At 45.5% G+C, this 53,372-nt stretch carries 44 protein-coding genes and 1 other RNA gene; 14 read left to right on the top strand and 31 right to left on the bottom strand.

Annotated features, from left to right (window positions below):
- Positions 1 to 112: 112 nt before the first annotated feature.
- The gene (tolC, locus tag AACT18_RS05900) at positions 113 to 1,420 is read left to right on the top strand and encodes an outer membrane channel protein TolC (RefSeq protein ID WP_094124757.1); all 1,308 of its coding nucleotides are present in this window, start codon (positions 113 to 115) and stop codon (positions 1,418 to 1,420) included.
- A gap of 85 nt (positions 1,421 to 1,505) precedes the next feature.
- Here tolC and hldE read toward each other — a convergent pair whose 3' ends face one another.
- The 4 genes from hldE to AACT18_RS05880 form a co-directional block, all read right to left on the bottom strand.
- On the bottom strand, positions 1,506 to 2,936 hold the full coding sequence (gene hldE, locus AACT18_RS05895) for a bifunctional D-glycero-beta-D-manno-heptose-7-phosphate kinase/D-glycero-beta-D-manno-heptose 1-phosphate adenylyltransferase HldE (RefSeq protein WP_017042672.1): 1,431 nt from the start codon (positions 2,934 to 2,936) through the stop codon (positions 1,506 to 1,508).
- 63 nt (positions 2,937 to 2,999) lie between these two features.
- On the bottom strand, positions 3,000 to 5,846 hold the full coding sequence (glnE, locus tag AACT18_RS05890) for a bifunctional [glutamate--ammonia ligase]-adenylyl-L-tyrosine phosphorylase/[glutamate--ammonia-ligase] adenylyltransferase (RefSeq protein ID WP_094124756.1): 2,847 nt from the start codon (positions 5,844 to 5,846) through the stop codon (positions 3,000 to 3,002).
- Between the two features lie 126 nt (positions 5,847 to 5,972).
- A complete protein-coding gene (locus AACT18_RS05885; RefSeq protein WP_013856051.1) occupies positions 5,973 to 7,229 on the bottom strand; it encodes a methyl-accepting chemotaxis protein in 1,257 nt (418 codons plus the stop codon).
- Between the two features lie 381 nt (positions 7,230 to 7,610).
- Positions 7,611 to 9,134 (bottom strand): CYTH and CHAD domain-containing protein, encoded by a 1,524-nt coding sequence (locus tag AACT18_RS05880; RefSeq protein WP_094124755.1) that lies wholly within the window; start codon positions 9,132 to 9,134, stop codon positions 7,611 to 7,613.
- A 204-nt stretch (positions 9,135 to 9,338) separates the two neighbouring features.
- On the opposite strand from AACT18_RS05880, the gene AACT18_RS05875 reads away from it, so the two are divergent.
- The 3 genes from AACT18_RS05875 to AACT18_RS05865 all read left to right on the top strand — a co-directional run bounded on the left by AACT18_RS05875 (position 9,339) and on the right by AACT18_RS05865 (position 12,190).
- Positions 9,339 to 10,019: a TIGR00153 family protein gene (locus AACT18_RS05875; protein WP_013856047.1), complete on the top strand. Its 681-nt coding sequence runs from the start codon at positions 9,339 to 9,341 to the stop codon at positions 10,017 to 10,019.
- Positions 10,020 to 10,163: 144 nt separating this feature from the next.
- Positions 10,164 to 11,423, top strand: coding sequence for an inorganic phosphate transporter (locus AACT18_RS05870; protein ID WP_026027278.1), 1,260 nt, complete (start codon positions 10,164 to 10,166; stop codon positions 11,421 to 11,423).
- 158 nt (positions 11,424 to 11,581) lie between these two features.
- Entirely contained in the window at positions 11,582 to 12,190 is a 609-nt protein-coding gene (locus AACT18_RS05865; RefSeq protein WP_026029138.1) for a TIGR04211 family SH3 domain-containing protein, read from the top strand.
- 62 nt (positions 12,191 to 12,252) lie between these two features.
- On the opposite strand, the gene AACT18_RS05860 is transcribed toward AACT18_RS05865, so the two are convergent.
- Complete coding sequence (locus AACT18_RS05860; RefSeq protein WP_088721291.1) at positions 12,253 to 13,020, bottom strand: general secretion pathway protein GspB; 768 nt, start codon at positions 13,018 to 13,020, stop codon at positions 12,253 to 12,255.
- On the bottom strand, positions 13,020 to 14,618 hold the full coding sequence (locus AACT18_RS05855) for an ExeA family protein (protein WP_094124754.1): 1,599 nt from the start codon (positions 14,616 to 14,618) through the stop codon (positions 13,020 to 13,022). The genes AACT18_RS05860 and AACT18_RS05855 overlap by 1 nt, the downstream gene beginning before the upstream one ends.
- An 88-nt stretch (positions 14,619 to 14,706) precedes the next feature.
- Here AACT18_RS05855 and AACT18_RS05850 point away from each other — a divergent pair, with 88 nt between their 5' ends.
- Positions 14,707 to 15,918: a multifunctional CCA addition/repair protein gene (locus AACT18_RS05850; protein WP_094124753.1), complete on the top strand. Its 1,212-nt coding sequence runs from the start codon at positions 14,707 to 14,709 to the stop codon at positions 15,916 to 15,918.
- 116 nt (positions 15,919 to 16,034) lie between these two features.
- Here AACT18_RS05850 and eno read toward each other — a convergent pair whose 3' ends face one another.
- The 5 genes from eno to rlmD all read right to left on the bottom strand — a co-directional run bounded on the left by eno (position 16,035) and on the right by rlmD (position 23,820).
- On the bottom strand, positions 16,035 to 17,336 hold the full coding sequence (gene eno, locus AACT18_RS05845; RefSeq protein ID WP_013856041.1) for a phosphopyruvate hydratase: 1,302 nt from the start codon (positions 17,334 to 17,336) through the stop codon (positions 16,035 to 16,037).
- A gap of 79 nt (positions 17,337 to 17,415) precedes the next feature.
- Complete coding sequence (locus AACT18_RS05840) at positions 17,416 to 19,056, bottom strand: CTP synthase (protein WP_013856040.1); 1,641 nt, start codon at positions 19,054 to 19,056, stop codon at positions 17,416 to 17,418.
- Between the two features lie 223 nt (positions 19,057 to 19,279).
- A complete protein-coding gene (mazG, locus tag AACT18_RS05835) occupies positions 19,280 to 20,077 on the bottom strand; it encodes a nucleoside triphosphate pyrophosphohydrolase (RefSeq protein ID WP_094143545.1) in 798 nt (265 codons plus the stop codon).
- A 134-nt stretch (positions 20,078 to 20,211) separates the two neighbouring features.
- Positions 20,212 to 22,434 carry a GTP diphosphokinase gene (gene relA / locus AACT18_RS05830; protein WP_094124702.1) on the bottom strand — a complete coding sequence of 741 codons (2,223 nt, stop codon included), beginning with the start codon at positions 22,432 to 22,434 and terminating at the stop codon, positions 20,212 to 20,214.
- 63 nt (positions 22,435 to 22,497) lie between these two features.
- The gene (gene rlmD / locus AACT18_RS05825; RefSeq protein WP_094124701.1) at positions 22,498 to 23,820 is read right to left on the bottom strand and encodes a 23S rRNA (uracil(1939)-C(5))-methyltransferase RlmD; all 1,323 of its coding nucleotides are present in this window, start codon (positions 23,818 to 23,820) and stop codon (positions 22,498 to 22,500) included.
- Between the two features lie 183 nt (positions 23,821 to 24,003).
- Here rlmD and barA point away from each other — a divergent pair, with 183 nt between their 5' ends.
- Positions 24,004 to 26,784, top strand: a complete 2,781-nt coding sequence (gene barA / locus AACT18_RS05820; RefSeq protein ID WP_094124700.1) for a two-component sensor histidine kinase BarA — start codon at positions 24,004 to 24,006, stop codon at positions 26,782 to 26,784.
- A gap of 96 nt (positions 26,785 to 26,880) precedes the next feature.
- On the opposite strand, the gene acpS is transcribed toward barA, so the two are convergent.
- The 11 genes from acpS to rpoE form a co-directional block, all read right to left on the bottom strand.
- Complete coding sequence (gene acpS / locus AACT18_RS05815; protein ID WP_017042685.1) at positions 26,881 to 27,261, bottom strand: holo-ACP synthase; 381 nt, start codon at positions 27,259 to 27,261, stop codon at positions 26,881 to 26,883.
- 9 nt (positions 27,262 to 27,270) lie between these two features.
- A complete protein-coding gene (gene pdxJ / locus AACT18_RS05810; RefSeq protein ID WP_013856034.1) occupies positions 27,271 to 28,002 on the bottom strand; it encodes a pyridoxine 5'-phosphate synthase in 732 nt (243 codons plus the stop codon).
- Entirely contained in the window at positions 27,999 to 28,727 is a 729-nt protein-coding gene (recO, locus tag AACT18_RS05805; protein ID WP_161439649.1) for a DNA repair protein RecO, read from the bottom strand. Before recO ends, pdxJ begins: the two co-directional genes overlap by 4 nt.
- A 47-nt stretch (positions 28,728 to 28,774) precedes the next feature.
- Complete coding sequence (era, locus tag AACT18_RS05800; RefSeq protein WP_010319802.1) at positions 28,775 to 29,749, bottom strand: GTPase Era; 975 nt, start codon at positions 29,747 to 29,749, stop codon at positions 28,775 to 28,777.
- The gene (gene rnc / locus AACT18_RS05795) at positions 29,742 to 30,419 is read right to left on the bottom strand and encodes a ribonuclease III (protein WP_010319803.1); all 678 of its coding nucleotides are present in this window, start codon (positions 30,417 to 30,419) and stop codon (positions 29,742 to 29,744) included. Before rnc ends, era begins: the two co-directional genes overlap by 8 nt.
- Positions 30,420 to 30,455: 36 nt before the next feature.
- On the bottom strand, positions 30,456 to 31,352 hold the full coding sequence (lepB, locus tag AACT18_RS05790) for a signal peptidase I (RefSeq protein WP_094124698.1): 897 nt from the start codon (positions 31,350 to 31,352) through the stop codon (positions 30,456 to 30,458).
- Positions 31,353 to 31,443: 91 nt separating this feature from the next.
- On the bottom strand, positions 31,444 to 33,237 hold the full coding sequence (gene lepA / locus AACT18_RS05785; protein WP_026027281.1) for a translation elongation factor 4: 1,794 nt from the start codon (positions 33,235 to 33,237) through the stop codon (positions 31,444 to 31,446).
- 112 nt (positions 33,238 to 33,349) lie between these two features.
- Positions 33,350 to 33,820, bottom strand: coding sequence for a SoxR reducing system RseC family protein (locus tag AACT18_RS05780; protein ID WP_017046485.1), 471 nt, complete (start codon positions 33,818 to 33,820; stop codon positions 33,350 to 33,352).
- A complete protein-coding gene (gene rseB, locus AACT18_RS05775) occupies positions 33,817 to 34,797 on the bottom strand; it encodes a sigma-E factor regulatory protein RseB (RefSeq protein ID WP_017042688.1) in 981 nt (326 codons plus the stop codon). Before rseB ends, AACT18_RS05780 begins: the two co-directional genes overlap by 4 nt.
- Positions 34,794 to 35,417 (bottom strand): sigma-E factor negative regulatory protein, encoded by a 624-nt coding sequence (locus AACT18_RS05770; RefSeq protein ID WP_094124697.1) that lies wholly within the window; start codon positions 35,415 to 35,417, stop codon positions 34,794 to 34,796. The genes rseB and AACT18_RS05770 overlap by 4 nt, the downstream gene beginning before the upstream one ends.
- Before the next feature lie 34 nt (positions 35,418 to 35,451).
- Complete coding sequence (gene rpoE, locus AACT18_RS05765; RefSeq protein ID WP_026027282.1) at positions 35,452 to 36,024, bottom strand: RNA polymerase sigma factor RpoE; 573 nt, start codon at positions 36,022 to 36,024, stop codon at positions 35,452 to 35,454.
- A gap of 405 nt (positions 36,025 to 36,429) precedes the next feature.
- On the opposite strand from rpoE, the gene nadB reads away from it, so the two are divergent.
- Positions 36,430 to 38,037 carry an L-aspartate oxidase gene (nadB, locus tag AACT18_RS05760; RefSeq protein WP_017046483.1) on the top strand — a complete coding sequence of 536 codons (1,608 nt, stop codon included), beginning with the start codon at positions 36,430 to 36,432 and terminating at the stop codon, positions 38,035 to 38,037.
- A gap of 54 nt (positions 38,038 to 38,091) precedes the next feature.
- On the opposite strand, the gene AACT18_RS05755 is transcribed toward nadB, so the two are convergent.
- Both AACT18_RS05755 and AACT18_RS05750 read right to left on the bottom strand, forming a co-directional pair.
- Positions 38,092 to 38,541 carry a protein YgfX gene (locus tag AACT18_RS05755; RefSeq protein WP_331415636.1) on the bottom strand — a complete coding sequence of 150 codons (450 nt, stop codon included), beginning with the start codon at positions 38,539 to 38,541 and terminating at the stop codon, positions 38,092 to 38,094.
- Positions 38,489 to 38,749, bottom strand: a complete 261-nt coding sequence (locus tag AACT18_RS05750) for an FAD assembly factor SdhE (RefSeq protein WP_010319812.1) — start codon at positions 38,747 to 38,749, stop codon at positions 38,489 to 38,491. The genes AACT18_RS05755 and AACT18_RS05750 overlap by 53 nt, the downstream gene beginning before the upstream one ends.
- A gap of 147 nt (positions 38,750 to 38,896) precedes the next feature.
- Here AACT18_RS05750 and ygfZ point away from each other — a divergent pair, with 147 nt between their 5' ends.
- Complete coding sequence (ygfZ, locus tag AACT18_RS05745; RefSeq protein WP_094124696.1) at positions 38,897 to 39,868, top strand: tRNA-modifying protein YgfZ; 972 nt, start codon at positions 38,897 to 38,899, stop codon at positions 39,866 to 39,868.
- Positions 39,869 to 40,507: 639 nt separating this feature from the next.
- Entirely contained in the window at positions 40,508 to 40,714 is a 207-nt protein-coding gene (locus AACT18_RS05740) for a DUF1107 domain-containing protein (RefSeq protein ID WP_010319814.1), read from the top strand.
- Positions 40,715 to 40,788: 74 nt separating this feature from the next.
- Here AACT18_RS05740 and AACT18_RS05735 read toward each other — a convergent pair whose 3' ends face one another.
- Genes AACT18_RS05735 through AACT18_RS05725 form a run of 3 tightly spaced genes read right to left on the bottom strand, consistent with a single transcriptional unit; the run spans position 40,789 to position 43,800 of the window.
- Positions 40,789 to 42,018 carry an FAD-dependent 2-octaprenylphenol hydroxylase gene (locus AACT18_RS05735; protein WP_081245346.1) on the bottom strand — a complete coding sequence of 410 codons (1,230 nt, stop codon included), beginning with the start codon at positions 42,016 to 42,018 and terminating at the stop codon, positions 40,789 to 40,791.
- Between the two features lie 12 nt (positions 42,019 to 42,030).
- Positions 42,031 to 43,212, bottom strand: a complete 1,182-nt coding sequence (gene ubiH / locus AACT18_RS05730; protein WP_176428368.1) for a 2-octaprenyl-6-methoxyphenyl hydroxylase — start codon at positions 43,210 to 43,212, stop codon at positions 42,031 to 42,033.
- Between the two features lie 12 nt (positions 43,213 to 43,224).
- Positions 43,225 to 43,800: a YecA/YgfB family protein gene (locus AACT18_RS05725; protein ID WP_017046479.1), complete on the bottom strand. Its 576-nt coding sequence runs from the start codon at positions 43,798 to 43,800 to the stop codon at positions 43,225 to 43,227.
- 243 nt (positions 43,801 to 44,043) lie between these two features.
- Between AACT18_RS05725 and AACT18_RS05720 the strand changes: the two genes are divergently transcribed.
- The 5 genes from AACT18_RS05720 to serA all read left to right on the top strand — a co-directional run bounded on the left by AACT18_RS05720 (position 44,044) and on the right by serA (position 47,364).
- On the top strand, positions 44,044 to 44,352 hold the full coding sequence (locus AACT18_RS05720; RefSeq protein WP_010319818.1) for a cell division protein ZapA: 309 nt from the start codon (positions 44,044 to 44,046) through the stop codon (positions 44,350 to 44,352).
- Positions 44,353 to 44,372: 20 nt separating this feature from the next.
- A non-coding RNA gene (gene ssrS, locus AACT18_RS05715) (6S RNA) lies at positions 44,373 to 44,557 on the top strand.
- Between the two features lie 2 nt (positions 44,558 to 44,559).
- The gene (locus AACT18_RS05710) at positions 44,560 to 45,150 is read left to right on the top strand and encodes a 5-formyltetrahydrofolate cyclo-ligase (RefSeq protein WP_026028314.1); all 591 of its coding nucleotides are present in this window, start codon (positions 44,560 to 44,562) and stop codon (positions 45,148 to 45,150) included.
- A gap of 64 nt (positions 45,151 to 45,214) precedes the next feature.
- Positions 45,215 to 45,871 carry a ribose-5-phosphate isomerase RpiA gene (rpiA, locus tag AACT18_RS05705; RefSeq protein ID WP_010319820.1) on the top strand — a complete coding sequence of 219 codons (657 nt, stop codon included), beginning with the start codon at positions 45,215 to 45,217 and terminating at the stop codon, positions 45,869 to 45,871.
- 263 nt (positions 45,872 to 46,134) lie between these two features.
- Positions 46,135 to 47,364 carry a phosphoglycerate dehydrogenase gene (gene serA, locus AACT18_RS05700; protein ID WP_026028313.1) on the top strand — a complete coding sequence of 410 codons (1,230 nt, stop codon included), beginning with the start codon at positions 46,135 to 46,137 and terminating at the stop codon, positions 47,362 to 47,364.
- Between the two features lie 82 nt (positions 47,365 to 47,446).
- Here serA and ilvN read toward each other — a convergent pair whose 3' ends face one another.
- From ilvN to leuO, 4 genes are all read right to left on the bottom strand, one after another.
- Positions 47,447 to 47,941: an acetolactate synthase small subunit gene (gene ilvN / locus AACT18_RS05695; protein ID WP_010319822.1), complete on the bottom strand. Its 495-nt coding sequence runs from the start codon at positions 47,939 to 47,941 to the stop codon at positions 47,447 to 47,449.
- A 1-nt stretch (position 47,942) separates the two neighbouring features.
- Positions 47,943 to 49,682 carry an acetolactate synthase 3 large subunit gene (locus tag AACT18_RS05690; protein WP_088732859.1) on the bottom strand — a complete coding sequence of 580 codons (1,740 nt, stop codon included), beginning with the start codon at positions 49,680 to 49,682 and terminating at the stop codon, positions 47,943 to 47,945.
- 431 nt (positions 49,683 to 50,113) lie between these two features.
- Complete coding sequence (locus tag AACT18_RS05685) at positions 50,114 to 51,922, bottom strand: AMP-dependent synthetase/ligase (RefSeq protein WP_026028312.1); 1,809 nt, start codon at positions 51,920 to 51,922, stop codon at positions 50,114 to 50,116.
- Positions 51,923 to 52,119: 197 nt separating this feature from the next.
- Positions 52,120 to 53,079, bottom strand: coding sequence for a transcriptional regulator LeuO (leuO, locus tag AACT18_RS05680; RefSeq protein ID WP_026027287.1), 960 nt, complete (start codon positions 53,077 to 53,079; stop codon positions 52,120 to 52,122).
- Positions 53,080 to 53,372: the final 293 nt, after the last annotated feature.

The raw sequence follows: 53,372 nt of genomic DNA, 5'->3' as shown, positions 1-53,372 counted from the left end.
CAGATGGACAGTTATGTGTAAAAAAGTGCAAAGTTTCGAGTGAATTACCACCAATTTAAGTTAAACTCCTTAAAAGTAACCTTCTTACATATTAAGGCAGGGAATAGGACCAATGAAAAAACTGCTTCCACTATTCATCAGCGCAGCATTAGGCAGCCTGAGTTCTTCAGTATGGGCGGATACTCTTACTGAAATCTATAATCAAGCCAAAGAAAATGATCCTCAGTTACTGAGCTCTGCAGCTCAACGTGATGCTGCATTTGAAGCGGTAACATCTAGCCGTGGCGATCTGTTACCACAAATCAACCTGACCGCTGGTTACAATATCAACCGCAGTGATATTGATGCACGCGAAAGTGATAAGCTCACAGCAGGCATCAGTTTCTCTCAGCAGCTTTATCAACGTTCAAGTTGGGTTTCTTTAGACACGGCAGAAAAGAATGCACGCAAAGCGGATTCTGCCTATGCGGCCACCCAGCAAGGTCTAATTTTACGCGTTGCACAAGCCTATTTTGAAGTGCTTCGCGCCAAAGATAACTTAGCATTTGTCCGTGCAGAAAAAGCGGCAGTGGCTCGTCAATTAGAGCAAACGAAACAACGTTTTGAAGTCGGTCTTTCTGCGATTACTGACGTACATGACGCACAAGCGCAATACGATGGCGTGCTTGCTGATGAAGTTTTGGCAAAAAATAGCCTCACCAATAGTTATGAAACCTTGCGTGAAATTACCGGGCAAGAACATTCTGATTTAAGTGTGTTGGATACTAATCGCTTTTCAGCCAGCAAAACAACACAGCCGATTGATGCTCTGCTTGAAGAAGCCCAACAGAAAAACCTCTCTTTGCTGACCGCTCGTATTGCTCAAGATGTCGCGAAAGATAATATTTCATTGGCAAGTTCAGGGCACTTACCCTCACTGACTCTTGATGGCGGCTACAAGTACGGCGATGAAAGTAATAATAACAGCGGCTCTAAAGGGGATTATAACGATTTTAATGTCGGTATTAACCTTGCGGTGCCATTGTACACTGGCGGAAAAACCACTTCGCAAACCAAACAAGCTGAATTTGCGTACGTTGCTGCAAGCCAAGATTTAGAACAGACGTATCGCAGCGTTGTGAAAGATGTACGCGCATTTAACAACAACATCAATGCCTCTATTGGCGCTTTACGTGCTTATGAACAGTCAGTTATTTCAGCGAAATCAGCACTGGAAGCGACCGAAGCAGGGTTTGATGTAGGTACACGGACTATTGTTGATGTGCTTGATTCAACGCGCCGTCTCTACGATGCGAATAAAAATCTCTCTAACGCACGTTATGACTATGTACTGAGCGTCCTGCAATTGCGTCAAGCAGTAGGCACCTTGAGCGAGCAAGATATTTTAGATATCAACGCTGGCTTAAAAGCAGACAGCTAAAAAAGTAAAAGCCGCTGACAATTCAGCGGCTTTTTTGTAGTGATTGGCTCATTTTATACAAAATGCCAAAGGATACAGCGCGATGTTAGCCTCTGCCGCCTTTAATTGCTTCAATAATTTCTGTGGTTGAGCAACCATCTTCAAAGTTCAACACTTTGACTTCTCCACCCGCCGCAATCACTTCTTCACCACCGGCGATATCTTCAGGTTTATAGTCACCACCTTTCACCAGTAAGTTAGGTAGTACAGCCGCAATCAAACGCTGTGGCGTATCTTCAGAAAAAGGAACCACCCAATCGACAGCGCCCAATGCAGCCAGTACCGCCATGCGGCGATCCGTTGTATTGACTGGGCGACCTGGGCCTTTCAAACGCTTAACCGACTCATCCGTGTTAACGGCAACAATCAGGCGATCGCCCAATTTGGCTGCGTGGTTAAGATAAGAAACATGTCCTGCATGCAAAATATCAAAGCAACCATTGGTCATCACCACCTTTTCGCCCTGAGCTTGAGCTACTTTTACCGCATCAATTAAGGCTTGTTCACTGATGACACCATAATCAGTATCTTTGCTACCGTGAACCGCTTCCGCTAGTTCAATGGTTGAAACGGTTGAAGTGCCCAATTTCCCAACCACAACACCCGCCGCCGCATTGGCTAATGCACACGCTTCATCAAGTGGTTTACCTGCCGCAACTGATGCCGCCAGCACTGAAATCACCGTATCTCCCGCGCCCGTTACGTCATACACTTCTTTGGCTAATGTTGGTAAATGGAATGGCTTCTGATTGCGTTGTAATAGTGTCATGCCATGTTCGCTGCGAGTCACCAACAGCGCGCCAAGATCAAACTGTTCAATCAAGGCAAAGCCTTTTTCTACTAGCTCTTGCTCTGTTTTTACTTTGCCTACGACCTGTTCAAATTCAGACATGTTAGGTGTGAGCAATGTTGCGCCACGATAACGTTCGAAATCGGCTCCTTTAGGATCGATAAAAACGGGAACGTTGGCTGCACGTGCTTTTTGGATCAATTGCTGCACATGCTCTAATGCGCCTTTAGCGTAATCGGACAAGATCACCGCTTTTACTTTCGGTAACGCCAGCTCCATGCGAGATAAAATCAGTTCTGGATCGGTGTTCTCAAACTTATCTTCGAAATCCAAACGGATCAGTTGCTGGCCTCGGCTTAGCACGCGTAATTTTGTAATGGTTGGATAATTTGGCAGAGCAACAAAATCACAACTCACTTTCAACGCTGTTAACGTTTCAGTCAGAACGTTAGCAGGCTCATCCACGCCAGTTAAACCAACAATGTGCGCATGACCGCCCAGCGAAGCAATGTTCATTGCAACGTTTGCCGCGCCGCCTGGACGTTCTTCGCTATTCTCTACTTTTACTACAGGAACGGGGGCTTCTGGTGAGATGCGACCAGTTGGGCCATACCAGTAGCGATCAAGCATCACATCGCCAATAATCAATACACCTGCATCATTGTAGTCAGGTAGGATTGGTTTCATTGTGGATCTCCAATTTTTGTTATTGCGCTGAGTGTAACACAGCTCATTGAGTCTCTAAAACACTCAACCTAGCCACTGCTGCCAAGCGTTTGTGACTCGTTTTCGCAGGTCAACAAACTTACTTTCGTCAATATCCGCATCCAAGTTAAGCAAGTTTCGATGATGGATCTGATTGCGCATTGAGGTATAGGCATCGGTGAGAGCCTGCGCTTGTTCTTTGTCCATCACACCTTGGTTCAGTAGTGACTCAAAAATGCGTACGTTGTCTGACCAAAACGTCAATTTTGGCTTTTCATGGCTAAAACGCAGCACTAGATATTGAGCTAAAAACTCAATATCAGTGATGCCACCAGCATCTTGTTTAAGCATAAAACGGCCACTTTTCTTTCCCCCCAAATGATCGCGCATTTTTATCCGCATCGCGACTACATCCTGCTTGAGCTTGGTTTCATCTCTTGCCAATGACAAAATCTCATGGCGGGTGCGATGGAAAGCCTGTTGCAGTGGCTCATCACCATAAATCATTCGAGCTCGAACTAAGGCTTGGTGTTCCCACGTCCACGCTTCATTGCGCTGGTATTCATCAAATGCTTCAACGGGGCTAACTAACAAACCGGACGCACCAGACGGGCGCAAACGAGTATCAACTTCATACAAAATACCAGAAGCGGTACGAGTAGCAAAAATGTGGATCACGCGCTGGGCTAAGCGCAAATAAAACTGACGGCCATCAATCTCTTTTGCGCCATCGGTGTAACAATCCACCGGGCAGTCATGGAGAAACACGATATCAAGATCGGAATTGTAACCCAACTCCCAGCCCCCTACTTTGCCATAGCCAACGACTGCAAACCCTTTACCATCCCTCTCTTTTAAATGAGTGGGTTGGCCGTATTTTGCACTGACTTGCTGCCAAGCTTGGTTGATCACGGCTTCAACGATGGCTTCAGCAAGGTAGGTTAAGTGATCGCTCACTTTCATCACAGGCAAAGCACCGGCAATATCAGCAGCAGCAATACGCAAAATGCAGATCTGCTTAAATTGGCGTAATCCTTCCATTTGCTGCTCCATATCCTCTTCGGGAATACGAGCAAGAAAATCACGCAGTTCAGTTTTATAAGCAGACAACTCCATTGGATTATAGAGATGCTGCGGGTCGATAAGTTCATCGAGTAAAATGGGGTAACGACTAAGCTGTTCCGAAATCATCGGGCTTGCGGTACATAAACGCACCAGCTGCGTCAATGCCGCAGGGTGTTCATCTAGCAGCTCAAGGTAAGTGGTTCGAGTCACAATTTTGTACATCAAATGCAGCACACGAGGTAAGCCAAACTGCGCATCTGGATGAATGAAAATCGCTTGGAACAGTTTTGGCATCAACCGGTTTAATACATCTCGTCCGCGTGGGCCCAGCGTTTTTTTCGCCAAATCCTCTTTAAATTGGATCAATACATGCACCATGCCGGCAGGATCATCACAGGTAAGCTCTTGTTGAAAAATCGTTTCAAGCACATCAGGCTTGTGCGCCATATCCCACAGCTCGTGAAAATGTTTAGCAACGCAGTGGTCATCTTCTTCTTCATCATCGCCAATCAGAGTTGCAAATACTTGATGTACTTTGGTCATGTGTTGATGCGTTTCGTGAAGCAGCGTTACCCAGTCAGTGCATTGCATAGCAACAGCTAAGCGAAGTTGATCCAGTTCATTGTCTGGCAAGGTTTGCGTCTGCTTGTCGGCCATCGCTTGCAATAGGTTCTCAAGGCGACGTAAAAACAGATAAGCTTGTCGTAAATCGGCCACTTCTTGCGGTTTGAGCAGGGCAAGTTCTTCTATTGCAACCAGTGTTTCTAATAGTCCACGCTGACGTAAACTGGGTTCTCGTCCACCACGAATTAACTGAAATACTTGTGCGATGAATTCAATTTCGCGGATCCCGCCTGCGCCTAATTTGATGTTGTTATGCAGCCCTCGACGTCTCACTTCGCTGCTGATCATCGATTTCATACGGCGCAGAGATTGAATGGCGCTAAAATCGATGTAGCGGCGGAACACAAATGGTCGCAGCATTTGACGCAGCTCTTGGTACTGCGGATACATTTCCCGCCCCATTACTCGAGCTTTGATCATCGCATAACGCTCCCAATCACGCCCTTGCTCTTGGTAATAATCTTCGAGCGCCGCATAGCTCATCACCAGTGGGCCACTTTCACCAAAAGGACGCAAACGCATATCAACTCGGTAGCAAAAACCGTCAAAGGTATGTTGATCCAACGCTTTAATGATTCGCTGGCCTAAACGGGTAAAAAATTGCGCATTCGCGATGCTGCGGCGAGCGCCTTGTGTTTCACCGTTTTCAGGATAAGTAAAAATGAGGTCGATATCCGATGAGAAGTTCAACTCACCGCCACCTAACTTGCCCATGCCGATGATCAGCATAGGTTGTGCTTCACCTTGGTCGTTAGTTGGCGTTCCCCACTCGAAGCAGCAAACAGCGTACTGCCACTGGTAAGTCTCAAAAATGAGTGCTTCCGCCAGTGCTGAAAGATGTGCAAGGCTCTCTTCTAATGTCCAACTGGCGGTGAAATCTCGCCAAGCGATGAACACCATTTCACGGTTACGAAACTGACGCAAAATACGATGCCCTGACATTTCATCTTTGCACTCTTCTAGCTGTATAGCGAGATCGTCTCGGTAATGCTCTAGCCTTGACTCTCCCGCCAACATTTCCGGTAATTGCATACACAACCGTTCATCTCGCAATAATGCTTCATTGATAAACTGGCTCATCCCGACCACATACAACAGCTGTTTTTTCAATGGCTCGGACCACTGTGCAATGCTCGGTTGTTGCTCTAGCAAATGTTGATAGGTGGTGTGCGCAAAAGCGTGAAGTGATGAAGGCAGTAACATGAGACATCCTTGTGAATTGAGACCAATGCAGTCGCTAGAAGGCTATTTATAGCAAACTTATATCAATAAAAAACGCCCAACAACAAGAATTGTGGGCGTTGATTGAAGGATCGAATTTCTACAGAGTTAGACTTTGAACATCGTGATTTTCCGATCTAACTCTTCAGCGTTGCTTTGCATGATCTCTGATGTTTCAAGCAACTCACCAACTACTGTTACTGAGGCTTCAACGAGCTCCCTCACATTGGTTAGATTTTGGTCCATTTCCTGAGCCACGCTAGTTTGCTGCCCAGCGGCCGTTGCGATTTGGATATTCATGTCATTGATCCGTTGCACTTGATTCACAATACCATCTAATTCAGTGCCCGCATTCGTAACCAGCTCAACTCCTTCAGCCGCTTCAACTACACTTTTTTCCATTAAATCAACGGCTGAATTGGCACTATTTTGTAATTGAGAAATCATCTCTTGGATCTCAATCGTCGCTTTTTGGGTGCGCTGCGCTAAGTTACGCACTTCATCGGCCACCACCGCAAAACCACGCCCAGCTTCACCAGCCCGAGCCGCTTCAATGGCAGCATTGAGCGCGAGTAGGTTGGTTTGCTCGGAAATACTTTGGATGGTTCCAACAACACTGCCAATCGCAACCACTCGTTCTTCAACTTGGTTGACGGCTTGCGCTGATGCCGCGATATCCTTCGATAGCTCACTCATCTTAGTGATGGTGCCTTTGACAAAACGCTGACCAGTTTCTGCTTGACCTGACGCTTGCTCGGTTAGTGCTGATGCATTTTGTGCATGCTCTGCGACCGTTTGCACCGTGGATGTCATTTCACTCATGGCGGTGGCCAATTGGTCAATTTCGTTAAACTCTTCTTGAGCCGAATCTTTGGTTTCTGACATGCTGATGGTCATGACTTCAGTAAGTGACGAAAGCTCTTGTGAGGCATCCACTTGCATCTTAATGACGTCTTGCAACTGGCGGCGGGTTTTCTCAAGCTCTCGCGCAACGTCGCCGTACTCATCTTTACATTCCATATTAATCGGTGTGGAAAGATCACGACTTGCCATCAACTTAATTGAATCACTTAAATATTGTGTTTGGCGCAGCATGACTTTGGCTGCGGCGAGTAAAAGCACAACAAAAACGATGATCATGAATGCCGTTTGCCATACTACTTGAGTCAAATAAGCATCATAGTGTTGCTGAGCGATTTCGGTATTCTGAGTTGCTGCAAGCAGTGATTCGTAAAAAGTACGAGCATCCCAAAGCTGCTTTGCGATGATCAATACTGTACTAAACACCATCAGCATAACCATTTTAGGAACGAGACGAATATCAGTAATCAAACGTTCCCATGGCTTAAATGCCATTGTTGCCATTGTCAGTTCTCCACTATGTCTTATATGTTGAAATTTCGGTAAGTAAGCAAACTCAAAAACTAAAAAGCTATTTATTTTGAGCTTCGTATGAAAAAAGATGATATCAAAGATGAGACAAATCCAATGTGTTTATTGTTGCTGATCCACTCACTCATGGCATTATTTGTGATCTCAGGCTTGTTGTTCATCCCTGTCAATCATGATACCTGTTAGGTTTCTATCGACCCTGATTTTTTTAACTGTAGTCGTTTCGTTGTGCAACCTGTTGGAGATTTGATCTCATCCACAAATCAATTGCAATTAATGAAACTACATGAGCAGAGATATAAAAAAAGAGACACCGCAGTATCTCTTTTTCATTTTGGCTGTGAGCCATGTTGATTAGCGACTTTTACGCCAATAAGGCTCGGCTTCAATACCAATTTGTCGCGTCTGCTCCATCGCATGAACAATGGAGTTTTGTTGGCGAATCAGCCATCGCTTGAGTTGTTCTTGTTCGTCTTCTTGCAACTTGTCGATCAAATTCTCTAGCGGCTTGAGCATTAATAAATCATCTATTCCTTGCAGTAAATCAGCCCAAGGGAGACGGAAGTTTTTGCGTTCTTCAATATCATAAAGGCTCGCAAAACCAATGCCAGTGTAGAGATTACGCATTAAACGATACTGCTGATCAATATACTCTTGAGGGCTTAGCTCAACTTTAGGAGGAAAAGCTTCCATTAACTCGGCCCATGTGCGATCCAACTGCTTCACCGAAAACGAACCGACGTTACGCGCCATTTTTTCTCTGGCTTTATCGTCCAAGAAGGGTTGCCATCCACGGCTCAAAATCCAACGACTGAGATCAAGCAGTAACCCAGTATAACGCGCCGAAGTGAGCAGCTTTAAGTTTTCTTCCCGAGTGGGTAGTGCCTCTTGCTGCTCTTTTAACTCGGCGATGATAAATTTACGAGCGTCCAGTTTACGCAGTGCGTGGCCTTTATCTTCAAGCAGGTTTGTTAGGTAGTCATGAGTTTTTAACCACGATAACTCTTGCTCCAACCATTTCAATTCCTGACGTAAAATAGCGCTGGCGCGACGTGGCACAATGCCGCCATAAATGCTCAAGATCTGGCGTAAAAAACTGGTGGCGTGGCTTATCTCATGTAACGCCGGAATTGAATCGCGCTCGGTGTAGATCTGTTCATGGTGATGCCAATGGGATAATGCATGCTCTAGCGAGTGAATAAAACACTCTTCCACGCTGTCAGTACTGACTGTATTGACCAAGGTTAAGGCGTGAACTTCATCACCTTGATAACCAGACGCAAGACGATAGCCTCGCGCCGCTTTACTCAAGTTACCCAGACGCATACCACCGTGCTCACAAAACTGGCGAGCTAACGTAAACAAGGCATCCGTTTGCCCAGATTTCAACTCCAGCTCCACTTCGCAGATAGGTTCTTGTTTTTCACCTGCAACGACAAAGCCTTGATCGAAAGCCACTTCAACTTGGCTGCCATCGGCCATGCCAATCAACCACTGCTCGCGTGTGAAGTTGGTCGAAAATAGAGGCATAAGTTCAGATTGTAAGGTCGTAATATCTTTACCTTGTGGCCAGATATCTTCCGGATGAAGCGTCAAGTTCGGTTCATTGCTGTTGTGCTCAGCATTGTATTCTGGTCTTTGGTGCAACCCTGCAACGACTCGACCAGCCGTTTTAACAGTTTGAACATACACATCATCAAAGCGACGAATACGAAGCCCTGTGTCGTGTTGACGCAACCAGTTGTCAGGTGTATCGAAGTAAGTGTTCCCTAACGCTCGACAACTGTGCTGAAGTACTTTGATTTCAGAGATCTTGTAACGCAAAATTTCCGAAAATTCTGGTGAAACAAAAAACTTCAGTTCTATCTCGGTTTCCATAACTAACCCTTTCAAAGCAGATAGCGAAAGAATATGGCCTAATGCACAGTGGGGCAAGTAACAAATATCACTGGAATGATGATCTAAAACAGTTTTAATGAGAGATTTAATGGGTTAACATGCGCGCCTTTATAGCCATCGCTCAACATTTCGCCATGAATGGTGTATGTTATTTTAAGGTTATATTTTTTAGGTTGAACGACCATGCCAGTAAATACAATTATGGGGTTATTTGCAAAGTCCCCTATAAAGCCTTTGCAGCGCCACGTTGTGTGTGTGAATGAATGTTGCTCTCACTTAGTCAATTTCTTTGAAGTTTGTTCAAAGGGTGACTGGGAGAAAGCAGGTGAAATTCGAGCCCAAATTTCTCATTTAGAGAAAGAAGCGGACGTACTCAAGCGTGAAATTCGTCTTAAACTACCACGCGGTTTATTTATGCCTGTCGATCGTACTGACATGCTAGAGCTGTTAACTCAGCAAGATAAACTGGCCAACCTTGCAAAAGATATTGCAGGCCGTGTCTACGGCCGTCAATTGATCATCCCAGAGCCTCTTCAAGAAAACTTCATTGCCTACGTAAAACGCTGCCTTGATGCAGCAAATCAAGCGCAAAAAGTGATCAATGAGCTCGATGAGTTATTGGAAACAGGATTTAAAGGTCGTGAAGTCACACTGGTGGCGGAAATGATCAATCAACTGGATGTGATTGAAGATGACACCGATGCGATGCAGGTTCGACTCCGCCAACAATTAATGGCTATTGAGTCGAAAATGAATCCGATCGATGTAATGTTCTTGTACAAAATTCTAGAATGGGTGGGCGGCATTGCCGATCAAGCTCAGCGCGTTGGCGCTCGTCTTGAACTAATGCTTTCTCGCTCTTAAATCAGTAAGTTAACCAAATAACGAAGAGCAAAACTTGATCCATCAGCTTAGGCGTTGATTATTTTCTCCGCTGATGGTTTTGACTCGCTTCGAGAAAATGAGTCCAGTTATGCTCCGCTTGTTATCAAAAGACTAGGTATTACGATGGATATCCTTGCGAACTACGGCACTGTCCTGATTCTTGTTGCAGCCGCTTTTGGCTTCATGATGGCGATTGGTATTGGTGCAAATGATGTTGCTAATGCAATGGGAACTTCAGTAGGCTCAAAAGCGCTAACCGTAAAACAAGCTATTATCATTGCGATGATTTTTGAATTCGCTGGTGCATATTTAGCGGGTGGTGAAGTAACCGAAACCATTCGTAACAGCGTCATCGAACCCGCACTTTTCGCTCACCAACCCGACGTTCTTGTTTATGGCATGATGTCTGCACTTCTCGCCGCCGGAACATGGTTATTGTTGGCTTCATACATGGGTTGGCCTGTATCAACGACTCACTCTATCATCGGCGCCATTATCGGATTTGCCTGCATATCTGTCGGCCCAGAAGCGGTTGATTGGGCCTCAGTAAAAGGCATCGTAGGCAGTTGGATTGTCACCCCAGTCATTTCTGGTTTGTTCGCCTACTTAATCTTCGTCAGTGCTCAACGATTGATTTTCGATACTGAAAATCCACTGATGAATGCCAAACGCTTTGTTCCTATTTATATGTTCATCACCACTATGGTGATCGCACTGGTTACCATCAAAAAAGGCCTTAAACATATAGGCTTACACCTGAGCACCGGTGAAGCATGGTTATGTTCTGCGGCGTTATCAGGCCTTGTTATGGTCGGTGGTTACTACTACATCAAGAGAAAATTTGCCAACCGCGAAGAAGACCATGGGTTTTCCGGTGTTGAGAGCATCTTTAGCGTATTGATGGTGATCACTGCGTGTGCAATGGCTTTTGCGCATGGTTCAAATGATGTAGCTAACGCGATTGGTCCTCTGTCTGCGGTGGTTTCAACTGTTGAAAGCTTGGGTGCTGTTAGTGCTAAAAGCTCAATTGCTTGGTGGATTTTGCCACTGGGTGGTTTTGGTATTGTGGTTGGCCTAGCTACCCTTGGTCACAAAGTGATGGCGACGGTCGGTACGGGTATCACTGAACTGACGCCAAGCCGTGGCTTTGCCGCTCAATTGGCAACAGCGTCAACGGTCGTATTGGCATCAGGTACTGGCCTTCCAATCTCAACTACACAAACACTTGTTGGTGCGGTATTAGGGGTTGGTTTTGCTCGTGGAATTGCGGCATTGAATCTAGGTGTGGTGCGTAATATCGTTGCTTCATGGATTGTCACCTTGCCAGCAGGCGCTTTACTTGCGGTCATTTTCTTCTATGCCCTGCAAGCAATATTTGGCTAATACAATAAGTCAATAGATTGTAAGTGCAATGTCATTAATTGACTCAAACGCACAGAAAGGGAGGCTTAGCCTCCCTTCTTTGTTGCACCAATCAACGAAACTTCTTAATATTTGTCGAAAGCATTTTAATACCTCATTTGATAGCTAAAGGACTTATCGTGAAAAAACTGATCTGCATGGTTTTACTGACCATGTTGGCTGCGCCAACGTTTGCGCAAGACCGCTATATTGCGGACAAACTCTTTACTTATATTCATTCAGGTCCAAGTAACCAATTTCGCATTCTCGGTAGCATCGATGCAGGAGACAAAGTAAAGCTGCTTGATGTTAATAACGATACTGGTTATAGCCAGATTGCCGATGAGAAAGGCCGCACGGGTTGGGTTGAAAGCCGTTTTGTCACTCGCCAAGAAAGCATGGCGATGCGTTTGCCGAAATTGGAGAGTGAGCTGGCCGAAGTGAAAAGTAAATTGGCCAATGCAAAGCAAAATGCAGACAGTGAAAAAGCCGGATTGGCCAATTCATTAGAGGCTCGCAATCAACAAATTTCAGAGTTAGAACAAAACTACAGTGATATCAGTAAGCAGCTCACTGATTCACAAACTGAAATTCGCGAACTGCGCGCTAAGCTGGATACTCAGAAAGAGGATCTGCTGCTTAAATACTTTACTTATGGGGGCGGCGTAGCGGGTATTGGTCTGTTACTTGGACTAATTTTGCCACACATTATCCCACGCCGTAAGAAACACCCTTCTGGTTGGGCATAATCTCCCTAACTGACTGGATCTATCACTTGAAAAACGGTCACCAGAGAAAGGTGACCGTTTTTTTATCCTTTCCAATCATAAAGAGCTGGGATTTCAATCAATTCACCATCGAAACGTATCAAGGTCGATTGCGGATTGATCTCGACTAATTGCACGCCATTCACCACATCATCACCTACCTTTCGCTCTACGCCATTAATTTTTACCCATCGTTTATCTGTGCGACTTGAATAAACGTGAGTCTGGAAATTCAGCGCTGGGATACGTCCTGAAAAGGTATCAAGATGTTCTGTGAGCAGAAGATGACCTTTTGATGTGTCTCCTACCAGTACGACTTGATCTTTGCCTTGAATCGCCAACTCAACTCGTTGTACCAATTCCGGGGATAATTGACTTAAGTCGAGATCATTAAGGCCAAACTCTTGATCTGCGTTTTTATCTCGCGGCTCACGAGTCGTCAACTGAGTACCATGTAAAGGAGTAAATGGCGGCGTAGAGCTTGTCTCGGTAAGTGTTTTCACTCGTGGTGTATTGGTTTGTAACTCACCAAAGTCAGGGGATTCCAGAACTTGGTAAGCCCCCTCTTGTTGCACAACTTGTGGCGCATTGCGCTTCAATTGTTCTAGCTCATCGATTCGAGCTTGGTATGAATGATAAATAAGATAACCGCAGCAGAGTAACGATGGAGCAAACAACACGGTAAGCGATGATTTCGAGCACCATGAAGATGGCAAGGATTGATTAAACACTGCCACATGAGAAGAGTGCGGCAAGCTTTTGCTCTGGTGGCTCAGCTCTGATTGCTCTAATGCTTTAAGCACTTGCGACATTATCCTTGCTCCTTAGTAATGAGAAGACGAGGTGCGTTGTGTTGAGTCAATAGCTCAAGCCGACTTATAGTGCGAGCCCCAGCAATACCATCGCTGTCTATTTTTTGCCAGCGTTGGAAAAAAGCTACTTTGCGCTTTACCTCACCATCAAATTGTTGATGCCCTGTGGCTTGCTCTCCAAGTAACTGAGACAATTTTTGGTCAAGCAGTTCAACATCATCTCCTTGCATGCCCTGTTTCAACGTTCGAAGTAAATCGTGCTGCCAAATGTAGTGATATTCTCCTGTCCATACATCATTGAGCTGACTTTGGTTAATTTGCACATGCTTTCCTGCCATTAACAATTGCACCTGCTCAGCATTGATCTGGTACAACACCGCATAAGCTTGTGTTTGCTCCACAGCTAAAGTAAGGACCACTGGCAAATTTAACTGCTTTAATTGGTTGAAATCACCCTGCATACGCTGACATTGAAAGCGTCCTTGTGCTTGAGCATCACAAAAACTATCGGCCAAAGATGCACTGTAACCCCACACTTTATAAAGATCGCTAATGGCCGCTTCCAATGCCTTCGAGCGTTCTAGATCTTGTTCCAATTGAGCACTGATCACCACTTGAGTGATCGGTTTAGGTAATTCAGGGGAAGGCAACGCAAAGCGCATCATGCGATCAATCCATGGCGGGCTAAACCACGCAATGAACACAGCTAACACTAAGCCCGCAATGAGAGGAGAGCGATACGATATTGAAGACGGTACGAGGCGAGCATGAGGCGACTGATAGACCGAAGACTGAAAATTCATGACCTCTTGACCCGCGGTACGCACTAATTCAAATGAGAGCGCTTTCACGCCCTGCTGATAGGCTAACTTGAAACTCGCATCGCATACTAAGTTAATTAAACGCGGAATACCGTGGGTCTGTTCCGCTATCCATTTGATACTTTTCTGATCAAACCAATCCTTGTGACCGCCGGCTAACGCTAAACGAAAGTGGATGTACTGCTCTGTCTCTTGAACATTGAGAGGCAGCAAGTGATAACGACCGGTAATACGTTGCGCAAGTTGGCGTAACTGAGGTAATTGCAATTTTTGTTGTAACTCAGGCTGACCAATCAGTAAAACCTTAAGCAACTTACGGCTCTCCGTTTCAAGGTTAGTCAGTAGTCGCAACTGTTCCAGTACATCGGCGGCCAGATGCTGCGCTTCATCTATCACTAATAGCGTCTGTTTCCCTTGCGCGTGGTTATGCAGTAAATGATGATAAATTACTTGGCTAAGCGCTTTTAAACTCCCTGAAGGTGGGTAAGACAGCGCAAACTCATCACAAATCGCTTCAAGCAACTCGATATTCGAAAAAGTTGGATTTAAAATAAACCCCGCCTGAGTACTATCATCGAGTGCCGCAAGCATCGCTCTTGCGATGGTTGTTTTGCCAGTCCCCACTTCGCCAGTTAATAGCGCAAAACCACCACCATCACCCAGCCCTGCTTGTAAATGTTGCATCGCTTCACGATGACGATGGCTCAAAAATAGGTAACGAGAGCTCGGTACAATTGAAAATGGCGGCTCGGTAAATCCAAAAAATTCCTTATACATTCTCTCGTCTCTATCATTTCACTGTGATGAAAAGTACCATTACTAACATCAATCGCCAATGGCGTTTCAGCATATTTAAGGTAATCCGGTGCAAGTATACTTAGTTGGGGGCGCGGTACGCGATCAGTTGCTCCATATTGATATCTATGACAAAGATTGGGTTGTAGTAGGCAGCAGCCCAGAGCAAATGCTGGCCACTGGTTTTACTCCTGTAGGAAAAGATTTTCCCGTATTTCTTCACCCGAAAACGAAACAAGAGTATGCCCTTGCTCGCACTGAGCGCAAAACTGGCGCTGGCTACACAGGCTTTGCCTGCTACTACGCACCTGATGTGACTTTGGAAGAAGATCTCGCCCGCCGCGATCTGACTATTAACGCCATCGCACAAGATAACGCTGGTAAGCTTATTGACCCCTATGGCGGCCAGCGCGATCTGCACAATCGCCTACTGCGCCATGTTTCTGATGCCTTTATCGAAGATCCACTACGCGTCCTTCGCGTGGCTCGTTTTGCGGCCAAATTCGCACATTTAGATTTTACCATTGCCGATGAAACCATGGCACTGATGAAACAAATAACGCAATCAGGTGAGTTGCAACACTTAACCGCCGAGCGCGTATGGCAAGAGTGGCAGAAATCACTGGCCACTCAGCATCCAGAAATATTTCTTTCTGTTTTATATGAATGCGGTGCACTTAAAGTGGTATTACCCGAACTGGATCGCCTGTTTGGTGTTCCTCAACCGGAAAAATGGCATCCTGAAATTGATACCGGAGTACACACCTTGATGGTTGCAGCGCAAGCGGCGAAGCTCTCTTCATCGATAGCGGTTCGTTTTGCAGCGCAAGTGCATGACTTAGGAAAAGGAGTCACACCTAAAAGCGAATGGCCCAGCCATAAAATGCACTGTCACACAGGAATTAACATCATTAAAGCCTTGTGCGAGCGGGTGCGTATTCCAAATGAGTGTAAAGAGTTGGCACTACTCGTCTGCGAGCAGCACTCCAATATTCATCGAGCGGCAGAATTAAAACCCAGCACCAAACTCAAAATACTCGATAAACTCGATGCATGGCGCAAGCCTGAGCGCTTGCAGGACGTTTTACTTTGTTGTCAGGCCGATCATGCGGGTCGATTAGATTGCGAAGAGACTCCTTATCCGCAACGCGATATTTTTCTCAAAGCCTATCAAGCGGCACTGAGTGTCGATGTACAACAGGTGATCCATGATGGTTTTCAAGGGAAAGCGATCAAAGAAGAGCTGGATAAACGACGGATCGCAGCGATTAGCGCGGTGTAAATCTTTCTCTTCTCAACTCGCAATTCAAAATGCGAGTTGCGATAGCAGAAAAAACAAAACGCCCTGCATTGCAGGGCGTTCTTTAAAGTAATGATGCTAAGCTGTACCCCGTGGGATTAAGCTTGGCCTTTCACTTCTTTAAGACCGTTGAAAGGAGCACGACCAGCTAGCGCTTCTTCAATACGGATTAGTTGGTTGTACTTAGCAACACGGTCAGAACGGCTCATAGAACCCGTTTTGATTTGACCTGCAGCTGTACCTACTGCTAGATCAGCGATAGTTGCATCTTCAGTTTCGCCAGAACGGTGAGAGATTACCGCTGTGTAACCTGCGTCTTTAGCCATCTTAATTGCAGCTAGAGTCTCAGTTAGAGAACCGATTTGGTTGAACTTGATAAGGATTGAGTTAACGATACCTTTCTCAATACCTTCTTTAAGGATCTTAGTGTTAGTAACGAATAGATCGTCACCCACTAGCTGAATTTTGTCGCCTAGAAGTTCAGTTTGGTGTTTGAAACCAGTCCAATCAGACTCGTCCAAACCGTCTTCGATAGAAACGATTGGGAATTGCTCAACAAGGCCCGCTAGGTAGTGGTTGAACTCTTCTGAAGTGAACGTTTTGCCTTCACCTTTCATGTTGTAGATGCCAGCGTCTTTGTCAAAGAACTCAGATGCTGCACAGTCCATCGCTAGAGTGATGTCTTTGCCTAGCACGTAGCCAGCCGCTGCAACCGCTTCAGCAATAACTTCTAGCGCTTCAGCGTTAGATTTTAGGTTAGGAGCGAAACCACCTTCGTCACCAACAGCAGTGTTGTAGCCTTTAGACTTGAGAACTTTAGCTAGGTTATGGAATACTTCAGCACCCATACGAACTGCTTCTTTAAGAGTTTTTGCGCCAACAGGTTGGATCATGAACTCTTGGATGTCTACGTTGTTATCTGCGTGCTCGCCACCGTTGATGATGTTCATCATTGGTAGAGGCATAGAGAATTGGCCAGCAGTACCGTTTAGCTCAGCAATGTGCTCGTATAGAGGCATGCCTTTCGCAGCCGCAGCCGCTTTTGCGTTCGCTAGAGAAACCGCTAGGATTGCGTTTGCACCGAAGTTAGATTTGTTTTCAGTACCATCAAGGTCAATCATCACTTGGTCGATAGCTGCTTGATCTTTAGCATCTTTGCCAACTAGAGCATCAGCAATTGGGCCGTTTACAGCTGCAATCGCTTTAAGAACACCTTTACCTAGGAAACGTGATTTGTCACCGTCACGTAGCTCAAGAGCTTCGCGAGAACCAGTAGATGCACCAGATGGCGCAGCTGCCATACCTACGAAACCGCCTTCTAGGTGAACTTCAGCTTCTACTGTTGGGTTACCACGTGAGTCGATGATTTCGCGACCTAGAACTTTAACGATCTTAGACATTAATGTTTCCTCTCGTTGAATTTAAATGTCAAAACTATAAAGGGCAGCAGCACAACAATTGCAACTGCCCGTATCCTTGTTACTTCTCTGATTCACCGCGTTGGAACTCACCTGCCGCTTTAATAAAGCCTGCAAATAGTGGGTGACCATCACGAGGGGTTGACGTGAATTCTGGGTGGAACTGAGCTGCTACAAACCATGGGTGAGCAGGGTTCTCAATCACTTCAACCAACTTCTTATCAGCAGACAGACCTGATACTTTCAAGCCGGCTTTTTCGATCTGCGGACGAAGTTTATTATTAACTTCATAACGGTGACGATGACGTTCATGAATGGTTGCACTACCGTAAAGCTCATACGCTTTAGTGCCTTTTTCTAAGTGGCATAGCTGCGAACCAAGGCGCATAGTACCACCAAGATCAGACTTTTCAGTACGCTCTTCTACGTTACCTTCGTCATCTACCCATTCAGTGATCAAGCCTACCACAGGGTATTGAGTCTCTTTGTTAAATTCTGTTGAATGCGCACCTTTCATACCCGCAACATTACGTGCGTATTCGATCAGCGCCACTTGCATACCTAGACAAATCCCTAGGTAAGGAACTTTGTTTTCGCGGGCATATTGCGCAGCAAGAATTTTGCCTTCGATACCGCGATCACCAAAACCGCCAGGTACGAGGATTGCGTCCAAACCAGTCAGCACTTCCGCACCTTTGGTTTCAACGTCTTGAGAATCGATGTATTTAATTTTCACGCTCAAACGGTTTTTCAAACCTGCGTGTTTCAGTGCTTCGTTAACCGATTTGTAAGCATCAGGCAATTCAATGTATTTACCGACCATCCCGATCACCACTTCAGCGGTTGGGTTAGCCTCTTCGTAAATCACTTGTTCCCATTCAGAAAGATCCGCTTCCGGTGCTTTAATACCAAAACGGTTACAAACGATATCATCCAAACCTTGAGCTTTGATCAGTTGAGGGATCTTGTAGATAGAATCAACATCTTTCATCGAGATAACGGCTTTTTCAGGCACGTTACAGAACAAAGCAATTTTCTTACGTTCGTTCGCTGGGATAACGCGATCGCTACGACAAACCAAAATATCAGGCTGAATGCCGATAGAAAGCAGCTCTTTAACTGAATGTTGAGTCGGTTTGGTTTTCACTTCACCAGCAGCGGCAAGGTAAGGAACTAAAGTCAGGTGCATAAACATCGCGTGTTCACGGCCCACTTCAATCGCAAGCTGACGAATCGCTTCCATAAATGGCAATGACTCGATATCACCAACGGTTCCGCCTACTTCAACGATAGCGACATCGTGACCTTCAGAGCCTGCGATAACGCGATCTTTAATCGCATTAGTGATGTGTGGAATAACCTGAATCGTTGCACCTAGGTAGTCACCGCGGCGCTCTTTACGCAATACATCGGCATAAACACGACCAGCAGTAAAGTTATTGCGCTTGGTCATTTTGGTACGAATAAAACGTTCGTAGTGACCAAGGTCAAGGTCAGTTTCAGCGCCATCTTCCGTGACAAACACTTCACCATGTTGAGTTGGGCTCATTGTGCCTGGGTCAACGTTGATGTAAGGGTCAAGCTTCATCATAGTCACTTTAAGACCACGAGCTTCTAAAATCGCCGCAAGAGATGCTGCCGCAATACCTTTACCTAGAGAGGATACAACCCCGCCAGTAACAAAAATGTAATTTGTCGTCATGTTTAACCTGAAATTGGTTGAATGAGGGAAATGGATTTCTTCTGGACGGGATAAAAATATACCAGAAGCCCTTATTCGCTACAACGTGAAATCTATCACACTGTCATTTTTTATTTTTTGCTTCAAATCAAAGAGCACCGCTTGATATGGCTTATCACACCACTCAAATGAGTCAAATTTGTCTCAATGGGTGGGTTTTATTGTGGATTGCCAACACAGGGTATTACTTCGACTCCAAGCGCTTCACTTCATTCCACATCGCATCCAACTCTTCGAGAGAAAAATCGGTCAAGGTTTTGTGCTGACGTGCCACAAGCATTTCAATACCTTTAAATCGACGTGAAAACTTTCGATTTGCTTTATTTAACGCCACTTCTGGATCAATTTTTAAGTGCCGAGCAAAGTTAACGGTGGCAAATAATAGATCGCCCATTTCATCCTCTACTCGAACCGGATCAGGGTTAATTTGCAACGCCTCTTCCATGACTTCTTCGATCTCTTCTTGGACTTTATCAACCACTGGGCCGATAGAATCCCAATCAAAGCCATATTGGGCACACTTTTTTTGAATCTTTGTAGCACGTAAAAGAGACGGAAAAGCGTGTGGTATTGAGTCTAGAATACTTTGATCTTTTTTTCCTGCTTGTACCTTTTCTTTGGCTTTTTCAGCTTCCCAATTGGCGTTGATTTGCGCTTCATCCTCAAACTTGGCACCCGCAAAAACATGAGGATGGCGGCGCGTAAGTTTTTCATTCACCGTTTCAACAACTTGCGAGAAATCAAACAACCCTTGCTCTTTCGCCATTTGACTATAAAAAATAACTTGAAATAGCAAGTCACCTAATTCTTCTTTGAGATTAGGCCAATCTTGGTTGTGGATCGCTTCCACCACTTCATAGGTCTCTTCGATTGTGTAAGGAACAACCGTGTCAAAAGTTTGCTTGATATCCCAAGGACAACCTGTTTTTGTGTCACGCAACTGTGCCATGATCTGTTCCAGTTGTTCAATTGGGTGGCTCATTTATCCGCTCCTTACATCAATATTTAAAATAAAAAAGCGAGCAGTCATTGCCACTCGCCTTTGAAAACCCAAGGCGCTTGCGTCGCGATTTAATTGCGATTCACGCCAATAAGAGTGTTACTGTGATATGACATTTAGCCTAGGCGTTTCACCAACATTACATCTTTGATCTGCTCTACTCGCATTGATACTCGTGACAACGCTTCGATATTGCTCACTTCAAGATCAAAATCCATGATGATCAACTGTCTTTTGTAGTCGCTACGACTTTTCATGCTGATGACTTTCACTTTCTCATTCGCAAGCAGGGTGGTGATGTCTTTGAGTAACCCACCTCGCTCCATCGCTTCAACGCGCAAAGTCAAAATATAGGTTCCAACAAACCCGCGTCCCCAAACGGTATCAATGATGCGTTCAGGTGCGTGATGGCTCAGCTCTTCTAGCTGTTCACAGTCACTGCGATGGACTGAAATACCACGCCCTTGAGTAATGTAACCTTTGATCTCATCACCCGGGATAGGTTGGCAACAGCGCGCTAGGTGTGTCATGAGGTTATCTACCCCTTCCACTACAACGGCATCTTTATGCGCTCGATGTGGCTGAGCTGGACGAGTTTGCGCATCTTGTAATTTTTGCAGTGCTTGTTGATCTTCTTGCTCAGCAGTCGGCTTATTCACCAACGCATTGATGTGATTGACGATTTGGTTGATTCGCAAATCACCACTGCCAATGCCGACGTACAGCTCGTCAGGCGTATTGACGTTAAAACGTTTGAGCGCATATTTATCGGCATCTTTTAATGTGGCACCGATTTTGGCTAATTCTGATTCGAGGATCTCTCGTCCGGCTTCAAGGTTTTTCTCGCGGCCTTGTTTACGGAACCAAGCGTTAATCTTGGCGCGCGCACGGCCTGAATGGACAAACCCCGTTGCTGGATTTAGCCAATCACGCGACGGATTCGGCTCTTTTTGAGTGATAATTTCAACTTGATCACCCATAGATAATTTATGAGTAAATGGAACAATACGACCCGCTACTTTGGCACCGATACAGCGATGCCCCACTTCAGAGTGAATATGGTAGGCAAAATCGAGCGGCGTGGCTCCCATGGGTAAATCAACCACATCACCACGAGGTGTAAAGGCGTAAACGCGATCATCAAAAACTTGACTACGCAGCTCGTCGATCATCTCACCCGAATCAGACATCTCTTCTTGCCAATCAAGAAGCTTACGCAACCAAGTAATTTTCTCATCGTAACCGCTGCGGGCAACCGTTGCGCCCTCTTTATATTTCCAGTGCGCAGCAACCCCAAGTTCAGATTCTTCATGCATCTGCTTAGTACGAATTTGAATTTCGATAGTTTTGCCTTCCGGCCCTAAAATCACGGTATGAATGGATTGATAGCCATTCGGTTTTGGATTAGCAACGTAATCATCAAATTCGCTAGGCAGGTGTTTGTATTTGGTATGAACTACGCCCAAGGCGGCGTAGCAGTCTTGCAGTTGATCAGCAATAATGCGAACCGCGCGCACATCAAACAGTTCATCAAAAGCCAACCCTTTTTTCTGCATTTTGCGCCAGATACTATAAATATGCTTAGGACGGCCACTCACTTCGGCATTGATATGACAAAGCTTCATCTCGGCGCGCAGATCTTCTACAAAATCGTGAATATATTGTTCGCGCACGATGCGGCGCTCTGAAAGCTGCTTAGCAATTTGTTTGTAGGTATCGGACTGCTGGTAGCGAAATGCGTAATCTTCAATTTCCCATTTGAGCTGACCAATACCCAAACGGTTTGCTAAAGGGGCATAGATATTGGCGCACTCTTTGGCTGCCACACGGCGAATTTCGTCAGGTTCATCTTTTACTTCACGCAAATTACAGATGCGCTCCGCTAATTTGATCACCACGCAACGAAAATCATCCACCATCGCAAGCAACATTCGGCGAACGTTATCCACCTGCTCTGAAGCTTCACTGCCTTGCAAGGTGACGTTTAACTGACCAAGTGCCGCCATCTCTTCGACACCATCAATCAGCTTCACTATGCCTTTACCGTAAGTCTCTTCTAATGCCTCACGGTCGAAAAACCCACTGCTGACGATAGGAAAGAGCTGAGCCGCAACCAAGGTGGAGCGATCCATCGATAAAGTAATCAGGATTTCGATCATTTCGCGGCCACGCCACAGCAGCAGCGGTCCTTTGGCCTGACCTTCTAATAACGTTTCACACTGACGGTAGACATCCGTCAGTTTAGAGGCTGTGCTTTTATCTTGATGTAAACTCGCAATCCATTTATCTAGCTCAAACTGTTCGTCTGGATTCAAGTGTGCGCTTCGTACCGCAACCATCTGATTCGTCCTAGTTTTATAGTTTGTGGTATTCGACTAACTTCAACTGAGTTAGTTCTCTGCCTACCGACTTTTTACAAATAGCGCCATCGATTCTAAATGACTGGTATGCGGAAACATATCCAACATGCCAAGTTTCATCAATTTATAACCTTGGCTGAGTAAACTTTGACTGTCTCTTGCCAGTGTTGCAGGGTTACAAGAAACATACACCACGCGCTGAGCGCCGAGCTTAGCCAATTGGTCGACAATTCCTGCCGCCCCCGCTCGCGCTGGGTCGAGTAATACTTTAGCAAATTTTTGCTTTGCCCACGCTTGCGTTGACATATCTTGTTCCAAATTTGCTTGGTAGAACGAGATATTGTCGATTTGATTGCGCGGCGCGTTTTGTGTCGCTTGCTCAACCATCTCATCCACACCTTCAATGCCCACCACCGATTGAGCGTATTGGGCCATCGGCAAACTAAAGTTCCCTACGCCACAAAATAGGTCTAACACTCGGTCATCCTCAGTTAAGGCTAACCATTCCAATGCTTGAGCCACCATTTTTTGGTTTACTTGGCGATTCACCTGAATAAAGTTGGAGGGCAAAAATTCGATAACTGGTCCGGTTTCACTGTAGCTCGCCATCTCTCCGTGCAGCCGTTCGAGCTGATCGCTTTCTGGCATCACATATAAAGTGAGATGATACTGCTGAGCAAACGCCAGCAGCGCCGCGTGATCTTCGCTTGGCAGCGGCTGAAGATGGCGTAGCACCATCACAGCGCCCTGATCGCCGAGCACCAATTCAACGTGACCAATCGCTTGCTGCGATTTAAATTGCGTTAACAGCGATTGGATCGGTGTGAGTAGTGTGTTGAGTTGTGGCTCTAGCACTGGGCAATCCGTAACGTTAACGATTTGCTTGCTCTGCTTTTTACGAAAGCCAAATTGCAGCTGTTGCTGCTTTTTATCCCACAACACGCTGATGCGGGCGCGGCGGCGATACCCTTTATCAGCGCAACTTATTGCGGGGCTCAATGCTAACGTTTGTCCGGCGAACTTACTCATCAATTGCGAAAGCGTTTGCTCTTTGTGCGCCACCTGCGCACTGTGCTCTAAATGCTGCAGATCGCAACCACCACATTGATCGTAATGGCGACAAAATGGCATCACGCGTTGTTCACTGGCCGTTAAGACTTTAATCAACTGACCGCGAGAATATTTACTTTTGCTTTCAGTTAGCTGCATCAGCACTTGCTCACCGGGCAGCGCGCCATCAACAAAAAGCAGTTTATTATGTTGATAAGCGATACCTGCACCTTGATGATCAAGCCGTTCAATCAATACCGTTTGATGTTTTGTTTCTAATTGCGTTTTCTTTTTCGGTTGGAAAAAACGTGCCATGCTCTGTGCCTAAGTAAAATTAAATCGATGTTTTTTGCCCTAGCGTCACTATTTAGTGCGGGGATGATTGTCGAACTTACTCGACTTGATTAAGCTAGCCGTCAATTAAACGATTTTCGTACAGGCTTGCTCATCAAATTGCGGGCTATTTTCCCATATCCACACCACGATGTTTAGATAATAATGACCAGATATGGCTTACGCGCGCGCGTTATTACTTTAACCTTAGCTCCAACCTTGATTATCGGCTTGTTGCTCAGTGCCTTTTTCTCGTTCAATCGCTACCATGATCTGGAAAAACAAGTGATCAATGCAGGGGCGAGTATCATTGAGCCCTTGGCCATTGCCAGTGAAGACGCCTTAAAAAATCAAAGCCGTGAGTCGGTACGCCGCATTATCAGCTATGCGCATCGGAAAAACTCTAAATTTGTCCGCAGTATTGCGGTGTTTGACGCCAACCACGAACTGTTTGTCACCTCGAACTTCCACCCTAACTTTGAAAGCTTAACTTACCCGAAAGATAAGCCTATTCCGATTTTAAGCAGTTCCTATCTCACCGAAAACACCTTAATATTGCGCACGCCGATTTTGGCTGAAAACCGTCTAACCGAAGGCATAAATGCCAATACATCAACGCCTGCACTCGGCTATATCGCGATTGAATTGGATCTCTCTTCATTGCGTTTACAACAGTATCAAGAGGTCTTTTCCGCCTTTTTAGTACTTGCGCTTGGGCTCGGTTTATCGGGAATGTTCGCATTCCGACTCCTGCACGATGTGACTCGCCCTATCTCACACATGAAAAACATGGTGGATAGAATTCGTCGCGGCCACCTTGATGTGCGGATCGAAGGCAAAATGCACGGTGAGTTAGATTCGCTCAAAAAAGGGATCAACGCGATGGCGGTATCGCTATCGGAATATCACGTCGAAATGCAGCACAGTATCGACCAAGCCACCTCGGATTTGCGAGAAACCTTAGAGCAGTTGGAAATCCAAAACGTTGAATTGGACATTGCCAAAAAACGCGCCCAAGAAGCCGCGCGCATAAAATCAGAATTTCTTGCCAACATGTCCCATGAGTTGCGAACGCCGCTTAATGGTGTGATTGGCTTCACCCGCCAAATGCTCAAAACCCAGTTGACGAATAGCCAAGCAGATTACTTACAAACCATTGAAAAATCGGCTAATAACTTATTGAACATCATCAATGACATTTTGGATTTCTCCAAGCTAGAAGCCGGTAAGTTAGCACTGGAAAATATTCCGTTCGAGTTTCAAGAGAGTTTGGAAGAGGTGGTTAACCTCCAAGCGACCAGTGCTCATGAAAAAGGATTGGAAATCACTCTTAAAGTGGATCAAAAAATCCCAGCAGGCTTGGTAGGTGACCCACTTCGTATCCAACAAGTGTTGACCAACCTTGTCGGTAACTCGATTAAGTTCACCGAACGTGGCAACATCGACATCAGTGTTGAATTGCGCTCACAACGCGACAATGTGGTTGAGCTGCAATTTATGGTGCGCGACACCGGCATTGGTATTTCAGAGCGCCAACAAGCACAGCTGTTCCAAGCCTTTAGCCAAGCCGATGCCAGTATTTCTCGTCGCTACGGCGGCACTGGACTTGGTTTGGTTATTACTCAGAAATTGGTCAGCCACATGGGCGGCGAAATTAGCCTCACCAGCCGCCTTCACCAAGGTTCCACCTTCTGGTTTACGCTGCGTCTTAATACCACTGAAATGCCGATGAGCGACTGGCTTGACCCACATATTTTGAGCAATAAACAGCTGTTGCTCGTTGAACCCAATATGCAAGCCGCCTCCATCATCCAGCAAATGTTGGTGCAGGCAGGGTTAACCGTCACATATCGAGCGGTGATGCCAGAAGAGACGGATCGCTTCGATTATGTATTACTCAATTTAGCCCCAAGTAGAGAGACTGATTTAGATTTGGTTGAGCAGTGGGTCACAAAGGCTATTCAGCTTGCCGACAACGTGATTATCGGTACACCAAGTACCGAGCTCGCCCTATCCGATTATTTAATGCAGCATCATCCAGTGCAGTGCATTACCAAGCCACTGTCGCGTAAAAAATTGCTGCAACTGTTAATCGCGCACCAACCGGTACAGCCTGCCATTCAAGATCTACCGATCACACTCGATACACTGCCCCTGAAAGTAATGGCAGTGGATGATAACCCTGCCAACCTCAAACTGATCATGGCCCTGCTGCAAGAACGTGTTGAAACCGTCATTGCTTGCACGAATGGCCAAGAAGCGGTCGAACAAGCAAGCCGCCAGAAATTTGATATGATTTTGATGGACATCCAAATGCCACAGATGGATGGGGTCACCGCTTGCCAGGAAATTAAGAAAACGGTACTCAATCACCAAACGCCCGTGATTGCGGTAACGGCTCATGCAATGATCGGAGAGCGCGATCGTCTGCTGAAAGAAGGAATGGATGATTACCTCACTAAGCCGATTGAAGAGCACATCTTGCAGCAAGTGTTAGCACACTGGAACCCCTACGCCAACCGTAAACAGTTGGAGAAATTACAACTCACAGAACAAGTTATGCCGTCGCCGTCACAGGAAGCTGAGCAGCCTAATCACACCATTATCATTGACTGGCAAAATGCACTCAAACAATCAGCCAACAAGGAAGATTTGGCCAAAGAGCTGCTACAGATGCTAGTTGATTCGATTCCGCAGGTGAGCCAAGTCGTCAGTATGGCGTTGGAAGATGATGAATACTCTACTCAAGATCTACTGCACCATATTCATAAACTGCACGGCAGTTGCTCATACAGTGGCGTACCCCGCTTGAAAAAAGTGTGCGCGGCGCTCGAACAGGCATTGCGCTCCGGCAAATCCATCAGCGATGTCGAACCGGAATTATTTGAGTTACAAGATGAGATGGACAAAGTGATCGCTACCGCTAAACCGTATTTAAGCGAATGAGCAATTTAACCGAAGAGACAATTTAACCGAATGAAAAAAGGGGCTTGCCGCGCAGTTGCCATGTTTGCTTATCAGCAAGCAGAGAAGATTGACAGATTAAGACTCTAAAATCACCGTCGCCACCGCATAATGACGCTCATCAGAAATGGTTAGGTGAATGTGATTCACACCGGCTGTGGCAGCCAACTGCTTAGCCTTACCTGATAGTGTTAGCACGGGTTTTCCGTTGGCGTCGTTGGTGACGGTAAAATCCTGAAAGCTAACGCCATGCGCAATACCCGTACCAAGCGCTTTAGATGCCGCTTCTTTAGCGGCAAAACGTTTCGCTAAATAGCGCCCTTTTTTCTTGAGCGAATGGAACACCGCCAATTCATCTTGGGTTAGCACCCGCTCGGCAAAAGCATCGCCACTGCGTGACAATGCTTTTTCTATGCGTTCAATTTCCGCAATATCAGTCCCTAAGCCGATAATCGCCATCGGTAGACCTTATTTGCGAGCCGCTTGCATGATGGCTTTCATATCGGCGACCGACTTCTCCAAACCATCAAATACAGCACGCCCGATAATCGAGTGCCCAATGTTGAGTTCGTAAATTTCAGGCAGTGCAGCAATGGCAGCTACGTTGTGGTAAGTCAAACCGTGACCAGCGTTCACCGTAATGCCCAAATCACTTGCATAGCTCGCTGCCGCCGCAATTTTCTTTAACTCATCTTGCTGATCCGCTTCGGTTGTTGCATCGGCGTAATGACCAGTATGCAATTCAATAAACGGTGCACCGCAAGTTTTAGCTGCGTTAATCTGCTCACGATCAGCATCAATAAACAGAGAGACTTTGATGCCTGCAGCGGTCAGTTTTTCGGTTGCCGCTTTCACTTTGTCAAGCTGTCCTAATACGTCCAGCCCACCTTCCGTCGTTAGTTCTTCACGCTTTTCAGGCACTAAACACACAAATTCAGGCTGAGTTTGCAGAGCAATATCAATCATTTCGTCGGTAACGGCCATCTCAAGGTTCATTCGAGTTTGCAACGTCTCGCGTAAAATACGCACATCGCGATCCTTGATATGGCGTCGGTCTTCACGTAGGTGAATGGTAATGCCATCGGCTCCGGCACGCTCTGCCATTTCAGCAGCATGCACGGGATCTGGGTATTTAGTACCGCGGGCATTTCGTAACGTGGCGATGTGATCGATATTAACGCCTAAGTAAATTGCGCTCATTTTCCTATACTCCGTACTCTGGAAAAACTAGACATGGGCAGGAAAAGCTCCCTGCTTTTTAAAGGTTTGCCGCCAAGATACGGCTTTAACGCTATGCGTGTAAAGCGTTTTGCCGCTTGAAGCTGCTCTTTACTGACAAAGCGCCGCTCACTAATGGCAATCAACTCATCGCCCATAAACGTGAGGTTATCGCGCCTAACAGAAGCGATAAAACCTTTTTGCTCGCGATAGCGATAAGTCATGCGAGGATCGATGGCTTCTCCCGTTCCGGCGCAATGCAAGAAATCAACGCCATAACCCATTGAAGCTAGCAACGCGAGTTCAAAACGGCGCAGTGCTGGTTCTGGATTTTTACACTGAGCCAACTCGGTGAGTGCATGCAGATAATCATGGAACAGACCCGGGCAAGGCACTTCTTGCGCAAGTACACGGCCAATCAGCTCATTGACGTACATGGCAGAATAGAGATGAATACCACTGAGCGGTAAGCCAAGGCTAATCGGTTCAGCTTGGCGCAAGGTTTTCATTGAACCGTTGCCTGACCATTTGAGCAATAAGGGGGTAAAAGGTTGCAGCGCACCTTTTAAGTTCGATCGTTTACTGCGTGCGCCTTTGGACATTAAGGTAACGCGGCCATACTCCTCGCTAAACACATCAAGGATTAGGCTCGACTCGCTATAAGGACGTCGATGAAGGACAAAACAGCGCTGTAAACCGTCTGACATATCAGCACTCAAAGGTGAGCGATGTTCTCGCCCACCTCGAATAGAGGTTATAGATCGTCAATATAACCAAGGCTACGAAGGGCACGTTCATCATCTGCCCACCCGGATTTCACTTTCACCCAAGTTTCTAGGTAAACCTTGCGACCAAACAACTCTTCCATATCTAAACGTGCTTCACGGCCGATGGTTTTAATTTTTTCACCACCTTTGCCGATCACCATTTTTTTCTGGCCGCTGCGTTCAACGAGGATCAACGCGTTAATATGAAAACCATCGGTTTCAGGGTTATAGTCAAAACGTTCAATTTCAACGGTTACTGAATACGGCAGCTCTTCACCAGTAAAGCGCATCAGTTTTTCACGCACAATCTCGGAAGCCATGAAACGCTGTGAGCGATCGGTCACATACTCTTCAGGGAAGTGATGCGTGGCTTGAGGTAAATGCTCACGCACATGTTTGCGCAATACATCGACGTTTTTGCCATGTTTTGCCGCAATCGGCACGACATCAACAAATTCCATCTTCTTCGATAGCTCTAACATGTGCATCATTACATCGTTACGATCTTTCACGTTATCGACTTTATTGACACACAACACTACAGGGAAATTAGCATTGCGTAACTTGTTGAGCACCATTTCATCATCGGCGGTCCACTGAGTGCCATCGACTAAAAACAGCACTAAGTTTACATCACTGAGTGAACTACTTGCCGCACGGTTCATCAAGCGATTAATCGCACGTTTTTCTTCGATGTGTAACCCCGGAGTATCAACGTAAATCGCTTGGTACGGCCCCTCTGTATCGACACCCATAATGCGGTGACGAGTGGTTTGAGGCTTGCGCGATGTGATGGATATCTTTTGTCCCAGTAAGTTATTCAGCAGGGTTGATTTCCCAACATTGGGGCGACCCACAATGGCGATAAAACCACAGTGCTGCTCACCACTTTCGGGAGTTGCTTCATTGCTGTTGGTGTTTGATGCGAAGTACGCATCCAAATCAAATTCGTTATCAGCCATTTGTCAGTTGCTCTAGTGCAATTTCAGCCGCCGATTGTTCAGCTTTACGACGACTGGTGCCTTTACCAATTACAGGCGTTCCCATTCCTGCTACATCACACGATACCGTAAATTCTTGGTTGTGTGCTTCACCTTTAATATTAGTCACTGTGTAGATAGGCAGTTGCTTTCTTCTACCTTGCAGAAACTCTTGTAGGCGAGTTTTTGGGTCTTTTTGCGATACGCCCGGCTCAATGGCGTCAAGGCGCTCTTGATACCAGCTCAAAATAATACGTCGTACTACTTCGGTATCGCTGTCTAAATAAATCGCACCAATGATGGCTTCTACGGCATCAGCAAGGATTGAATCACGGCGGAAACCACCACTTTTCAACTCACCTGGACCTAATTTTAAGTAATCTCCTAGGCAAAATTCTCTGCCCAGTTCAGCCAATGTGTGACCACGCACAAGCGTAGCGCGCATACGACTCATATCCCCTTCGTTAATTTTAGGGAAACGGTGGTATAGCTCATCAGCGATGACAAAACTTAAAATTGAATCGCCCAGAAACTCAAGACGTTCATTGTGCTTACCATTTGCACTGCGATGTGTCAGTGCTAAGGAAATAAACTCGGGATCATTAAATGAATAACCGAGTTTAGTTTCTAATTTACTAATTGGAGAATTCATGCTCTCTCGATGTAGTGATGGCTAGCCAAAGCTAGCCTAGTTAATGCCACCAATGCGGTTAAAACGCACACAAGTTGGGATCCACGAAGGTAAAACGCTATCGGCACCACGTTCAAATTCAAAACTTATCCAAATACCGACCGCTTTACCGACTAAGTTTGCTTCTGGAACAAAGCCCCAGTAACGGCTATCAGCACTGTTGTCACGGTTATCACCCATCACAAAATACTGACCTTGAGGAACAACCCATTCATTAACGCCATGGCGTGGCTGATAAGCATCAACACGATCACGACGCAATGGATTGATCAAAATCTGGTGTTCAACCTGACCTAACTTTTCATTCACTTGAATTAAAGGGATGCCATTTTGGTTGAACTCACTCTCTTCAACATTGGACAGTTTGACCTGTTTACATTCTGTTGAACCTTGAGCTTGAATACAAATCTCTTTGTTGCTGCTATAACGAACTGTGTCGCCCGGCATGCCGACCACGCGCTTGATGTAGTCAATGCTTGGTTGCGGCGGGTATTTAAACACCACGACATCACCACGCTCTGGTTTACCAGTTTCGACCAGTTGAGTACGCCATACTGGGTCTTTCAAACCGTAAGCGTATTTCTCAACTAAGATGAAGTCGCCCACCAGCAACGTCGGCATCATTGAGCCAGATGGAATCTGAAAAGGTTCGTACACAAAAGAGCGTAGCACCAGCACAAAAGCAATCACAGGGAAGATGGAAACACTGTTTTCAATCCACCAAGGTTGCGCGGAAATTTTGGCGCTGAGTTTGTCATCCAAGCCGTTGGTTTGCGCTTCAATAGCGGCCATCTTCTGTTGACGTTTTTTCGCCCACACCAACTTCTCCAGCACCCAAACTATGCCAGTCACTAATGTGACGATCACCAAGATGAGTGAAAATGTATTCGCCATGGAGTTCCCTTATCTAAAAATACGAAAGTGAAAGAGCCGAAACTCTTTCACTTAAATGGTGACTGCTGCATGCATAAGAACAAAGCAATGCTTAATCTTTACCTACGTGCAAAATGGCAAGGAAGGCTTCTTGTGGCAACTCAACATTACCAATTTGCTTCATGCGCTTCTTACCTTCTTTCTGCTTCTTAAGCAGTTTTTTCTTACGGCTAATATCACCACCGTAACATTTCGCCAGTACGTTTTTACGCAGCTGCTTCACGGTTGAACGAGCAATAATGTGGTTACCGATCGCCGCTTGAATCGCGATATCAAACATTTGGCGAGGGATAAACTCTTTCATTTTCTCAACCACTTGACGACCGCGCGTTTGCGAATTGTCTTTGTGAGTGATGATGGCTAGCGCATCCACTTTGTCACCATTTAGCAAGATATCCACACGGACCATGCTTGAAGCTTCAAAGCGTTGGAAACCATAATCAAGTGATGCATAACCACGAGAAGTTGACTTCAAGCGGTCAAAGAAATCAAGCACCACTTCGGCCATCGGTACATCATAAGTCAAGGCTACTTGGTTACCGTGATAGACCATATCAACCTGCACGCCACGTTTTTCAACGCACAACATAATGACGTTACCCAAATATTCAGAAGGGGTCAAAATGTTACAACGCGCAATCGGTTCACGAATCTCTTCAATGTCGTTCACCGCAGGCAATTTAGCAGGGCTATCAACATAAAGCATCGTGCCATCGGTCTTCTTCACTTCATAGACTACCGTTGGCGCAGTGGTGATAAGGTCAAGATCGTATTCGCGCTCTAAACGCTCTTGAATAATCTCCATGTGGAGCATACCCAAGAAACCACAACGGAAACCAAAACCAAGGGCGGCCGAACTTTCTGGCTCATAGAATAACGAGGCATCGTTTAGGCTCAGTTTACCTAACGCATCACGAAAGTTTTCGTAATCATCAGAAGAGACAGGGAAAAGCCCCGCATACACCTGCGGTTTCACTTTTTTAAAGCCTGGCAATGCTTTTTCACACGGATCTTTCGCGCTGGTCAGAGTATCACCTACAGGAGCGCCGAGAATGTCTTTAATACCACAAACCACCCAGCCCACTTCACCAGTGTTCAACATGGTTTTGTCGACTTGTTTTGGCGTAAAAATACCTAAACGGTCAATACCCCAAGTTTGGCCTGTGCTCATCACTTTAATCTTGTCATTTTTCTTCAGCGCACCATTTTTCACTCGCACTAAAGAGACAACACCTAAGTAGTTATCAAACCAAGAATCGATGATTAACGCTTGCAGCGGCGCAGCAGGATCGCCCTCAGGAGCCGGAATACCAGAAACGATTTTTTCTAGCACTTCATCCACGCCAAGGCCTGTTTTCGCAGAGCAGCGCACTGCGTCAATAGCATCAATGCCGACGATATCTTCAATTTCTTCCGCTACGCGTTCAGGCTCTGCGGCTGGCAAATCAATCTTATTTAGGATTGGGACAACTTCAAGGTCCATTTCAATGGCGGTATAACAGTTAGCCAATGTTTGCGCTTCAACGCCTTGACCAGCATCCACCACCAATAGAGCACCTTCACAGGCGGCTAAAGAACGGGAAACTTCATAAGAAAAGTCAACGTGTCCAGGAGTATCGATAAAGTTGAGCTGGTATGTCTCGCCATCGTTTGCTTTGTAATCGAGCGTCACACTCTGTGCTTTGATGGTGATGCCACGCTCACGCTCAAGGTCCATAGAGTCTAGAACTTGAGATTCCATTTCACGATCACTTAATCCACCACAAACTTGGATCAAACGGTCAGATAGGGTCGACTTACCATGGTCGATGTGGGCGATAATCGAAAAGTTACGAATGTGCTTCATAGATTTGGGATGACTAAACTCTTGAAAAAAGGGACATAAGAAAGCCACATCAAGCGGCGTTTCCATAAAGTTGGCCGATTCTACCCAATTTCGGTAGGGTTCGCATCATAAATTAGGCGATAGGTTCACCAAGGACTCGGACCAAAACCACCTCTTGCTGCGATCGTTTTTCAAGAACCACAGAGCAACGTTTGGCAATTCCGATCCCCAGCGCGATAAAAACAGCGGCCGTGATGATCACGATGCCCTCACCTAAACCGAGCCAAGGGGCCAAGAGGCTCTCACCCAGCCAAGCGCCGAACATCATCATAAAAAGCGGCACCAAATACACTAAGGCTGCCGATTGAAGCAAGCTTTTTTCGGGGAAACCGATTTCAACCGTCTGGCCTTGCTTCACTGGTTTTTTCGTATCGAGTTGCCATAACAGCGCTTTGTTACCAATCGCTTTCGATACGATCCCAGTACCACAACTTTTGGAGGACGAACAACTGCTGCAACTTGTCTGCTGCTGACAACTGAGTTCAACGTGAAACCCTTTAGCATCAGGTTGAACAGCGGTGACTGTTGCTAACGCCGTCATCATGGTTTGGTTGCCTCTGTTGAGGGCGCCGCAGGCTGGACAAACGTCACCGATTGAGCAATGCGCTGCGCCGTTGCCGGTGGAATATCACCGACCACTGAGATTTCATTGTTTCCTTTCACCACACTATGCAGGGTACGGCGACCTTGACGAACCAGTTGGCCTTTCAGCGAATGGTTGTCACTATCGGAAATATAGACAGAAAAACTAAATAGCCCATCACTGAACATCTGGCTCTCTACCAAACGCTCAGTAATCGCCATGCGGTAACGGTTAAGCTCTTTGGGTTCAAAGCCTTCAGGTTTCCAACTCACTTGCCAAAAACTTTCCGTAAGGTTGCCTTTCGGTAACGTTAATACCTCGGGTAACTCAACGTCATTTAGCCCTTGCATCGCCTGCGCTAATTTGTCGCTAATGGCATAAGAGATAGTGCGATATTGCTCAAGCACCTCGCCGTCGCGATCGACTAAATCAGCTCGCAATGGCAAGTTACTGGTTTCATCTACCCACAAAATATAGGAATAGCGTAAGCCATCTTTCGGCACCACTCGTACCACTTGGCAAGCCGTACCCGCTTCACGTGCACGGCCAACTTTGACGAAATCGTAGTAACGGCCTAATTCGGTGACATTGCTGGTTAGCATCGGAATCGTCGGCGCAACCATAGTGCTTGACTCAATGGTGAACGGTTCTACCCCAGGTTCAATGTAGCTCACTTCATTGCCACGGCGAATCACTTCACGGATCGGGCCGCTGAGATAAACGAGATGCGCAAATTGCTGATCGCCTTGACTTGCATGACGATACAGCAGTGGATCGATGCTGTTTTTCTTAATCAGAATGTAAGACAGCTCATAATTTAAATGCTGACTGGCCTCGTTCATTTGAAGCAACAAAGCCTCTGCAGGTTGGTCTTCTGCAAAGGCTAATGTAGAGTTCAAACTGAACAGCGCCAGTGCACTGATCAGGAATTTATTCATTCAACTACCGATTCAAGTACATCGTTATGTGGGCTTGCACTTTCACTGTTCAGGCGAAGTTGCAGCTCGTAGTCTTGCAATAATGCGTTTACGCGGCGACGTTGTTCTTGCACGCGGCTTTCGCTGGTTTGGCGCTCTACTGAATCACGCGTTAAGCTCACTGGCTCTGCGCTGCCAGCCAACGGAATGGTTTGCAGTACGGGTAATTGGTCGTTTTGATTCACCCCTGAATCACGGCCACCGTATTGTTGAACACCTAAAATCACCACAAACGACACACACGCAGCAACCGCAACCTGGCCAAATTGGGAAAGCCAAGCCGGTAACTGCCGACGAGCTTGAGCTGGCGTCAGCTGAGACTCACGGCTTGCATCACGAAAATCAATAACCGAAGCAGATTGTAAACGACTGTGTGCGGGTTCGTCATCCAATGCTAGCGCAACGCTCTGTGCAATATCCCACTCAGCTCGGACTGGGGCATCTCCACGCATCACATCACCAACCAAATGGTAATTTTTCCACGTTTGCAAACTTTCTTGGTCGAGCTCTAATTCTTGAATGAGCGCTTTATCGACCATTTCCCCATCCATGAGTGCTGAAAGTCTTTCTTTGTCAGCCATTATTTATTCACCATTTTCGTTACCAGTTTGAGCGCTATAAAAGAGGTTTAATCTTCTTTTCTACCGCTTCACGAGCACGGAAGATGCGAGAACGCACCGTTCCTACAGGACAATCCATGACTTCTGCTATTTCCTCGTAACTTAAACCATCCAGTTCACGCAAGGTCATCGCAGTTTTCAAATCTTCAGGCAACGCTTCTATCGCACCAAAAACGACCCGCTGCAATTCTTTCGACAACGTAATGTTCTCAGGGTTCGATATTTCTTTTAATGCGTTGCCACTTTCGTAATATTCAGCATCTTCAGCATCAACATCGCTAGCGGGCGGTCTACGACTTTGGGCTACAATGTGATTCTTAGCGGTATTAACAGCAATACGGTATAGCCAAGTGTAAAAGGCACTCTCTCCGCGAAAACTTGGGATAGCCCGATACGCTTTGATGAACGCTTCTTGTGCGACATCGGCTACATCTCCGGAATTGCTCACATACCGAGAAATAAGGTTGCAGACTTTATTTTGGTACCTTAAAACCAAAAGGTTAAATGCTTGCTTATCTCCACTCTGAACTCGCTCAATCAATACTTGATCGGTCAGCTGCTCGTTCATTCGAGCCTGTACTCCTATTGTTATTCCCCTTACCTTCTCAGATATGGGCATTCATTATGCAAAATGTAGTATTGACACCACCGCTTACATGAGCACTATTGTGACTCAGGGGAGAATAGAAAGTTCCATTCTGTCTAAAAATATTTGCCAAGCATTATTCAATAAATGTGATCTAATTTCACTATAGGGGATCCCCAATATAGTGAGGGTCGATAAGACGAAAGACAATGGCATTTACAAAGTATTGCATCAAATCTTTCTCTACTGCTATTGGCTTGAAGCCATAGCGATACCGTTAGTGGATAAACCTTGCGGCTGAATCACTTCAAGAGTATAGATAGATGCAATGCATATTTAAAATGAGAGTTGGACAACTCTACTCTAGTTCGGGAATTTGAAAGTTTTATGAACGCAAACCGTGAACATCTATGCGATGTATTAGTCGTAGGCAGTGGCGCAGCGGGTTTATCGCTCGCACTACGCGTAGCAAAACACAGTAAAGTCATTGTACTGAGTAAGGGACCACGCAGTGAAGGTGCCACTTATTACGCCCAAGGGGGGATTGCTGCTGTTTTTGACGAATCAGACAGTATTGAGTCACACGTCGAAGACACTCAAATTGCGGGCGCAGGGATCTGTGAAGAGGATACTGTCCGTTTCATCGCCGAGCATGCTAAAGAGTGTGTTCAGTGGCTCATTGATGGCGGCGTTCCTTTTGACAGAGAAGAGAATGACAGTGATGAAGCACCTCGCTATCACTTAACTCGTGAAGGCGGCCATAGTCATCGCCGCATCTTGCACGCGGCTGACGCCACTGGCATGGCAATGCAAACCTCCTTGCAAGACAATGTTCATAATCACCCCAACATTACTATCCTTGAACGTCACAATGCACTGGATTTAATCACCGAAGATAAAATCGGTGGTGATAAAAAAAGAGTGGTTGGCGCTTATATTTGGAACCGCAATGAGGAACACGTTGAAACGATCCGCGCTAAGTTTGTCGTTTTAGCCACGGGCGGCGCCTCAAAAGTGTATCAATATACCTCTAACCCTGATGTTTCCTCAGGTGATGGTATCGCAATGGCGTGGCGTGCAGGATGCCGAGTGGCGAACCTTGAGTTCAATCAATTCCATCCAACTTGTCTTTTCCACCCTGAAGCACGTAATTTCCTACTAACAGAAGCACTACGTGGCGAAGGCGCTTTTTTAAGACGCCCAGACGGTTCACGATTCATGCTCGATTTTGATGAACGTGCCGAATTGGCTCCTCGTGATATCGTGGCTCGCGCCATCGACTATGAGATGAAGCGTTTAGGTGCTGATTGTATGTATCTGGACATCAGCCACAAACCGGCCGATTTTATTGAAAAACATTTCCCAACCATTTATACACGCTTGATGGATTTGGGCATTGATATGACCAAAGAGCCGATTCCGATTGTTCCTGCGGCGCACTACACTTGTGGTGGCGTTATTGTCAATAAACAAGGTAAAACGGATCTGCATAACCTGTATGCTATCGGAGAAGTTAGCTACACCGGTTTGCACGGTGCTAACCGAATGGCGTCGAACTCTCTATTAGAATGCGTCGTTTATGCCTGGTCAGCGGCAAAGGATATTTTAAAAGGATTACCAACGGCTCAGCTCCCACCAAGCTTACCCGGTTGGGATGAAAGTAAGGTCAATAACTCTGATGAAGAGGTCGTAATCCAACATAACTGGCATGAACTGCGCCTATTTATGTGGGATTACATGGGGATTGTCCGCACAGATAAGCGCTTAGAGCGAGCACTACGCCGCATTCAATTACTGCAACAAGAAACCCACGAATACTATAGTCATTTCCGCGTTTCAAATAACCTGCTTGAGCTGCGTAACTTACTGCAAGTGGCAGAGCTGATGGTGCGTTGTGCTATGCAACGTAAAGAGAGCCGCGGTTTGCACTACACGCTCGATTATCCAGAGTTAGCCGAAAATAGTGGCCCAACGATCCTAACGCCAGACGAGTAACCTCGCCAACGATCATCTGTTAGCGTCAAGTTGACCGAATGAATAAAGGAGCATTTATCGCTCCTTTATTGTTGGTGATTGGTTATGGGTAACCTGCCGAAGCTGCACCAATAAACGGCGATAATCCGCTTCCACACAACTGTCGCGCCACACTAGATAGCGCTTACCTTGTTGTGCATAAATGATCAACACCATAAACGCAAACTGTGTAGAAACCTTTTCAATGGACAGGTTCTGGTCGGCACATTGCCACTCACCGTGACTCGTGAGCTTGAATTGGCCGATTAAGCTAGGGACTAACAGTGAGGTACTCTTTTGCGCGGTGATAAGAGGTGCGTAAAATAAGGGGAGCGTTACAAGTGGAATCGGCGATATCAATAATGCCCACACGGCTATCATCAAAAAAATGAAGTTAGTAATGCGGGCAAAATGGGAAGGAAATAATACGAAATTAACGCACTTTACTGAGGTTGTGGGCAACAATTTTATCCACCATGGCCGCATGCCCAAGATTTTCGCTACGACCATGCCCCATGATCCAAGTAAATAGATCAGGGTCGTCAGACTCAAGTAGGGAAACGAAATCTCGTTGCTCATTTTCATTCAGAGAATCAAAGCACTCTTCAAAGAACGGCATCACAACCACATCGAGCTCTAACATTCCACGACGGCATGCCCACTTGATTCTTGCTTTTTCTTCAGTGGTGTACATCGGTTTTCCTCACCTTATGTTTATTTGCGTTGAGTGTATCAACTGGATGAAGATACAACTAGTAGATGAGTCACAGTCCCTGTTCAAGCTGACAAAAAAAAATTTCCGGATTAACATGGGGCTCAAGATTCTCTTTAGGTAACGACTATGGACTGGCAAAACACATTGACACCTCTCGCAGTAACCGCCAATGGCTCACTTCCACCACTGATGCTGACTCATCTTGCATCCTGGGGCGCTATCATCATTTCAGGCAATGATAAAAAAGCCTATTTGCAAGGCCAAGTGACCTGTAATGTCGTCACTCTTGAACCAACACAGTCAACCTTAGGCGCCCATTGTGATGCGAAAGGCAAAGTATGGTCCGTCTTTCGCCTGTTCCATCATCACGATGGTTATGCGATGTTCCAGCCTTTATCAGCGATAGAGGCTGAATTAAGAGAGCTGAAAAAATACGCTATTTTTTCTAAGGTCAATATCAGCCAGAGTCAAGACGTCGCACTGGGCGTTATGGGCGAACAAGCTGAGCAATATATCAACACATTAACGACAGATGAAGGTGAGGTGCGTTTGATTGACGGTGGTAGCGCCATCAAAATTTCATCCCAACGTTGGCTATTACTTGTTTCAGAGCAAACCGCGCAACAGCTCATGACGCAAAGTGAAGCACTGAAAGTCACCGAGGAAACGTGGACTCGCTTTGATATCGAAGAAGCAGTCCCCATCCTTGGTCAAGCGGATCAAAATGAGCACATACCGCAAGCCGTTAATCTTCAGGCCTTTAATGGTATCAGCTTTAATAAAGGGTGTTATACAGGCCAAGAAACCGTCGCTCGCGCTAAATATCGAGGTATTAATAAGCGTGCAATGTACATCCTTCAAGGCAACATTGAGCAACCGCTAAGTAATGATCAACCAATCATGATCGAACGCTCAGTTGGAGAAAACTGGCGTAGTGCTGGGCAATTAATGGTTCATTACACGTTTGCTGATAATACCGCTATCGGTTTAATAGTCTTACCAAACAATCTCGAGCCAGAAACTGAGTTTCGTCTTGCAAGCCAACCAAACACTCGTTGGTTTATGCAAGCTCTCCCCTACTCTCTTACTGACGAATAAGCTTCTTCCTCATATTGACCATGCGCCTCTTTACGAGGCGTATGCTTTCTAACACTCGCCTATCTCGAATAAATTTCAGGAAAAAGAATGCAACAATGTAATCCATTACATTGACGCGTGATCGCTCTCTAAATCACACAACATTAGAGGTGAATTTTTAGTCATTATTGAAACATAAATAGTCATCAGGTTTATTTTGACGTACTCTTAACAATGCTGGTCAGGACAAACGAGAAGTTGTCCTGACCAGCAAAAAAGTGAATCCACTGATTGTTTCAGGACATCCACTTTTTGTGTAATGCATCTGTGACTATTCGCCCGCCTATTATTTAAGCGGGCTTTTTTTTAGGCTATTCTTAACCAAAATTTAACACTTTCCATAAACAGCAGCTATTCTTTAAAGTGTAATATTTGTCGTGCTTAATATGCACCAAGTGAATGGTGCACTGAGCATTTTTTGTTAGCACTATTTTGAGGAGATAATCACGCAAACATGGGTATTTATCCAACATTTTGCCTACGGCAGCACAAATATCCAAAAGAGTCATCAATAACTGCATATTCCTCTATGGCAATCACACTATTAGAGGCGCAATTTATTTATAATTTGCAGTGTTAGAATAACAGAAGGATCGAAGTATGAGACTGTTTAAGCGCTATACGCCAGGTATGATAGCTAAACACGTAAGTCGGCTTTTTAAAGGAAGAATCTATATTTACGGGGTTGGAAAATTTGAATTCGATAATGGCAAACTGATCTTGCCAGAGCGCGCAGACAAGCGCCACTTTCAGACGGTGAAGGAAGTGAATCAGGAAATCATGAGACTACGCTGCGCCTACGCATAATACGAGTTTCATTAAAGAATTTTAAAAGGGTTGGCCATAAGCCAGCCCTTTTGCCATCATTAGGTTAATCACTGTTAGGGCTCAAGCAGCACCATTTTACTCTTGGCAAGATCAGGTAAATCACCTTTTAAACCCAGTGCTCTTTTCATAATCTCATCTTTGGCTCCAGGAAGTTGTCCAGCCAACTGCATGCCAATGCCACGGATCAGTTTCTTCGCCGGGTTATCACCTTCAAAAAGATCTTTGAAACCTTGCATCGCGGCAATCATTTTGGCTGCTTCTGTTTTTCGCCAACGTTCATAACCTCGCAAATTTTTGAGCAAGCCAATATCTTCACCTTGATGCCACAACGCAAGTAGTTCTTGAGCTAAGCTTGCAGCATCAAGTAAACCTAAATTAACACCTTGCCCGGCTAGCGGATGGATGGTGTGCGCCGCATCACCAACGAGTGCGATTCGTTGTAAAGCAAAATCTCGGGCATAACGCATTTTAAGTGGGAAAGCAGCACGTTCACCGACCACCTCACACAAACCTAAACGATGATCAAACTCAGCGGTCAGTATCTTATTGAATTCGAGCTCAGACAGGCTGAGCAAGCGCTGCGCTCGGTTGGGCTCTGTAGACCAAACGATTGAGCTCATATGAGGATCAGACATAGGTAAAAAGGCCAGCGGACCTTGTGGTGTAAACACTTGCCTTGCCGTCGATTGATGTGGTTCCACCGTGCGGACATTTGCCACCAGCGCACTGTGTCCATAATCCCAATGGGTTAATGGAATGTCTTGCTGCTGACGAACCCAAGAGTTTGCGCCATCGGCTCCTACTATCAATTTTGCGGTGAGTGATTGACCGTTATCGAGCGTTAGCCACGCTTCACTTTCTCCGACAGCCAACGATTGGCATTGAGCGGGCATAAAGAGTGTCACATTCGCTTGCTTTTGTACTTGTTCGAGTAAGGCTAATTGAATGACGCGGTTCTCAACAATGTGTCCCAGATCCGGCTGAGTCATTTGATTGGCACTAAATTCGATCCGCGCAAAACTATCGCGTTCCCACACTTCCATCGCCGAATAAGGCGCAGCGCGACGAGAAATGATGCCTTGCCATGCACCAAGGTTTCGCAACATGATTTCACTGGAACGGCTTAAGGCGGAGACTCGCACATCCGGCAGCTCTGCCAGTTCAAGGCTAGGTACTCGGCCCTCAATCACGGCGATGCGCAGTTCGCTATGCTTTAATGCGGCGGCCAGTGCAAGGCCAACCATTCCGCCACCCACAATGACAATATCGACACTTTGCATCATATACAGACCCTTTTATCTATTCACTACGCCAAGCGTTCGGCGCAGTAGCGGCATTTTCAGCCACGGTAAATTATCCATCACCATGAGGCCTACATTGCGACCAATACGAGTGGTTAACCAATCATTGGAAAAGAGATGCACCAGGGATGATGTCAGCTTAATGGTGGCATCACGATCCGCTTCTCGGCGTTGGGAAAAAGCTTGTAAACCGCGATAGCAGCCAACATCGGCTTGCTGCTTGATAAGCTCATCCGCCAAGCTTGCCACATCTCGAATACCTAAGTTAAAACCTTGTCCCGCAATCGGATGTAATGTCTGAGCGGCATTGCCCACAATGGCAAAACGATGTGAAATGTTCTGCTCTCGATAACGCAGTTGTAATGGATAGCAGGCACGAGTGCCCACTTTATTCATTCGCCCTAAACGCCAACCAAACACATCTTGAAGCTGTGCTAAAAAAACCTCATCACTGAGTGAAAAAACTTGCTGGGCTTTCGCGGGAGGTAAACACCAAACTAAAGAGAGTCGATTATCACTCATTGGTAATAACGCGACAGGACCATCGGCGGTAAATCGTTCAAACGCTCGTCCTTGGTGAGCTTTTGAGCTCACAACATTAGCAATAACCGCGACCTGTTCAAAATCATGCTCTTGTTGGATGAGGCCGATTTGCTCGCAGCAGGTCGATATAGCCCCATCAGCTGCGACCAATAACTTAGCTTGGATCGTTCGTTGATCGTTAAGGGTGACAGTGACCTTATCCATACTGCGTTCCACTTGCTGAACCGCGCTTGGGCAAAATAACTCAATATGCGGGCTCTGCTGCATTTTTTGCGCGTAAATCTGCCCAACATCGGCTAATTCAACCACGTAACCTAATGCTTCTAAATCGAGTTGCTGGCAAGTGATATCAGTCATCCCAATATGAGACCGATCCGACACATGAATATGTGTAATTGGGGTGGTGACCTCTTGTAGCGACTGCCACAAGGAGAGATTCTGCAAAATTTGCACGCTACCGTAGGATAAAGCAATTGAACGCGAATCAAAGCCGGGATGGGCGAGCTTACCATCCAGCGGATGCGCTTCGACCACAGCAATCGCAAGCTTTCCTTGAGAAAGCGTATCTAAGGCCAACGCCAGTGTTGCACCGGCCATCGCCCCACCAGCGATAATCACATCAAATTGCTTCACAGTCATCTCTCTTTAATGCACGGTCGGCTGAGTTTCTTGTAGAGGTTTGATACCAAATTCAGCATGAATTGTTAACACACAAGCTTTTATATGCTCGATGACGTGTTCCAAAAGTTGAGCTTGCTCATCTAAGTCATCCTCTTCATCGATACCGAGCTTGGCAATTTCTTCTAGATCAGCCAAGGCCTCTTTAGTCTCTGCGGACGCTTTTTTCAAAACAACCCCAATCAAGCCAAGCCCAGAAATAAAGTGATTTACCCAGTCGGCTACGCCATCAGCCAAATCAAATACACTGGCACTCGCCTCTTCATCTGGCAACAGTAGTGACAACTCCATCCCGCTACCAGTGAGCTCTTCGATTGTAAAGGTGAGTACTTGTTCAGCCAATGTCAACGGACGATCTGGCCAACCCATACCTTCGTTAGTGTAATCAAAAATAAGTGGCTGCCAGCTCTTATCATTTAAGCCCAGACCACCGGCCAGCATACCCGTTAGCAACCCATGCAACTCAGCAGGGTTAACCGCCAGTGCTGCAGATTGAAGGGCAGTGGCAAGAGAAAGATAATCCGGTAGTTTTTTTTCGCTCATGGGAAGCTCGTAATAAAATCAAATAAGCGCGATCCTACCACTTAGCTTCCAATGCGAAAATGCTCAAAGCGTTAATTGTGGGTAGCTTTTACTCAATTTGCCTAATAACTGTGTTTTTAGTCCCTCATTTTTTACTGCTCGCTTTGAAAAGCTTGAATCTTAGGGCCGCTTTACCTATAGTTTCCACCTCGATGGGCATGTGAGTGGCACCATCTTAGACAGCGCGATAAGAGTTCATCCATCATGAGTAATCAAGCGGTAGACGTAGAAATTTTAGGAAAATTGACTCGTGTGAATTGCCCTGCGGGACAAGAGCAGTCTTTAATCCAAGCGGCGCAAGATCTTGATAACCGATTGAAAGAGATGGCAGAGCGTACTAAAGTTACCAATGAGGTAAAGCTACTCACGATTGCTGCGCTCAACATTTGTTATGAATTGCAAACCAAAAACAATGAGAGCCTAGGCCAACAAAATCAATTAACCGAGCGCATGGAACAGCTCGCTGCATCTCTTGAAGATGCCATCAGTAAAGTGAAGCTAGGACAGCAGTAGTCTTTACCAGCGTAACCAAATTTACCCTAGAGTGTTTGTCAGCCGGATTTAAGTCCCTGAGCCGATAAGCAACACCAAAGGGTTAGTACTTGGTAGCTATTGAGCAAGCTCGGCTCGTACCGAGAAGCCTGCGGTTACCATTGCTGATCCGCCTTGAACCAGCTGGTTCAAGGGCCAAAATCCGCAACGGCACTCTGGGGTATCCTTATGCAAAACACTCGACACACACTTCGTCAAGTCATCCGCCAGCGGCGTAAACAGCTATCACCTGCGCAGCAAAAACACGCTTCAATTGAACTTGTCTCTCGTTTTTCAACACTGCCTGAAGTTTTAACGAGTCAGCACATTGCCCTCTACTTGGCAACCGATGGTGAGCTTGAAACACAACCGCTCATAGCGTGGTTATGGCAACAAGGCAAACAGACCTATCTTCCCGTTTTACACCCATTCTCGAGTGGGAATTTATTGTTCTTGCGCTATGATGCTCAAACCATAATGACGCGAAATAAATACGGCATTGCCGAACCCAAGCTCAATCAAACATTGATCAAACCAGTAAATGAGCTAGATATCATCTGCACACCATTGGTGGCATTTGATCAAACAGGGCAAAGGCTCGGGATGGGCGGCGGCTATTATGATCGTACGTTAGAAGCTTGGTTTAAAACGGGTAAAGGTGCCCTACCCATAGGCTTAGCTCATGATTGCCAACAAGTGACTCATCTGCCGAGCGAAGCATGGGATATACCTTTACCTCAAATAGTGACTCCAAGCCAAATCTGGCAATGGGAATCATAAATTATTGAGGCTATAATCGCCCCGCAACATTACCGTCACTATAAATCGATATCAGGAGATTGGCATGACTCAAGATGAAATGAAAAAAGCCGCCGGCTGGGCCGCACTCAAATATGTAGAAAAAGGCAGCATCGTTGGTGTGGGTACGGGTTCAACGGTGAATCACTTCATTGATGCACTGGGTTCGATTAAAGATGATATTAAAGGTGCGGTTTCAAGTTCTATCGCCTCAACAGAGAAGCTAAAAGGCCTAGGTATTGAAGTGTTCGACTGCAATGATGTTGATCAACTCGATATTTATGTTGATGGCGCAGATGAAATCAACCCTGCGCGCGATATGATCAAAGGCGGCGGCGCTGCGCTCACTCGAGAAAAAATCGTTGCCGCGATTGCGGATAAATTCATTTGTATCGTTGATGGTACAAAAGCGGTCGATGTTCTAGGTCAATTCCCACTTCCAGTTGAAGTGATCCCAATGGCGCGCTCTTATGTGGCACGTCAACTGGTTAAACTTGGTGGTGATCCAGCCTATCGCCATGGCGTAATAACGGATAACGGTAACGTTATCTTGGATGTGCACGGATTAAAAATTACTGATGCCAAAGCATTAGAAGATAAAATTAATGGGATTGTCGGCGTAGTAACCGTTGGTTTATTCGCTCACCGAGGTGCTGATGTCGTCATCACTGGCACGGAAAATGGTGCCAAAATCGAAGAGTAAGTCACAAAATAAGGCTACTTTCCGTTATTTCATTACAAACGGCACCCATGGGTGCCGTTTTTCTTCGCTATGCCCTAGAAAATCATGCCTTATTTCGTAATTTTCTTACCCAAAACAAAAAAAGTTTGTTACTTTATTGGTCAGAAGACGCACAAGGAAAACGTTTGTCTTCCAACAAAATGGTTAATCTTCCTCTTTACATTAGCCCTTTTGCTTTATGTGCGCCGTGTTTGCCCACCTTCCCATTTTTAAGGACGAGAATAATGGCCAAAGTTTCACTCGAAAAAGACAAAATCAAAATCTTACTCCTCGAAGGGCTACACCCTTCAACGGTTGAAGTACTGCAATCTGCCGGTTACAGCAATATTGAGTATCACAAAGGTTCTCTGGGTGATGAACAACTGCTCGAAGCGGTGAAAGATGCTCACTTCATCGGAATTCGTTCGCGCACTAATTTGACTGAAGCGGTAATCAACGCGGCAGAGAAGTTGGTTGCTATCGGCTGCTTCTGCATTGGCACCAACCAAGTTGACCTGAATGCAGCCGCAAAACGCGGTATTCCTGTCTTTAATGCACCATTTTCGAATACTCGCAGTGTTGCTGAACTCGTTTTAGGCCAAACACTGCTACTACTGCGTGGGATTCCTGAAAAAAATGCATTGGCACATCGTGGTATTTGGAAAAAAAGTGCTGATAACTCTTATGAGGCACGCGGTAAACGCTTAGGTATTATTGGCTATGGCCACATTGGTACCCAGCTCGGTATCATTGCCGAAAACCTCGGTATGCAAGTCTATTTCTATGACATAGAAAACAAACTCTCACTCGGTAATGCAACGCAAATACATACCATGAGTGAACTACTGAATAAATGTGATGTCATTTCTCTGCATGTGCCTGAAACTCCAGATACTAAAAATATGATGGGTAAAGAAGAGTTTGCACGCATGAAGCCTGGCTCTATCTTTATCAACGCAGCACGCGGAACGGTAGTCGACATTCCCGCACTCTGCGATGCATTGGCATCAAACCATCTAGCTGGCGCGGCAATAGATGTATTTCCAGAAGAACCCGCCACAAACTCTGAACCTTTTGAATCCCCACTGATGCATTTTGATAATGTCATTCTGACACCGCACATTGGTGGCTCAACTCAAGAAGCACAAGAAAATATCGGTATTGAAGTAGCCGGTAAGTTGGCAAAATATTCAGATAACGGCTCAACCTTATCAAGCGTGAACTTCCCTGAAGTATCGCTGCCAATTCACCGTGATAGTTCGCGTTTACTGCATATTCACGAAAACCGTCCGGGTATTCTGACACAAATCAACACCATCTTCGCCGAAGAAGGGATCAATATCGCCGCTCAATATTTACAAACGTCAGCGGATATCGGTTATGTAGTGATTGACGTAGAAACCGCTCGCTCTGCGGAAGCTCTGACTAAGCTGAAAAGCATCAGCGGCACCATTCGTGCGCGTATTCTTCACTAAGCACTTCTCCAGTAAAAGCACCAAACGACAAAAAGGCCACATAAAATGTGGCCTTCCTTATTTCGATAGGGAGCTCGGTAAATTAAGCTTTAAGCGCTCGCTCCCCGCGAGCAATACCTACCACGCCACTTCGCGCGACTTCGATTACTTCAGTGACTTCCGACAACGCTTGAATAAAGGCATCGAGTTTTTCGCTGGTTCCAGCAAGCTGCACAGTATATTGCGCCGCAGTGACATCTACGATCTGCCCACGGAAAATATCAGCCGTACGTTTCACTTCGGCGCGCGCAAAGCCGCTGGCTTTGACTTTCACCATCATCAGCTCACGTTCAATGTGTTCACACTCAGACACTTCTTGCACTTTAAGCACATCAATCAACTTATGCAGTTGCTTTTGAATTTGTTCAAGTTGCATTTCATCGGTCTTAGTGGTGATGTTTAAGCGTGACAATGTTGCATCATCGGTTGGCGAAACCGTTAGTGATTCAATGTTATAACCACGTTGAGAAAATAGACCAACAACGCGAGACAAAGCTCCCGATTGGTTTTCCATTAATATTGAAATAATGTGTCTCATATTATGTTCTCTCCGTTTTGCTTAACCACATTTTGTCCATCCCTTCGCCTTTAATTTGCATTGGGTAGACGTGCTCCGTTTCATCCACATTAATATCAACAAAAACCAATCGATCTTTCATATCGAGTGCTTTTTTAAGCCCGGCTTCAAGTTCATCAGGCTGTGAGATACGGATGCCAACGTGGCCATAAGCTTCTGCAATTGCTGCAAAATCGGGAACAGAACTCATATAAGAATTAGAGTGACGTCCTTGGTAAATAATATCTTGCCACTGTTTTACCATGCCAAGAAAACGGTTGTTTAAGTTAATAATTTTCACTGGAATATCATATTGCAACGCGGTGGAAAGCTCTTGGATATTCATTTGAATACTGCCATCCCCAGTGACAATCACTACCTCTTCTTCTGGCATGGCAAATTTAACCCCCATTCCAGCGGGTAAACCAAATCCCATGGTGCCCAAACCGCCAGAGTTGATCCAACGACGAGGCTTATTGAATGGATAATAAAGTGCGGCGAACATTTGGTGCTGACCAACATCGGAGGCCACATATGCGTCTCCATTAGTCAGTTTATGTAAAGTTTCAATCACTTGCTGCGGCTTAATGCGTTCGCTGGATTTCTCATAAGCTAGGCATTGGCGGTCGCGCCAGCTTTGGATATCTTGCCACCATAGTTCAAGCGCCTGCGAATCATTACAGCCACCTTGCTCAGAGAGCAATTGCAGCATAGTTTCCAGTACTTGTTCGGCTGATCCCACTATCGGCAGATCGACTGGCACATTTTTAGAGATCGACGAAGGATCAATGTCAATGTGCATGATCTTAGCGTTCGGGCAATACTTTTCTAGATTATTGGTTGTACGGTCATCAAAACGCACGCCAATACCGAAAATCAAATCCGCATTGTGCATCGCCATATTGGCTTCATACATGCCATGCATTCCAAGCATGCCTAACGCATTTTTATGCGTCCCAGGGAAAGCACCAAGCCCCATTAACGTGCTGACTACGGGTAAATTGAGCGTTTCAGCCAGTTGTAAAATGTGCTGATCTGCGCCTGAAATAACAGCGCCACCACCAATGTACAATACGGGTTTTTTGGCTGCTAACAACGCTTTTAGCGCCTTTTTAATTTGCCCTTTATGACCAGAAGTAGTTGGGTTGTATGAGCGCAGTTTGATCGACTCAGGATACGTGTAAGGGAGTTTGATCTGAGGATTCATCACATCTTTAGGCAGATCGATCACGACCGGCCCCGGGCGCCCTGTTGAGGCAATATAAAAGGCTTTCTTAATGGTTTCAGGAATATCTTCAGCTTTTTTTACAAGAAAACTGTGTTTGACGATCGGACGAGAAACCCCAACGATGTCACATTCTTGAAACGCATCGTTACCAATGAGGTTATTTGGCACGTTGCCTGAAATAACAATCATTGGAATTGAGTCCATGTAAGCGGTAGCAATCCCTGTGACGGTATTCGTCGCCCCTGGGCCAGAACAAACAAGTACCACACCCGTTTTTCCGGTTGCTCGAGCATAGCCATCTGCCATGTGCGTGGCCGCTTGCTCGTGGCGAACAAGGACATGTTTAATTTGGTCGGTTTTTGCGTGCAGCGCATCGTAAATATCAAGAACGGAACCACCTGGGTATCCAAATATTTGCTCTACACCTTCTTCGATCAGAGATTGAACCACCATCTCTGCGCCAGATAACATCTGTTGATTGGATTGCGTTGCCATTTTTTCTCCTTACCAGTACCCAACACATGGTCAGTCAATGGGCCTGGTTTTACATAGTTTAGGGCTTATTTGTAGCCTAATTCGAAAACTTTCCACTTTCGGCTATGTCTTGCTTTTGTCATAACAAAAAACAAGGTAACGCAACAACTGTAACTCTTTCTTATCATCGGGTCGAACGCCAAATAGCGCACACTTTGGCAAATGTTTGGTTAAATGGAATTTTATTAGGTAACTATCGTAAAACTGGTATTAAAAACAGCTCAATCCATGAGTAATTAGCAAAAATAAAGCAAAAAATATTACCATGCAGCAATGTAGCGTTATGAGGAAGCGAGGTTTAACTTCCGTCGTAATATAAAAAATCCCCCACGCTTTATCTGAAAAGCAAGTGGAGGATTTTTAAACAATGAAAAAACTATCTTAAGATAATCTTACTCACCTTTAGTCTTTTCTTTGTACATTTCCTCGATTTCATCTTGGTAACGATCACTAATGACTTTTCTACGCAGTTTCTGAGTCGGCGTCAGCTCACCTTTGTCCATTGAAAAAGCCTTAGGTAATAATTTAAACTTTTTCACCTGCTCAAATTTGGCTAGCTCTTTTTGCAAATCATTGACTCGTTTTTCCAGCATCTCAACCACTTGGTTGTTCTTGATAAGATCTAATCTGTCATGATATTTGATGTTGAGCTCTTTGGCGTAAACCTCCAAGCTGTCATAACAAGGTACAATTAAAGCCGATACAAATTTACGTGTGTCAGCAATCACCGCAATCTGTTCAATAAAGTGATCTTTACCAATCGCTCCCTCAATAACTTGTGGCGCAATGTATTTACCACCGGAGGTTTTCATCAGCTCTTTGATACGATCAGTGATGAAGACATTACCTTGCTCATCAATGTGCCCAGCATCTCCTGTTTTGAGAAAACCTTGTTCATCGAATGCTAACGCCGTTTCTTCTGCCATTTTATAGTAGCCGCGCATAACCATTGGTCCGCGAACAAGAATTTCATTGTTGTCACCGATTTTGACCTGAGCTCCTGGCATCGACATGCCTATTGAATCAGGATTAAAACACCGGTCATCCCAACAAGAAACCGTTGCTGTGGTTTCCGTCATGCCATAACCCAACTTCACGTTAATGCCAATGGCATGGAAAAATCGGCCGATGGTTTCATCTAATTTCGCGCCACCGCAAGGCATGAAATTAATCCGCCCACCAAGCAATGCACGCAATTTAGACAACACGATTTTATCCGCTAACGCGTAACTCTTTTTCAGCATGAAGGATGGTTGGCGCTTTTCTTGATGACAAAGAGCCATCTTAGCCCCCATATTGACCGCCCAAGTAAACAGCACTTTTCGATGCAACGGCGCTTTCGAGACTTTTTCGTGAATAGCGGAGAAAATTTTCTCGTAGAAGCGAGGAACGGCACACATTACCGTTGGCTTTAGCTCACTCAATGCATCACGTACTTGCATCGTATCCTGCAAATAACAGTTAGTTGCACCGCTGTAAAGAATGTAAAAAGTCCACGCCCGTTCAAACACGTGTGACAATGGTAAAAAACAGAGTGACACATCATCCTTAGAGATGTTTAACCGCTCATCATGCCCTTCAAGCTGAGCGCCAATATTACGGTAATCAAGCATCACGCCTTTAGGTTGACCTGTGGTGCCAGAGGTATAGATGAGCGTCAGCAGATCATCCATATTCGCCTGTTCAAGGCGAGACTCTAATTCCGCTTGCTGGCCATCTGTATTTTGTTCAATAAAAGTCTGCCAATGGATGCCATGTTGAAAACTTTTTAGATCAATGCCATCACTCATGGCGACAATTAATTCAAGCTGTTCGCACTCATCAAAAAAATCCAGTGCCGCATCGTATTGTGCCTGTTCACCGACCAAGAGCACTTTGACATCAGCATCTTGAATAATATAACTGGCCTGCGCTGGCGTATTAGTTGGATAAATAGGTACCGTAACGGCTCTTAACTGCAAAGTAGCCAAGTCAGCTATTGTCCACTGCGGCATGTTATTCGAAAAAATCCCGACTTTATCTTGGATTTTTATACCTTGCGTTAAAAGTGCAAGTGACATCGCATCGATACGTTGACCAAATTGCTTCCAGCTGATCCCATGCCACTCTTTCTCTATTTTGTGTTTTAGAGCAATGCACTCGCCACCTTTGACAATCTGTTCACGAATTCTTTTTACGATATGGAAATTTAAATTGGGCATCTTTTTTACCTGTAGCTTACACATGTAAGCTTTTTGAGCGCACAAGTGTACATTTAGAAGCAAAAAAGGCAACTGACGGATGTCAAAGTTATCAATTAATTCTACAGACAAAAAAGCCCTGAATGGATATAACCAATTCAAGGCTCAAAGAGGAGTATCACTAAGTTTAGATCACCGTACAAATTAACGGGTAAACGTTAGTTTAATGCAACAACTTCGCCGCAAATCATCATTAACTGATCACGCAGCCAAATATGGCCTTTGTCTTTTTCACTAGACTCATGCCAACTGAGATAACCACTGATTTGACCATTTGCAAATGGGAAATCGAGGATTTGTAACTGATCTCGGTTAGCCGCATTCTCAACCATCCAACGAGGTGCAATCGTCACCAACTCAGATTGTCCGACCACATAAAGCACGTTGCTCAAACTGGTCCCTTCATAATAAGGAACACAGTCTAATTCGCGATATGCTTGCTCAGAAAAACTACGTTGCCCATGGATGCGAGATAACTTCGCATGCTTTTCAGCTGTTAGGCTATCAGCGTTAACAGAGCCATTGATGCGTGGATGAGACTTAGATGCCACCACCACTAATTCATCTTGGAAAATTTCCGTACTGGAGAACCCTTGTTCATCAAAACGCGCGTAATCAATCACAAAATCGATCTCTTGGTAACGCATACGCTCGGCTAACAAACGGTTAAATTCCGCATCAAGATGAAGTTGGACCAAAGGCGCTTGTTCATGAACTGATGACATAATTTTCGGCGCGAAACGCATATCACAAGGACTGCAAATCGCTAATTTAAATAAGCGGGTTGATGTTTCAGGAGAAAACACCGAACTTGGCAGTTCATTACGGATTAATTGCAGTGCTTGACGCATCGGACCGAACAGTTGACGTGCACGTTGAGTAGGTTGAATACCTCGCCCTTGTCGCATAAACAGTTCATCATTAAACATTACCTTCAAACGCGCTACAGCATTGCTGACTGCTGGCTGAGACATACCCAAATTATGAGCGGCACGGGTAATATTTTGCTCTTGCATTACTGCATCAAAAACCGTCAGCAGGTTTAAATCTACACCACGTAATGTGCTTTCCATGCGGTAACTAGCAATAGCGCTCATTGCATCTTTTTTATCTAACATTTTTGGGACGCCTCTTGTTGTTATCGTCAATACCGTAAAAGTAATTTTTTAGAATAGATAACCTGCCATTTATTATATTTACCCAGACACAACTGGGTGGAGGCTACTATCTGCTAAGCATTTATCGATTGGCAACAAGATTGATAAAATATCAGTTTTTTTTATCCAAACAAAAAGATTGTCCTTATTTATCAGTACGATGTATTTTTATAAAAAACCATAAAACAGAAAAATTTATGCATTTTATTCAAAACATTGAATCAAGTGATGAATAACAAGCCTTCACCTTGATA

This window comes from Vibrio sp. V04_P4A5T148 (assembly GCF_963875605.1).
Taxonomy (GTDB): Bacteria; Pseudomonadota; Gammaproteobacteria; order Enterobacterales; family Vibrionaceae; genus Vibrio; species Vibrio anguillarum.
The sequence above is the reverse complement of the archived record's forward strand: the minus strand, read 5'-3'. Positions and strand labels throughout refer to the sequence as shown.

What these genes read in the sequence shown, in the direction of transcription:
- AACT18_RS05875 (WP_013856047.1), top strand. Translation starts at nt 9,339, where the DNA reads ATGCCAGTAAATACAATTATGGGGTTATTTGCAAAGTCCCCTATAAAG.
- AACT18_RS05740 (WP_010319814.1), top strand. Translation starts at nt 40,508, where the DNA reads ATGAGACTGTTTAAGCGCTATACGCCAGGTATGATAGCTAAACACGTA.
- AACT18_RS05860 (WP_088721291.1), bottom strand. Translation starts at nt 13,020, where the DNA reads ATGTCGCAAGTGCTTAAAGCATTAGAGCAATCAGAGCTGAGCCACCAG.
- serA (WP_026028313.1), top strand. Translation starts at nt 46,135, where the DNA reads ATGGCCAAAGTTTCACTCGAAAAAGACAAAATCAAAATCTTACTCCTC.
- AACT18_RS05755 (WP_331415636.1), bottom strand. Translation starts at nt 38,541, where the DNA reads ATGCGGCCATGGTGGATAAAATTGTTGCCCACAACCTCAGTAAAGTGC.
- ygfZ (WP_094124696.1), top strand. Translation starts at nt 38,897, where the DNA reads ATGGACTGGCAAAACACATTGACACCTCTCGCAGTAACCGCCAATGGC.
- AACT18_RS05780 (WP_017046485.1), bottom strand. Translation starts at nt 33,820, where the DNA reads ATGATGACGGCGTTAGCAACAGTCACCGCTGTTCAACCTGATGCTAAA.
- barA (WP_094124700.1), top strand. Translation starts at nt 24,004, where the DNA reads ATGACCAGATATGGCTTACGCGCGCGCGTTATTACTTTAACCTTAGCT.
- lepA (WP_026027281.1), bottom strand. Translation starts at nt 33,237, where the DNA reads ATGAAGCACATTCGTAACTTTTCGATTATCGCCCACATCGACCATGGT.
- eno (WP_013856041.1), bottom strand. Translation starts at nt 17,336, where the DNA reads ATGTCTAAGATCGTTAAAGTTCTAGGTCGCGAAATCATCGACTCACGT.
- glnE (WP_094124756.1), bottom strand. Translation starts at nt 5,846, where the DNA reads ATGTTACTGCCTTCATCACTTCACGCTTTTGCGCACACCACCTATCAA.
- AACT18_RS05725 (WP_017046479.1), bottom strand. Translation starts at nt 43,800, where the DNA reads ATGAGCGAAAAAAAACTACCGGATTATCTTTCTCTTGCCACTGCCCTT.
- rnc (WP_010319803.1), bottom strand. Translation starts at nt 30,419, where the DNA reads ATGAATTCTCCAATTAGTAAATTAGAAACTAAACTCGGTTATTCATTT.
- AACT18_RS05880 (WP_094124755.1), bottom strand. Translation starts at nt 9,134, where the DNA reads ATGGAAACCGAGATAGAACTGAAGTTTTTTGTTTCACCAGAATTTTCG.
- acpS (WP_017042685.1), bottom strand. Translation starts at nt 27,261, where the DNA reads ATGGCGATTATCGGCTTAGGGACTGATATTGCGGAAATTGAACGCATA.
- AACT18_RS05855 (WP_094124754.1), bottom strand. Translation starts at nt 14,618, where the DNA reads ATGTATAAGGAATTTTTTGGATTTACCGAGCCGCCATTTTCAATTGTA.
- pdxJ (WP_013856034.1), bottom strand. Translation starts at nt 28,002, where the DNA reads ATGAGCGCAATTTACTTAGGCGTTAATATCGATCACATCGCCACGTTA.
- era (WP_010319802.1), bottom strand. Translation starts at nt 29,749, where the DNA reads ATGGCTGATAACGAATTTGATTTGGATGCGTACTTCGCATCAAACACC.
- AACT18_RS05750 (WP_010319812.1), bottom strand. Translation starts at nt 38,749, where the DNA reads ATGTACACCACTGAAGAAAAAGCAAGAATCAAGTGGGCATGCCGTCGT.
- AACT18_RS05735 (WP_081245346.1), bottom strand. Translation starts at nt 42,018, where the DNA reads ATGATGCAAAGTGTCGATATTGTCATTGTGGGTGGCGGAATGGTTGGC.
- relA (WP_094124702.1), bottom strand. Translation starts at nt 22,434, where the DNA reads ATGGTTGCGGTACGAAGCGCACACTTGAATCCAGACGAACAGTTTGAG.
- AACT18_RS05710 (WP_026028314.1), top strand. Translation starts at nt 44,560, where the DNA reads ATGCAAAACACTCGACACACACTTCGTCAAGTCATCCGCCAGCGGCGT.
- rpiA (WP_010319820.1), top strand. Translation starts at nt 45,215, where the DNA reads ATGACTCAAGATGAAATGAAAAAAGCCGCCGGCTGGGCCGCACTCAAA.
- leuO (WP_026027287.1), bottom strand. Translation starts at nt 53,079, where the DNA reads ATGTTAGATAAAAAAGATGCAATGAGCGCTATTGCTAGTTACCGCATG.
- rseB (WP_017042688.1), bottom strand. Translation starts at nt 34,797, where the DNA reads ATGAATAAATTCCTGATCAGTGCACTGGCGCTGTTCAGTTTGAACTCT.
- AACT18_RS05870 (WP_026027278.1), top strand. Translation starts at nt 10,164, where the DNA reads ATGGATATCCTTGCGAACTACGGCACTGTCCTGATTCTTGTTGCAGCC.
- mazG (WP_094143545.1), bottom strand. Translation starts at nt 20,077, where the DNA reads ATGAGCCACCCAATTGAACAACTGGAACAGATCATGGCACAGTTGCGT.
- lepB (WP_094124698.1), bottom strand. Translation starts at nt 31,352, where the DNA reads ATGGCGAATACATTTTCACTCATCTTGGTGATCGTCACATTAGTGACT.
- ilvN (WP_010319822.1), bottom strand. Translation starts at nt 47,941, where the DNA reads ATGAGACACATTATTTCAATATTAATGGAAAACCAATCGGGAGCTTTG.
- rlmD (WP_094124701.1), bottom strand. Translation starts at nt 23,820, where the DNA reads ATGGCACGTTTTTTCCAACCGAAAAAGAAAACGCAATTAGAAACAAAA.
- AACT18_RS05690 (WP_088732859.1), bottom strand. Translation starts at nt 49,682, where the DNA reads ATGGCAACGCAATCCAATCAACAGATGTTATCTGGCGCAGAGATGGTG.
- AACT18_RS05840 (WP_013856040.1), bottom strand. Translation starts at nt 19,056, where the DNA reads ATGACGACAAATTACATTTTTGTTACTGGCGGGGTTGTATCCTCTCTA.
- rpoE (WP_026027282.1), bottom strand. Translation starts at nt 36,024, where the DNA reads ATGAACGAGCAGCTGACCGATCAAGTATTGATTGAGCGAGTTCAGAGT.
- AACT18_RS05885 (WP_013856051.1), bottom strand. Translation starts at nt 7,229, where the DNA reads ATGGCAACAATGGCATTTAAGCCATGGGAACGTTTGATTACTGATATT.
- AACT18_RS05685 (WP_026028312.1), bottom strand. Translation starts at nt 51,922, where the DNA reads ATGCCCAATTTAAATTTCCATATCGTAAAAAGAATTCGTGAACAGATT.
- tolC (WP_094124757.1), top strand. Translation starts at nt 113, where the DNA reads ATGAAAAAACTGCTTCCACTATTCATCAGCGCAGCATTAGGCAGCCTG.
- nadB (WP_017046483.1), top strand. Translation starts at nt 36,430, where the DNA reads ATGAACGCAAACCGTGAACATCTATGCGATGTATTAGTCGTAGGCAGT.
- hldE (WP_017042672.1), bottom strand. Translation starts at nt 2,936, where the DNA reads ATGAAACCAATCCTACCTGACTACAATGATGCAGGTGTATTGATTATT.
- recO (WP_161439649.1), bottom strand. Translation starts at nt 28,727, where the DNA reads ATGTCAGACGGTTTACAGCGCTGTTTTGTCCTTCATCGACGTCCTTAT.
- AACT18_RS05720 (WP_010319818.1), top strand. Translation starts at nt 44,044, where the DNA reads ATGAGTAATCAAGCGGTAGACGTAGAAATTTTAGGAAAATTGACTCGT.
- AACT18_RS05770 (WP_094124697.1), bottom strand. Translation starts at nt 35,417, where the DNA reads ATGGCTGACAAAGAAAGACTTTCAGCACTCATGGATGGGGAAATGGTC.